The sequence below is a fragment of the Vibrio hepatarius genome (genome assembly GCF_018860525.1).
Taxonomy (GTDB): domain Bacteria; phylum Pseudomonadota; class Gammaproteobacteria; order Enterobacterales; family Vibrionaceae; genus Vibrio; species Vibrio hepatarius_B.
This window is the reverse complement of the sequence record NZ_JAHKPM010000053.1, coordinates 1-56,113: the sequence shown is the minus strand read 5'-3', so window position 1 is coordinate 56,113 and position 56,113 is coordinate 1. Positions and strand designations below refer to the sequence as shown.

The following is a 56,113-nucleotide window of genomic DNA, read 5'->3' as shown; positions in this document are numbered from 1 at the left end:
AAAGCTGAGTGAGAAGAAATCTTTAGGCAAATTGACAATATTACCACTCGCTAATGATATTTTTTTGTATTTATGCACAATGATGATAGGGTGATCACGTACATTTTAAAGCCAAATAAAGCTGAGTTTTTTCATCTATATTATTGATTTTTAAGCTAGTTATATGCTCTATTTTTCCCAAGCGGTATCTTAGTGTATTACGGTGGATATGGAGTTCTGCACAAGTTTGAGCAAGATCGCAATTTTGAGCAAAAAACACAGTTAAAGTCTTTATCAGGATGCCTTTACCGTCTTTTTGTCTCAAGAGATGGATGGGTTGGCTGACTTGTGTTTTGCGCCATTCGTCCTGTATAAGGCCATCGATGAGTACCGATAGTTTATGATCTTGATAAAAAAGGATAGCTTGTTTGCCACTGTTACAAGATAAGGTAGCCTTCGCTGTTTCGTAAGAACGAGACAAGCCGATTAAGCCGGGGAAATAGTCCCCTATGGCAATTTGAATTGAAAAATCTGTTTCTTGGCTGATTCTTTTGAGCAGGCGTTTGACTCTTTTATTCTCTTCTGTTTTGCTCCATGACTGTTTAACTACAGTGATGGGTTTGAGTACCACAACTTCGTTTTGCGATACTGACACAATTCCGACTATATTATTTCGTTCAGGGTATTCCAGTAGATGAACCAGCTTTTGTAGCTGCTCTAGTGTTAGAGGCTGCCCCTGTCTTGGTATCACCTTAATCGCTGCAGCAACTCTTGGCTGAGCGAGATCCAGGTCTAATCGTTCAGCAATGGATATTAATTGCGTCTCATTTAATGTGGAGCCTTGAATAAGCTGCAAAAGGAGCTCTTCTCGATGACGTTTATTCCATTGAATCTGAGCCATTAAATCAGCTTGCTCGACAATCAACTCCGCAGTCATTTTGACCATTTCGCCAAAGCGTCGAACTTCGTCAGGATTGCCCGAAATACCGACGACGCCAATAACCTTGTCTTGATGTAAAATGGGTAAGTTGATTCCTTCTTTGACGCCAACCAGAGTATGTGCAACTTCATCACTAATTTCGACGGTGCGGTTATCATGAATGGCCAATAAAGCGCCGTCATGGGCTTTGTTTAACCGGCTTTGGTCACTAGAGCCGATAATTTGTCCATTCTCATCCATGACATTAACAGGGTACTGAATGATTTTGGTTGCTCGCTCAACAATTTGTCTTGCGATTAAGGTATTTAACTGCATCTTTGAGGGCGCTTTAGCTTAGGGGGATCACTAGAGCTAACATAGCATATCTCATGTCGGGGTTGTCGGCTTTGAATCAACAATAAAGGTTGTAGCAGTCTTAATTAAACTGAATATTCATGGGTGTAGCTCCATAATATCTAGATCTAAACCGACAGAAGAGCGCCAGCCGGAGGATCTCCCTTTAGACACTTTGATCGGCTCTACATAATGCCATAAGTCAGTGTTGAGGTCTGGCTGGAATATGCCATATCCTGCATCTAGAGTTGTACGTAGTATTTCTGTTGATTTATCTTCTCCAAAAATTACACTAGCACCACCTTCTATATTCACACGCTCTAGTACATAAGCCGACACTAAATAGTCGCTACCATCTTGGTGGATACCTTCTGGAGAGTTTGTCGCGTAATTATCCTTGTCACAGACAATGCAAGTATGATGAATAGTGATGTTTAACATCTTTACTTTAGGGTTACTGTGCACCGCTCTTTTGATGTTGGACTCGATAAATCGTACAAGGTCATCGTTAAAATACTGCTGCGGTAATTCTGTAAAGACACGTGGTAAGCTTCTGAAATCGATTTTTTCGCTATTTACAATATCTGCCAAAGCTTGCCCAAATGGTTTGGTTTTAATCCTTTGGAAGCCAGCTATATTGCCGTCAATGATGGTTGCGATAGCGCTGCTAATAAATCTTTTTCTGGAGGGTTTTATCATTTCGATGGCGTATTTAACGTCCTCAAAATTGGCACTAAAGTTCAACTTTTTAATCAGTTCTTCCACTGTCAAAATACCAAGGTAAAACTCGTTCCTATCTTGAACAGTAAGCATAGGCTCTTTGTCTGCTATCCAGTCTAGTTGGCACTGCCTATGTAAGTATTTATCCCAAGGGGCCTGTTGGAATAATTTTAAATAACTTTCTTTAAGTAAGCCAGAGCATGATTTTTCTGAGAAGACCTCGATTGGACCGTTTAAAATAGTCAAAATGATTAATCCTTTTATCAAATTGTATTCTTTGGGTGACAAATTTTTCGCCATTGTATTCACCTAAAGACTTATGGCTACTTTTCTTTTTATTTTCATTTGTTTAGGAAATGGATTTGTGAATTTTGCGGGCAAAAGAATGTACAAGGAATGTAATTGAGCAATGACTTCCTATTTAGTCTTAGTGAGATTGTTGGTAAAATAAACTTGTTTAGAGCTCTTTAATTGAGCCCGTATTTTTCTTGTAGCTTTTTAACAAACGAAGCATTTTTTTCCAAGAATTCATCAAATTGTTTAATGATATCTATGTGTTTTATTGTCGATAGAAAGTAATCACCATTGATGTGTGGCAGAGAAGGGTCATAAGCAATTATTTCATCATCGATCCCAAGTGATCTCATGGTATAGCTTGCGATGGCAGTATTGAAATACACTCCCTCTACATCGTTTCTAACAAGAAAAATGCTAATAAGATTTTTAATGCTGTTGAACTCTTTAACCTTGATTGTCCCTTTATTCACCTCATCAATGACTGCATAAGGTGTAAACCCCCTTACTATACCTAAAGTTTTGAGTTTAGTTTGACCAAGTTTGTCGGCTGAAACCATTATACCATCGATATAGCTCAATGCTGATTGACTGTATATTATATCAGTGCCTTGTTTAAAATCGCTTGCCCAGTTTGGGTTGTCAGGAAATTTTAAATCTATTTCATCTTCAACAAGTTCATGAAAAAGACGAACAATGGGTAGTGGCCGGTATGTTATGGTGTGATGGTATTGTTTTGCAAAATGGTCAAGCAGCTCTCTTGCATAGCCAGCATACTCACCGGACTTAATCGAGGAGATAGGGTGATAATCAATATTTTCCACACCAATCACGAGATCTTTTCCATGAGATAACGGGCTGTATATCAAAACGAATAAGCTAATTATAATTCCCTTCATTGTGTACCCACATTACATTGTTATAATAAAACCATTGGTTTATTTATTAGTTTAGGCAATAAATTAGAATGTTTTTTTGCCCAGAGATAGTACTTGCATGTATTCTTCGAGAAGCTTGAACTTAGGGGGCACCGTGTTTTGAGACAATGTCGTTTATCGCCATTATTGTTGCCTTAACTTTCATGTTGTCCAAAGTATCACGATGTGGTGATGTAAAAGACCCAATATCATTGTCGAAATATTTGCCATATGCTTGAGAGAAATCATCTGAGAGGGCAACTTTGACTAAAATATCTACACCTTGTTGGATATCCCCACCTGCTACCCCATAAGCATCTTTGACCATTTTGCTACCTAAGAAAGACTTCGGATTAACCGCTACGACCATTGGACCAGTATTTTGCCATTCAAGCCCTAGTTGCTGTGACCACATGGTTAGAGCAAGCTTACTTTGGGCATAAGCTTCACCATCATTAAGTTGCTGCTCGCCTTGTAAAGCGGTTAAATTCACTGATGCTTGCGCTGCTGATGAGAGGTTTACTACACGACCGAGTGGTTTTAAAAGAGGTTGGATCATCTTAGTGATTAAGTATGGAGCAATGGTATTCACCATAAAGCGAACATCTAGGTCTGCTTCAGTCCTAGTGTTTTGAGTTGAAAAAATGCCAGCATTATTGATAAGTATATCTATTTTTGTAAAGCGGCTGGTTATTGTATTAATCATCTCGTAAACATGATCAAAGGAGGATAAATCTGCAACAAGCGATTCAACGTTACCCTTTCCAATTATGTTTAGCGTTTTCTCTACGTCTACCACTTTTGACGCATTGCGGCCATGGACGACCACATGATGACCTTGAGTGACCAGTGTTTTAGCGGTTTCCAAGCCAATACCGTCTGTCGACCCTGTAATAAGTATGACTTTTTGCATAATAAGACTCTTTTTATGATTTTTTTTGACTTAGCGAATTATAGAACTTTACTAGAAATAGTTGCGAGTTAGGCTTTTTCTTTCTGCTCATGGAATGGAATTCTTTGCCTGCAATGAACGCGATTTGCCAGTATGCGAGAAGTATAAATATTGAGAATAGGGCTTTTTACGTCTATAGAAATTGAAGGAACTACCTGTAGGGAACAGTATGAAATCTGTTTTTTTTAGTCTATTTATGGCTCTGTTTGCCAATTCAGCGTCGAGTAAACTCATCATTAATACTGAAGAGTATGCGCCGTTGAGCTATACAGACAATGGAAGTTTGAAGGGGATTGCTACCGAGCAAGTCGAGGCAATATTGAATATCGCACAAATTGATTATGAAATGCGAGTCTTCCCGTGGGCAAGGTCTTACAACAAAGCACTAACTGAAGCGAACACTTGTGTTTTTACCACTTCTCATACTCAGGAAAGAAGTGAGTTATTTAAATGGGTTGAACCCTTATCACTGAATATGTCAATTTTGGTTAAATCTAAAGAAGGTAGGGTTAATGTCAACATACTTGAGGATGCGATGAAATATCGAATTGGTATCCAAAATGAGGATGTTGCAGGAACATATCTAAAAAGTAAGGGCTTTATTAGCCTTGATAGCGCAGCTAACGCTGACCAATCGATTCTTAAATTACTTGCTGGCAGAGTAGATATGGTTGCTTTAGCTGAATCTCGTTACCTCACTATGGTGGAACAAGGTCAGCCGATAGAAAAAGTGTTAGATATATTTGCCCTTAAAATGGGACTCGCTTGTAACAGACAAGTGGATGATGAGACGATTGAAAAACTTCAAAAAGTACTGGATAAATTGATTGAAGAAGGCATACAAGACGATTTAAGAGCGAAATATAAGAACTCCTGACATGTCAAAAAACATGTGTTTTAATATGCCTATTAAGTCGATTATTAAAGAGATATCAAATATGTCAGGCATTACAGATTTAGATCAATTACTTTGTTCGATACGGCCCAAACTGAAAGATGCTGAATTTGTTTTTTGTACAGTAGAGGGGGAACTCAAAGACTATGTTGAGTTAAAACCAGTAGCAAGCTTTATAGAAGCAGAGGGCTTAACGCTTGTTCTTGAGCGGAGTGTTGCGGAAAAAGAGAATTTAATCTTTGAAGGCTCATATAGCCAAATAACATTAACAGTACATTCGAGCTTAGAAGCGGTTGGCCTTACCGCGGCAGTATCGACCAAGTTAGCATCAAAAGGCATCAGCGCTAATGTGATTGCAGCTTATTATCACGACCACATTTTTGTTCAAACAGGTAAAGCAAATGCTGCGCTTTCGGCATTGATGGAGTTTAGTCAGGACTAGAGCTAAAGATGCTTTATAAACTAAACATTATCAATGAATAAAGCGCTTTACAAGGTTTCTATTTGAATATAATTTTTAATGGAAATTAAATAATAATATGAAATTTCAGTTTTATTATAATCAAGAGTTTGGTAGAGAAAACTTTACTTACCTTAATATGGAAAATGAAACATTTCTGGCTGAGAAGGAACAAATGATAAAGGCTGGTTTTGAAGTTGATGGCGATGTGATAATCGCGCAATCGAGTGAAGAAGCCATTGAAAAATACAAATCTAATTTTATTCATGTCATAGAAGAATATTCAAACTCACATCCTGAAAGTGCTCTCGCTAACTTTTTCATCGAAGTGTATAAATCCATTTTTTAAAAAAAGAAAAAATCCAATTAACCCATTGATACTTGATTAAATGTTAGGCCCGATAAGCGCTTAATGCTTGGGCCTATACTAGCTTTGCTTAAGCTTTAAGCTTTAAGCTTGACCGCAGTTCCAAACACCATAAGTTCTGATGCTCCGTCAGTGATAGCACTGATGGTAAAGCGAATCCCGACTACGGCATCTGCATTTAGCTTAGCTGCATCTTGGACGAGACGCTCAATAGCGATTTCACGCGCTTCAGTTAACATTTCAGTGTAGCCCTTCAGCTCACCACCGACAATGCCTTTAAGTCCGGCCATAATGTCTCGTCCAACGTGTTTGGATTGGACAATATTGCCATTCACAATGCCTAACACGGTTTCAATCTCTCTGCCCGGAATCGTTTCTGTGGTTGTGTATATCATTGACTATCCTTTAATAGTATTAAAACTAAGTCATTTGGTTTTATAGAACCAGTAACTTTGCATGTTGGGTTGCCATTGTTTGTTGCTGTCTTTCGCTAAAACGCCTGTCCACATTAAACCAAGATCTCTATTATAGGAACCGATGGAGTGGCCCCCATATTTTCCCTCAAAGGATAACACCATAGGTACTTTATCAGGTACACCTGCTTGTCCCTCATAACAAACAAGTCTATTGGTTTGTTGGGCATCAAGCGTATAGCTGACGTCAAATTCTACGCAGCTGTCGCCGCACACCTTGTTTGTAGGCAATATGTTCATAGTGTAGCTATGGCTACTATCTGGTGATTGCCACTGACCTACAAGATCTTGGCAAGTGTGAACCGTGTTAGCTACGGCTAAGGGACTTAACGCGATTAAAGTCCATAATACAAAACGACTTTTTCTATTCATAGATATAGGCTCAAGTTTACTGTTGTGTCGAGATATTATCGAGTTATCAGGTTTTTGCAATGTTGAATAGCAGAGCTAATATATTCACTTCAAAATATCGTTGAAGAAAAGCTGTGGAGTTTAGGCTTTCAAATTTTGCCTAGCGCTGAAGGAAAAGGGATGTATGAAGCGCTATATAGTTTTCAAGGGCATAATGGACTATTTATGATTGGAGAAACAATAGCAGGATCTACTGTACCAAGCCAAATGGAGTTTATCTTAAAGCATAAATCTTCATGGATTGAGATAATGAATAATAAATGTTTTTGATTTGTAAAGAGGGCATTGAAAATCTTGAAGGTGTTCAGAATTCTATGTCAGCTAATTGTGGCTAGATATCTAAGACGTCATTTAAGCGCCCGTCAAGATGAATTGCCAGTTGAGACAATGTCATATTCCAGTTGTGGATTGGCATTGTCCAAGTCTTAGATATATTTATCCGTGCTTTAAGACCTAACTAAGATAATTATATAATAAAAAGGCTTTAATCACGGTGCGATCACCAGCATCTTTGTGGCTCCTTTTTGAAATTGATAACTGACTTCCTCAAGCCCGACTTTTGCCCCTAAGCGTTCGAAGTGGTCGATGGTAGAGGTCAGATAGTTTGACTGTGTTCCTTGAAGAGATAGTAGGGGATAGATCCGAACTTCTTGGGATACTCTGACTAATTCGGTGATTGACTGAATATGATCTTGCAAAGAAAAATGCTCTTCATACAAAAACAGAAAATGCGAGCATAGTGCGAGGTCAAACTCTTTATCGGCAAAATTAAGCTTAGGTAAGGAGCCGTGGACATATCTTTGTTCTGCTTTACCTTTATCGTAATCGGCTAAGAAGTGATTCATGGCTGACAGTCTGGTTTGTTCTAAATGAAGTGGTGAGCCAAATTGATCCCATAGGTAATCATCTGTGTTTTCGATGATTTGTTCCATAATTATTGGCCGCACTTGCTCTATTCGGTCACTAATTTGCTGCTTAGAAAACTGGTATATCGGATCGATGGATACTATCTTCCCGCCCATCTGAGTAAGCTCAGCGTTGAAGCTTGCAGGGCCATCACCACATCCAAGAATCTTTTTATGTTTATCTTCTTCACCTAGGTTGAACATTTGTTGATACTCTTCAAGAGTTCGTCCCCAAGGGACCACGTGCTCGAGCTTCATATATTTTCCCTGTTTTATTCATTATTATCAAAATGGTTTAATTCTCGTATCACTTGTATGAAAGTATCAATTTCTTCAATGGTGTTGTAGTAATGCAAAGACGCTCGAACAACTTCTTCAAGTCCACGATCAGAAAATGAGATTAAGCTACCTGCCCCTTTAGATATCGAGACATTGATACCTCTAATTCGCATCGCTTTTTGAATTGCGCTAGCCGATAGTGTATTTGAGTAGAAGGTTACAATGCCGCATTGCTCAATACCTTGGTCGGTAACGGCAATCTCTTTTATGCTTTTTAATCTTTCTCTTAACGTGTTGGCCAGTGTATAGATTCTCGCTTGTATGTCAGGTAATCCCCAATCTAGCGAATATTTTATTGCTTCTCCTAGTGCAATTTTTCCGGCACAAAACTGTTCCCAGTTTTCAAATCGCTTGGCGTCACTGCGAATCTGAAATTCTGTGGGTGACATTAGGGTCGCGGCATGCTGATCAAGCATTGGAGGCTCTAGCTTTTCGAGTAGTGTACTGCGAACATAAAGAAGTCCTGTCCCCCTCGGGCCTCTTAAATACTTTCTACCAGTTCCAGATAAAATATCACAGCCTATTTTTTCGACATCTACGGGTATTTGCCCAAGAGCTTGGCATGAATCCAGTAGGTAAGGAATATTTGCCGCTTTGGCGATTCGTCCAATTTCATTGACAGGGTTTACTAACCCACCTCCAGTGGGTATGTGAGTAATCGAAATCAATTTGACTTGTTCATCAATAAGACTGGACAGCATTTGTGTGTCTACCTGTCCATGACAATCATTCGGTATAAATACAACGTTTACACCATATCGCTTGGCTTGTTGGATATAAGCGATAACGTTACTACCATACTCAGCCATGGAAGTAAGGATTTTATCTCCCCGTTGGAACTTAAAGGAATAGAAAGCTAAATCCCATGCCCTCGTTGCACTATCTACAAAGGCGATTTCATTGGCAGAGCAATTGAGAAGTTTGGCTGCGTTATGATAAAAGTTATTCAGCTTTTCGGTATATAGTTCAGCTGTTTCATAACCACCATATTTCTCTTCATCATTCAAGTACTGATGTAATGATTCACTGACTGGTGTCGGCATTAAAGAAGAGCCCGCATTGTTAAAATGTATTATGCTGTCAGCGGCTAAAGTTTCGCTGCGAGCTCGACGGATATCGAAAGGTGTTGTCATTATCTTGTTCTCACTTCGTTTTCTTCTAGGCAGGCTTTATTAATGTTATGATTTTGTTTAATTTTCTATCCTATCACGAGTAATGTAGTTGAAACGATAAGTAAACAGTAGCTGCGAAAAAATTTGAGATAATACGGGCATTACTATTTTTGTTTGAATTATAAGTATCACCCGTTTAATTAAACTATCCTTAAATTTATGACGTATTTATTGGAAATAAATACCCACTAAAGGAGTTTAGTGGGTAGATGGTTTTAGGTAGGTTGAATATTGGCTGAATAGTTATAAGGTCGGCCTGTTCTAAAATGCGCTAGACAGACATTTACGCCGCAAGTGATGCCCTAATTTTTTCCTCGTAGAGGTCGAGCATTTCGTAGCGCTTACGATACATTTTTCTCTTTGTCCGGTTCAGAGCGTCTAAATCTCGGCGAATACTCTCTACTGGCGGTTTAAAATTGATAGGGATTTTGTTTAATGCCACTTATTTCGCTGCAGAATGCGTCATAGTCAAACATCATTTTTTTGCGTTGTCTTCTACTTCTGTAATTAGACGCATTATAGACATGGCCTTTGTTGGTGACACAATAGGCGTTCGATAAACCAAAGTGGCGAGAAAACATTATGATCAGTTCAACAATAAGCGCTTTGGTTTGTCAGAGGCTTACGACAAAGTTATACATAAGCGATAAGTTTGCTTTGTATCACTAATATGCCCGCGAATGCATTTTGATAATCTATTTGAATGTTATGAACTATAAAACTTGTTCCAAATTATAATGTTATGATATAACATTTCATTCGATGGTGATTATTGAATAGTATTGAAAATGAAAAAGGCGATATATCAGTGCATTTTGCTCGTTACTCTCTTGTTAGGCCTTAACCTACCAGCCTTGGCCAAAATCGAGGTTGAAGATGTGCTGGGTCGGCATGTCACTTTGGAAGCGCCTGCTGAGCGCATATTCTTAGGCTTCTATTTTGAAGATTACTTGGCCCTAGCTGGCCCTGATGCTTATAAGAAAGTGGCTATTTTCCCGCGTCATTCTTGGCAAGATTATCGCCAGTCTCAGTGGCAAACGTACCGTGACATTATTCCTGAAATTGAAACCATCACAGACTCTGGCTCCATTTATACCGGAACCTTTGATTTTGAGAAGCTCCTCACCACCAAACCAGATGTCGCCTTGTTAGCAGCATGGCAATACGATGCGTTAGGTGACAAGGTTGCTCTGCTTGAAAAAAGCGGTATTAAAGTTGTAGTGGTTGATTTTAATGCACAAACACTAGAAAGGCATTTAAAAAGCGCCAGAGTGATAGGCAAAGTTATGGGAACTGATGGGCGCGCTGAAGCCATTGCTCAAGATTATGAGCAAACGGTCAAGGATGTACAAAGGCGTGTGGCTAAGTATCTGAGCAAGCATCCACAAAGACGAGTTTATGTAGAAATTGGTACAGGTGGAGCTGCGGAGTATGGTAAGTCTTATGCGAATGCGATGTGGGGAAACCTGCTTAATATCGCAGGGGCTAACAACATTGCAAATGGAAAAATCGATGGCTCAGCACATCTCACACCAGAGTACGTGTTAAGCCAAGACCCTGAAGTTATTTTTATTTCTGGAGCACATTGGGCTAAGCATAATACGAGTGCTTTGTTAGGCTTTGGAACCAAATCAGAACAAGCACAAGCGACTTATCATCCGTATCTTAAGCGGGCTGGTTGGCAACACATAACAGCCGTCAAGCAAGGCCAAGTCTTTGGTATGTACCATTCTGGTACGCGCACCATCTACGATCACATATTTCTTGAGTTCCTTGCTAAATCTATCTATCCGGAAGCATTTCAGGACGTGGATCCTATGGCACACCACCAAGCCTTCTTTGAGCAATATATGCCGCAAAAACTTTCTGGAACGTTTATGATCAAGGTGGATAGTTAAGCCATGTTAGACAACGCGGAAGCTAGTGTTCACAGCGATGAGGCGAATACGCACCAATGTGGTATTTATCGAAAGATTCAGCAGAAAAGATATCGTGCTTTATTGATCGCCATTATGGTTCTTTGTGTTGCCATCTTGCTGGATATCAGCACGGGGTCTTCTTGGATAAGCTTAGAGCGTGTTGTTGATGCTCTGCTTGGTGGCACTGAAGGAACAGCGTTATCCACGACGATTGTTTGGCATTTGAGGCTGCCAGTTACTCTTACTTGTCTGGTAGTTGGAGCATCGTTGGGGCTTGCGGGAGGTTTGATGCAAACCTTGCTGGCTAATCCGTTGGCAAGTCCGTATACACTAGGTATTTCTGCTGCTGCAGGTTTTGGTGCTGCGACGGCTTTGTTAACTGGTTTCTCAATTTTCGGACTGGCTTGGCTCGGTGTACCGATAGCGGCTTTTGCCGCTTCTGTACTTGCAAGCATGGCTATTTATTTTATTGGTCGTTCACATAATATGGATGCCAAAATTCTAATACTGGCTGGAATTGTGGTGTTATTTTTCTTTCAAGCGCTGCAATCTTTAGTGCAATATCTCGCCTCTCCTGAAGTGCTCCAGCAAATCGTTTTTTGGCTATTTGGTAGTTTATTAAAAGCGTCTTGGCTTTCTTTTGCTGTTGCAGGAGTAATACTGGTGATTGGTCTGGTGTTTTCTCTTCCAAGAGTTTGGGCATTAACGGCCCTCTCTTCCGGAGAAGAACGGGCTCAAGCATTAGGAGTCAATACTCGAAAGCTTAGACTAGAGATGTTCTTACTATGCTCACTGCTTACCGCAGGCGCGGTATCTTTTGTAGGCACCATTGGCTTTGTTGGGTTGGTTGCGCCACACCTTTCTCGCTTGCTAGTGGGTGAGGATCAGCGCATGTATTTACCTTTGTCGACACTCATGGGCGCACTGTTACTTTGTATGTCTTCTTTGGTTGGCAAGGTGATCATTCCTGGCACAATTATTCCAATAGGTATTATCACCTCTTTAGTTGGCGTGCCGTTTCTTCTTTATTTGTTACTTAACCGTCGGGGGAGTTTGTGAAGCATATGTCGCTCAATGATGTTGCGGTCAATATGGGTGGAAAATCGATACTTACACCGATAAACGCGACATTTAAATCAGGCGAGTTTTCAGCCATTTTAGGTCCTAATGGAGCAGGGAAAACCACCTTGTTAAAAACTATGATGGGGCTGGTTCCTAGTACAGGCACGCTTGGTGCCTTCTTAGATGATGGACAAAGTATCCCGCGTACTTGTTATTCCTATTTATGTCAGCTCAATAAGTCTTCGAGTCAGCTTACCGTGATTGAAGTCGTGCTGTTGGGGCTGGTACATTCGCTGAATTGGCGCATTACTCTGGAGCAGGAACAGAGAGCTGAATCTATTTTGATAGAACTTGGGTTGCTTCATCTTGCCACTCGTACCTTTTCTCATTTAAGCGGTGGTCAACAGCAGTTGGTCTCAATGGCTCAGGCATTAGTTGGTCGCCCATCCATTTTGCTTTTAGATGAGCCAACCAGTGCGCTAGATCTTAAACATCAGGTGCAAGTTTTAGCTTTAGCGCGGGACTACACGCTTGAACACCAATGCATCACCATCGCGGTATTACACGATCTATCTATGGCTGCGCGTTACTGCGATCACTTACTTTTGCTTGATAAAGGTAAAGTGCAAAAAGCGGGAGCGCCGAGAGAAGTGCTTGATGAGACGATCCTTAGCCGGGTGTATCAAGTCGATGTGGATGTCGGCCGGTGCAGTAAAGGCCATCTCCATGTAACGCCAAATTGTCTTTAGCCAACATATAAACAGAAAAATATACAAGGAAAAACGTATGCCGATGATGTATCGCCATTATGAACTCTTAGTGGCTATTTCGACATTTGAATCTCAGATAGAACAGCTCACTCAATACAGTGTCGAGAGTTGTGATTGTTTTACTTTGCTGCAAAAAAAGTTGGATGATCTTTGCGCTTGGATAATGACCGAATCTATACAAGACTTAAGTGATGAGCTTAAACATCACCCTGAACACGATAGACAACTGAAGCGCTTGCGTGAAACCTCGATTCGAGCGCTATGTGTGTTAGAAAAGCACCAGTCTAAATGCGCTAAGTCTCATCAGTTGGATATCACCGACTACCTAAATCGGCTTTCTAATACTGTACATATCGAGCTCGATAGTGCCAGTGTGACACCGGACTCTCGAGTCTTGTTTATCGGTTCAGGATCCTACCCTTTGTCTGCGTTTACCATAGCAAAGCTGACCGGCGCGGCTGTACACGGCGTTGATATTGATGAGCACGCAGTGAGTATGGCTAACGATCTTGATCATGATGCACTGCCAACCAGCTTTGGTTGTCAGGACTTGCTCGCCGAGTTTCATGATTTTAAGCCGACTCATATATTGGTTGCTTCGTTAGTCGAGCATAAATGGGAGATATTGAACCGTCTGAAACCCTTTTTAACCCCTTCTCATCGCGTGTTGGTACGCTTTGGTAATGGAATTAAGTCTGCGTTTAACTACCCATTTAATCCAGAACTGATGGAAGGTTGGGGGACGCGTCGTCTTAATAATCAAGCGTCCATTTATGATACAGTGGTAATGGAGAAAATGTAAATGACTCATCAATTGGGGCGATTATTGATCGTTGGGGCAGGGCCAGCTGCGTTTCAAACCGCCGCCTTACTCAGACCACATTGTTCTCACCTTGGCATGGTTAGTCGGCGTTCTGCCCATTGGCAAGCCCGTGCCCAGCGGTTACAGGATGGTGAAGCCGTCCAAGTTGACGTAGCAAAAGATAACTTGTCTTGCTTTGTAAAGTCGGCATGTATTAATTCTGTATACCCAGATCTCGATCTTGTTGAAGGAGAGTGGGATAGTATTATTATTGCCACTCCCGCCTATGCTTTGGTGTCGGTCTTAAAGGGGTTACCTGTAGACAGTCTGACGCAAGTAAAAGAAGTAGTTCTGCTTTCGTCCTGGTTTGGTGGTCATCAAATTACTCAAGGTTTTTTTGATCAGCATGGGTTAACACCCAGCGTACTGGTGTTTTCTAACTACTTTGCGGCAACGAAATTTGAGCAAAAAGAACATACACTACGAGTGATCACTAAGGCGGTTAAAAAACGGGTTTATGCCTATGTTAGCCAGAATAAACATGGAATTCTCTCTCTGTTTAATGAGGCATTAAATCAGGTCGATTCTCAAATTCAGACATTGAAAAATGGATTTAGTGTCGAAGGACGTAATATTACGCTTTATGTCCACTCAGCACTGTTTATTAACCCTTTTTCGCTTGATCATATTTTTAGCGTAGGGGGGGATAAAAAGTACATGTACAAGTTATTCCCTGAGGGGCCGATCACGACATTTACGATGCAAACCTTAGTCCTGTTGTGGCGAGATATGTCTTCGTTGATTGAAAAGCTTGGCGGTGAGTCATTTAACTTATTACAGTTTTTAAACGATGATAATTATCCTGTTCGTGAAGAAAGTTTGTCTCGTTATCAAATTGATACCTTTACGGACTGCATGCCTATTGAACAAGAATATCGTCTGTATGTGCGTTATAGCGCGATCTTAATTGATCCTTTTTCCACTCCAGATAAGGGTGGACGGTATTTTGATTTCTCGGCGGTGCCTTTTGCCAAAGGTAATCTTGAAAAAGGGTATTGGCCCAGAATTCCAAGTGAAGACTTACAAGCACTGTATTGGCTGCAATCTCTGTCGAGTTATTGCGGTATTGATTGTGCTTCGATTAGCCAAGTGCTGGGTGTTTTTGAGCAATGGTTACTTGATCAAGGTCTAGAAAACCCGTTTACCCAATCCAATCAAGACCAAGCGAGTCAAGGCCTCGCATGGCTGCCTTCTGACCTAGGAGTGAATCATGAATAAAGGTGTGGCACTTGCCATTTTCTCGGCCTTTGTGTTTAGCGTGATGAATGCGCTGATTAAGGCTGCAAGCATCACTATACCAAGTGCGGAAATTGTCTTTTTTCGCAGTGCCATTGGCAGCGTGCTGATCTTAGGTTTAATGTGGCAAGCTAAGGTGTCTTTCTCTCGCACTGGTGTCTCTCTGTTAGTACTTCGAGGCTTACTCGGCGCGTTTTATTTATTGGCATTTGTGTACACCATTGCGCATATTCCATTGGCTGATGCAGCAATTTTGGCTTATCTGTCGCCTTTTTTTGTGATTATGCTATCGCATTTTTTGTTGGGAGAGCGATTACCAGCTAAAGCCAAATTTCTGCTTCCCTTGGTACTCGTTGGCGTTGGATTAGTGATTAATCCATTCGAATACCAATCGTTCAATATATATGCTTTAGCCGGTGTAGCCAGTGCCATTTTTGCCGCTGGTGCATCCATCACTATTCGGCATTTGAGTAAGCGCCACCATACCTATGAAATCGTTTTTTATTTTCTAATGACGGCCATGCTGGTATCCGCTTACCTAATGAAAGATGACTTTATTATTCCAAAGGGTGAGACATGGTTTTATCTCGTCGCAATTGGTGTGGTGTCCCTTATCGGTCAAATCTTCTTAACTAAGGCCTTTACCCATGAAAACGCCGCAGTGGTTGCGGGCACTCGCTATATCGGTTTGGTATTTAATGTGCTTTGGGGTGTTATCTTTTGGCAAGAGGTACCTAGTTGGATGACAGTGTTCGGTGGTTGCCTGATTGTGGTCGCTTGTATTGCATTGTCTTGGAAAAAAACCAGTACCCCAAATTCCTTGCCAGCGAGTGAAAAAGACAAGCCGCTTCGCGCGAGTTAAAAAAGTGGTGTTATACGGAATATGGATGTTGTGTCGCAAAGGAGTGGGTATGAGTAATCTCATTAAGATAGAAAAAGGAGTAATGTTGATGCATTTTTTGACATTTGAAAAGTGGGCTCGATCTTTTGGGCGTTATAGGTTGTCCGGTTTAGTTGCTTTGATAGCACTATATATTTCAGCACCTCTAAATGCTCACCCTCATTCTTGGGTAGACATGAAAACGTATATTGAAGGTGAGAATGGTATTGTCAGTGGCCTGAAAATGGAGTGGACGTTTGATTCTATGACGTCTGCCTATCTGCTTGATGGGGAGGATATGTCACCGAAAAATGCCAACAGCACTTTAGATAAGATTGCTAAAACGGTTGTGAAAAACATGTTAAGTGAACATTACTTTACTTATTTTTATGATGGTGAAACGCCGATCAAATATCACCTTGCTCTTGACCAAAAACTAGAGCGTGAAAAGTCAAAACTAAAGCTGAGTTTCACTCTTCCGCTCGCCAAACCCAAATCATTAACAAGGGACACACTGCGTTTATTGGTGTTTGACTCTAGTTACTATGTTGATATGGCATGGCGTTCAAAGTCAGACATTGTTCTCTCTAAAGGCTTAGCACAACAATGTCAGCTGGAGCTTGTGGAGCCTCATCCTACTTCTAAGCAAATGATGTATGCCATGTCATTACCTGCTGATTCAGATCCTGATAATACCCTTGGGCAGTTGTTCACGCAGATGGTGAAAATGCATTGTGCTCTGGTCGCTAGTTAGTGGTCACAGAGTGTCTCTTTTAATTCCAAAGCGTGAATTTTCATTGCAATATAAAAAGGTTTAGTCCTATGAAACTAAGTCAAAAAATAAAAACAAGTTGGTTAGTTGCTAGCAGTTCTTTATTGATGCTAATGATCGGTGCCTATCAGGTATGGCTCATCTGGCCCTCGTTGGTGTTGGCGGCCATTGAATGGCAGAGAGAAGTGAATGGCCAACTTGCTGACCTGCTCTACAGCGCGCAAAGTGAGCCACTGGTGTCGGGTAGCTATTTGGTTGGATTCAGCTTTCTTTATGGGATGCTTCATTCGCTTGGGCCTGGCCATGGCAAGGTGATCGTGTCTACCTATTTAGCGACGCACCCAGCAAAAGTAAGAGCGAGTCTGATGCTGACCATTATTTCCGCCATATGCCAAGCCTTGGTTGCCATCTTGTTGGTGAGTGTTTTAATTTGGGGCTTTAATGCGTCAATGCGAGTGGTGAATGAAAAAGCGGCTACCTTTGTCGCGCTCAGCTTTGTTTTGGTTGTGGTGCTTGGCCTTCTGATTTGTTGGAAAGCGAGCAAGCAGATTTATCGAGCTATTCGAGTGCCTAAGCTGAAAGTGAAAGCATTGACACCAATTGCCGCGCAGCCAGAGATGTCGATGAATGTCCATGGTTCGTTACTTATGCCGCAAAGCGTTTTGCATACCACTGAGCACTCTCACGACAAATGTGGCTGTGGGCACCAACATGTAGCCGGTGCAGATGCGATTAACGAGGCATCAACGATGAGGGAATACGTTGGTATTGTTGCGAGCATAGGGATTAGGCCATGTACTGGTGCTATTATGGCGCTGTTGTTTGCCAATATGGTAGGCACCTATTGGTTAGGCGTGATGAGTGCACTTGCCATGGCTGGTGGAACCGCACTGACAACCTCAATCATTGCGATCTTAACCTTGACCAGTAAGAAGATAGTCAAACGTTACCTTGCTGCAACCAGCAGTGACAAAACGGCGCCATGGCAGCTTGCTGGCTATTACGTGCAGCTTTTTGGTGGCTTACTCCTAATCGCCATCGGCTTATTATTGGTTAGTAGCCAAGATACAGGTATGTCACAGGTGCTCTAGCAAGCGATGGATTAGCGCCACAGAAAACCAAATCTACCTTGAATAATCGCCCCAAATTGGGGCGATTAGCGTTACAGGTCAAATAACGTTCTTTATCAGAAAGTAATAACACGCTGGTATGTTTTTACGTGATGACAGAATGAACAACATGATACATTTACTTTAGTTTTTAGTGGATTATGGTAGATTTACCGAAAGTTGGGCCTATAGAAAAACCAGACTGACTGGTATTAAGAATATAAGGTACTCGTGATCTCAACAATTCTTTTAAGTGTCTGAATTAAAAGATTCCATGGAGGGTAATTGTGAAATATAACAATCCTATTAACACAAGCTGTATAGATAACTTGCTAGATGAGCTATGGCTCAATGAGGACTCTTTAGTCTTAGATGTTGGCTGCGGGAATGGTGAATTAATTAAAAAGGTTTTAGACAAGTTTAACTGCCAGGCGGTTGTCATTGAAATAGACGAATTAGAAATGGCTAAAGCAAAGGAGAATTTGGACTCGTATTTAGATCAAGTTACCTTTCATACTGGTGCATTCAAAGATGTTGAGCTGCCTAAAGGCGCATTTGATGTGTGTTTTAGTTTAGGCTCTACTCATGCTTTTGGTGATGTTGGTGAAGCTTTAGACAATGCACTGTCTGACATGAAATCTCTTATAGTTTCCGATGGCGTCATTGTACTTGGTGATGCATATTGGCGAAAAGAACCCGATAAAGAGTACTTACGAGCAACAGGAATTGATCCGTTAGAATTACGGTCAAACTTTCAAAATATAGAAGCAGGAAATCAATTAGGCCTCGAATGCGTTTATGTCGTTCATGCTTCCTATGAAGATTGGGACACTTTTGAAAGTTCGTTTTGGCTCGCATCCGAACGAGCGTTGCTGCTAGACCCTGAAAATATAGAGTTATTGGACAAAGTAAAAACAAGACGATATTGGAAAGATGCGTATTTGAAGTGGGGGCGCGAAACAATGGGTTTTGCTCTGTACTTGTTCATCCACTCTACAACCCGAAGCACTAAACATAGCGTTTAAGACGGATTCACAACGCTTGGCACTTTCGGTTTGTTTTGACGAACCAAAACATTTGAGAAATATTGTCGTCGATTTAGGCTAGTAGCTCTTTTGGTGTACGTCCTGAACTTCTTTTTTCATCGCCTTCACATCACTTGCCCAGCAAATTGTTCCAGAGCAGTGGTAATTTCACCTTTTGTCAGTGCACCAAAACCAAATCTTACGTGTGCTGGCAATATTGACTCTGCACTGGTAAACAGTTTGCTGCCTGATAAAACGGGTAAGTTTGATAAAAAATCTTCTGACTTATCATCACCATAAACTGTCAACAGTTGCGAAATATCGATCCATAGTGCTAACCCACCCAGCGGTAGGCGAAACGAAACATTGTCGTTGAAAATACGCTGTAATTCACTTGCTGCATGATCTCGCCGAGCTTGGTATACCTTACGAACTTTACGAATGTGTCTTTTGACATCGCCCGATTGCATCAGATCCGCCACAGCCAGTTCAGTTACCGTACTGCCTTGCCTATCAATCAGGGTAACTTCCTTAGCAACACGGTTGATAAATACCGGACTGGACACCATGTATCCAAGCCTTAATCCAGGGGCAAATACTTTCGATAATGACCCAATATGAATTACGTTCTCACTATTTGGGAGACTGGCTAGCGGTGGAATTGGGCGACTCTCATAGTGAAATTCGTGATCATAATCATCTTCCAATATAGCAAACCCATGCAGTTTGGAGAGCTGCAAAAGTTTAAGGCGCCTATCCATGGTTAGACTGACTGTCGTTGGGTATTGATGATGTGGCGTTGTATAGACACCCGCAACTTGATAACACGATAAGATCTTTTCCAAGTCTTCAACATCCAATCCCCGCTCATCTTGTCGGCATCGAACAACGTTAAATCCGTTGGATTCAAATGCAGCCACTGCCGGTGAGTAAGAAAGGCTTTCAACCACCATGACACCTTGCGCAGGATCCATTACCTTTGATGAGAGATAAATCGCCATTTGGCTACCACGGACAACGCAAATCTGGTCTGTCGTGACATTCATAAACCTATCCATATTGAGCATATGCTGGAGTGATTGGCGTAAAGAGTCAGTGCCCTTGGGATCGCCATAGCCCAAATAAGGCTGTCTGCTCGTTTGTACTATTGCTCGACGAAAAGCACGTGACAGCAGTTCAAATGGAATCAGCCTCGTATCAGGAACACCGTCATTAATAGAACTGGACTCCATCGCATTATGGGATGAAAGCAGTTTTTCTTCGAACGAGTTTCCCGTGGTCAAAGCGGCTTGTGTACGACTTACTAACTCTTGGTTTTCACACGACAAAGACAGCTCTGGCAACATTTCAGCCACATAGGTTCCACGACGTGGTTTGGAAACCAGCCATCCTTGAGACTCCAGCTCTTCATAGACTTGCTGAACCGTTTTACGGTTAATCCCCAATTGTAGCGCCAAGGTTCTAGAGCCTGGCATCATGTGACCAGAAGCCAAACGCCCAGAACAAATGTCTTCTGCGATCTGATTACTCAGCGTTGTATAAATGGACTCTCCACTTCTGCGTGAAAGCCAAATCTTAGTCTGCCAAGGACGTAACAAACACACCTCCATCTGGACCAGTAAGGAAAGATAATCTGGCGGTTACTAAGGGTCCAGAGAGTCAATATTATGAGAGTGAAATTTAGAAGACGCAACAGTTTTGGGAGGAAAGATAATGAAGACTGACACATTCAGTAAACAAGCCCTAATGGAAATAGCCAAGAACAGTATGAATGCCACCATCCCTGATCTTAATTTAACCGATCGGCAGAAGCTTGCATTAACCTGCCGGATTTTATTCACCAAGGGGCATGATTCAGGACTGGCAGGACAAATCACCTGTCGCTCAGATAAACCAGATACCTTCATTACTCAAAGATTTGGTCTAGGGTTTGATGAAATCACCGCTGATAATCTTCTTGAAGTAGACCAAGATCTGGAGCCACTGGACCAGCAAGGGATGGCCAACCCAGCCAATCGCTTTCATACTTGGGTATACAAAGAACACCCCGAAGTGAATTGCATCATTCACACCCACCCAACCTATGTCGCCGCACTCTCCATGCTTAGAGTTCCATTAACGATATCTCATATGGATACGTGTGGCCTCTACAATGATTGTGCGTTCCTGGGTGACTGGCCTGGCGTCCCTGTAGGTAATGAAGAAGGTGTCCTTATTTCGAATGCGCTGGGAAACAACCGAGCCATTTTGCTCTCTCATCATGGGCAGTTGGTGACAGGAAAAACCATTGAAGAAGCGTGCAACCTCGCCATTTTGATTGAGCGAGCAGCAAAGTTGCAATTGCTCGCGATGGCAGCTGGGCAGATCCAACCCATTCCACCAGCACTCGCTAATGAAGCTCACGATTGGGTATCCACAGACAAACGAAACAAAGTGAATTTTGCTTACTACGTAAGGCAAGTACTGAAAACTCATTCCGACTGTATATAAGGACAACAACGTGAAACTATCTGGTATTATTTCTTATCCAATTACTCCATTCAGCGCCGATGAGCGCAGCATCAATTTTGATGTTCTTGGTGAGACGCTGGAACTTCTTCTTCAAAATGGCAGCGACGCTATCGCGCCATTGGGTAGCACAGGAGAAAGTGCTTATTTGAGCTTAGAAGAGTGGCGTCAAGTCGCTGACTTCACGGTGAAAATTGTCGCAGGTCGAGTGCCTGTAATCGTGGGTATTTCTGAGTTAACGACTCTACAGGCTATCAGCAAAGCAAGATATGCGCAGTCTATCGGCGCCGATGCCGTGATGATTATCCCCGTTTCATATTGGAAGCTGACCGAAAAAGAAATTTTTAATTATTACAAAGAAATATCTGACTCCATCGGCCTTCCTATCATGATATACAATAATCCAGCAACCAGCGGCATTGATATGTCCCCTGAATTGCTGGTTCAGATGTTTAATGAAATAGACAATGTCACCATGGTGAAAGAGAGCAGCGGAGACATTCAGCGTATGCACAAGTTGTATACCCTGAGTTCTGGCAAGTTGCCTTTCTTTAATGGCAGTAATCCTCTGGCCCTAGAGGCTCTTTGCGCAGGAGCATCAGGCTGGTGCTCCGCTGCCCCCAACCTGATTGGCAAACAACCCAAGGCACTTTACCAAAGTGTTGTCGCAGGTAAACTTGATGAAGCAAGAGAGATATTTTATCAGCAGCTCCCCATGTTGAACTTTATTGTCTCCGGTGGCATCCCTAAAGCCATAAAAGCAGGGTTGGTACTAAAAGGTATTTCTGCGGGTTTACCCCGCCGCCCTTTGAGAGGTGCTACGGTCGAAGAAATCACCTTGTTGCAATCTCTTATGGATAGCCACAGTTAGGCTATTAAAGAGAAGGTGTTGTTTATTTGCAATAATAAACCCAGATCTCTCAATCTGGGTTTATGCTCTTTAGTTGAGCTGTAGCTAGAGTCAATCTATAAAGTTAAGCTCACATAGTCTAAATGTGTTTGACCAAATGAACTTAATTTGCAATCAATGGTTGTGGTTAAACATTGACCTTATAGGTGAGATCTTGTACTTCGTCGCCTGTTATCCAATCGACATTAAAAATTCCGCTAATCTACTTGACCTGTCTACCGCTTTACACTTCATACTCTCTCTAGATTAAACACAATTGGGTTGTATTTAACATGTATCTAATATCAGAACTGGCAGCAAAGGTAGGGGTATCTCGCACTACTTTGCTTTATTACGAAAGACTGGGGTTAGTGACGGGGCAGCGCCTTGATAATGGATACCGTTATTACAGTGAAGGCGACCTTCAGCGATTGATTCTTATTCAGCAACTGCAAAGTGCAGGCCTTTCACTCAAAGAGTGCCAAGAATGTTTGCAAGCGAAGTTGGATAAAAGCTTGTTGGAGAGTCGATTAAATCAACTCAATGAGGAGATTGAGAAAAAGCAGTATGCTCGTGAATTACTGATGGCATTGCTTGGAAAAGGTTCACAAAGAGAGTTACATCAATCTCTCAGTAAAAATGCGCCTAACGCTTATCTCAATTGGTTACATGCACAGGGCTACAGTGAGAAAGAAGCCCTCAGATTAAAATGGTTATCAAAAGATATGAACCAACACGATACTTATATGCAAGATTTTATGATGGTGTTTGAAACATTAGAGCGATGGGCCCCAGGCAGTACACAGGATTCTTTAAGAGCTCTATCTTTGATATCGCCAGAGTCAATGTCCCAAATACTTGAAGTAGGATTTGGTAAAGGGCTATCGACCATACTTCTTGCCGAAAATAGTACAGCGCATATTACGGCCGTCGATAACGAACCCATGGCCATTGAGCATCTTCACCAAAGAGTACAAAGCTTGAAGTTTGAGGAACGAATCTCTCCAGTTTGTGCATCAATGACGGAGCTGCCATTTAAGGAGAAAAGCTTTGATGCTATTTGGGCCGAAAGCTGCGTGTACATTATGGGTATGGAAAACGCTCTAAAGCAGTGGAAACCGCTACTAAAAGATCAAGGTATGCTGATGGTGAGTGATTTGGTGTGGCTGACAGATACTCCAGATGATGACGCCATGAAATTTTGGCTGGCAGATTATCCGGATTTTAGCTCGATACCAGAGCGGCTCAAGCTTTTTAAGCAGCAGGGTTATGAGGTTATGGAGCATTTCTCACTAGATATTAAAGCATGGAAAAACTACTGGCTGCCTCTCCAGCAAAGAATTGAAGGGTTGAAACCTAGTATGCCCAATTCTCAAGCCATTGCAGATATCGAGAAAGAGATTTCAATATATGAGCAAAGCGCTGCTAAAGACTTTACCTATCAATACTTTGTATTGAGGGCAAACCGCTAGCTCTAGTTAGGAAACCGCTGGCTGTATCAGCGATTTTTGTGATTAGTAAGGTTCGCCCCCTTTAATTGGGGCAGCAATACCGCCAAGCCCAGAAATACAAATTGCTTGGTAAACCGACACCTTGGTAGTGCAGATCTAGAATGCTTTTGCCCCAAAGTCCGTTAGTTCAAATACTCTATATCTTTTCAAACTTGCTACGCATTATTAGAAAAAATTATCTGAAATCACGGTTTCTAAAATTATTAGGTCACTCAAGTAAGTAACCATGGAGGTGATGTATGGTGACTGTTAATACAAAGAAACGGATATTAGGACAGAAGAAACCCTTTAAGCTTGAAGATATCTGGCGGATTCGAACGCGTTTAGAAATTGAAGGTAACCTTATGGAATTGGCGCTGTTAAACCTTGCCATAGACTGTAAGTTACGTTCGTGTGATTTACTCAGATTGCGGGTTTGTGATGTATCCTCTTCTGGCATCATTATGATGAGAGTTTTACTGACTCAAAGTAAAACATCGCGAGATGTGCAATTTGAAATCACGTCCAAAACCCAGCACGCACTCAGTCAATGGTTATTTGTGAGTCAATTATCGCCCCAAGACTTTTTATTTCCTAGCCCCAGGCGTGAAGGAGTACCAATGAGTTATTCCTATTACGCCAGCATTATTAAACGATGGGCGAGTACGCTTGGCTTGGATTCTACTCATTATGGTACTCACTCTATGCGCAGGACTAAGGCCACACTTATCTATGCGAAGACAAAGAATATTAGAGCGGTACAATTGCTGTTAGGGCACGTTAAGCTCGATAACACCATTCGTTATTTAGGGGTAGAAATCGAAGATGCACTTAAAATTTCAGAAGATACTGATATCTAGCTAAGCATTGGTTCGATGTGGCTGTGGACTGGCTAAATATATCTGTTTAACCAGTTCTGGGCCACTTTCAATGGAATAATGATGAGATGAGTCAAATTGCACTATGAATAGCGGTTCTGTCTACTGAACTCACACCCGTAAATAACCCGCTTCATTAGCTGCATTTCCGACCTTGCAAAAAATTTAAATAAGCAACTAGTATTTACTTAATTAACCCAATACAAGGACTCAGAAATGCAAATAAAAATAGGCTTTCTTCTAATCATTTTACTCAGTTTTATTTCAACAAAAAGCGTTGCCAGCCCCCAAGGTTTGTATTTTGGGGCTGGATTAATCAGTTCACACAGCGACAGATCAACCCTAGCTGCCTATGATGCTAATGCACTAGTCGCAAAGGGCAATACGGAAGTATATACCGATAGTGATGACAGTTCAGGTGGTATGGTGTTTTATCTCGGATATAGATGGGATGAGCATTGGGCAATAAATCTTGATGTCGATGGTGGTAGGGTTACTAATAAGGCTCGCTATAAAAGCTCAAGCCTAGCTAACTATGACACTATGCTCCAATTAAGCTGGACTAATGTCAGGCCTGAAATAAACTACGCATTGGCTCTGTCGGATGAGATCGAAGTTTATGGTCTACTGGGTTTTAATATCGCGTTATCGGACGTCAGATCAGATGCATACATTACTCGTCTGTCTGGTGATGAAAGCTATAATGACAAAGTTCGTACTTGGAGTGTTAAACCCTCTTATGGTGTTGGTATACGATGGGAATTTGCCCAAAGTTGGCATTTACAGAGCGAAGTAACTCAATACGACGTCAATTTCATTGTTGATGATGAGCATTATGATACCACGCAAACAACCTTCTCGCTCGGTGTGACATATTTTTGGGACTGAGATTCATCCTAGAACATAGGATAACTATTGTTATAATTGTTTCTAAGGATCGTCAAGATGGTTGACATGTTAAAACATCAGAAAAAGCGATAGGTAAAGGCTGAGGTTATCGTAGCTGATGGAGGGTTTAGTCGCAAAGCTTAAAGAGATTTAATTAAGCAGTGTGTTACTCAGCCAGAAACACAGAGAAAAAGTTAACAAGTCAATGATAAGAAACGCCCTCCGCAAAACACGTACACACATCAGTCTTGTAACTTTTGAGAGTGTACATAGTTTTTTGATGACTCCTCCAGTCGCTCAAGTAAGTGCCTTTTGGACGCGCCAATGTAGTGATACAAACTACCTTGAGCGACGATTGGACTAGCAACTTTTATCTGAGGAAACTGCTCTTTTAAGAACAGATAAGAAATCTCAGGAGCAAACAAAACGGAAGCTCTTCCTTTACTTAGCATTAATGCAGCTTGGTTGGGAGTGTGAATTAAGTAAAGGTGTTTTTTACTCTTCAATAAGTCGGTGAATCGATTACCATGGAAAGATACTACAGTTTTATCTTTCAACTCGTCTAAGCTATTATAAAAACTCCCATCTGTGGAGTATAAATAGAGGTTTATAGTAACTAAAGGTACATTAACCTTCATAAGCCCCTTTTCTTTATCCAACGCGTCAAATCTCATATCAAGTGCATCATACTCGCCATTGATAACCGACTGGATTGCTCTTTCGTTTGGTAGGTAAGTGAACTCTGCTTTGAGGCCTGCACCAGAGTATATGGCCTTAAGATCGCGTTCAATTTGTATGCCATAGCTAGCTGTTTGATCTTGCCCACGGAAAATATTCCCGATTGCTATTCTAACTAGCTCTTCTTCAGACATTACCAATAATGGCCAGAAAGAAAGGAGAAAACTGATGAATTTTCCGTACTGAGAAACAACCATAGTACTATCTCCAAGCACTTTATCTGATAATTATAGAATGGACAGCTTAACTTGCTGCTCAGGAAGTTGGAAAAGCAGTAATATCGCAACTCTTTGTTATAGGAAAGGTACGTAACTAAGCTTGACTGATTCAGCTTTCCTAATGCAAATAACTGACATAGTTACCCTGACTGCAAAAAAACCTCGGTTAGTTTTGCAATATCATTAGTTATCCATTATTTGGTAATGTTTCATTTTTCCTAAATGACTTTTGTCCAAAACCCCAATATTAGACTTTTCCTAAGGTAAGCTTCTAGTATTGGGGAATTTGTTTGGTCAATTAAGCGGTTTGTTTTTGCTCGGCTTCCTCTCCAATAAAACCACCGGTTTGATGTGTCAATGTTTTTATATGAATATAATCAATGGTTTATGTTTTATTATTTTGTTGGGTGGCGACAAGATGGCGACGGATTGAGTTGAGTTACTCCTTATCGCCACAATTACGTAAAGTAATGAACTCCTCAAGTTGATTCTCAAAATTAGTTTGTTTTTATGAGTTCGTGTGCATACTTTTGTGCTGTGCTTCTAGCTTGTATATAGAGGATGTTTTTTCTTAAACTTTAAGGAGTAGGATTTGAATTACTCCTACACCTTTGCTTGCTGTGTTTGGATAGCCCGGACTATTTGAAGCTCGGGCTTATTTTTTGGTTGCTAATAGATGTGGCAGACCATGAATGTTTCTAAAAACTCGTGTTCATATTTCCAACATCCATATTGAGATCAGTCCCTTTATCTGTTTTAGCTTGGTCTACCGCAACAGGTTTATCTGACTTAATCGTCAGTGATACTTCAGATTTACTCTTCATCGTTTGTTGGGCCAACGGTTGATAAGGACGGTATTGGCTATGAGCGGCTAGGCCTCCTGTTTGATAGCCACTGTACCCTTGCCGTTCTGTTCGGTTGTGTGTTTCAGTTGTCGTGATACCTAGCTTGGCGTTCTTGTCTTTAATCTTATCCATCTTGTTAGCCAGTTTATCGACAGACTTTCCAGCTTCATCTGTGGTGTTTTTCCAATCATCTGGAATCAGAGAGTCAGGCAGTTTGTTTATGAGCTTCTTGAACTCATTCCACAACCAAAGAATTCCGTCCCCGATCTCTTTTATTACCTTATCCAAGCCTATAAATTTATCGACTAGGTATATGATAGCAACAACTGCCGCTATAACGGCTGCAACAATTAACCCTATTGGGTTACCTAAAATGACGGCGTTGAGCGCAATCATACCGACTTTAAACATAGCGATGGCGGCTATAACCTCACTGAAGTATTGAGAAACAAAGAGTATTCCTTTGCCAAGGAAGATGAACCCATTGTATAGACCTTTCACCGCTTGCGTGACTTTGGTTATGGTTTCATCTCGCCACTTCGCATCTTTGAATTTTGTTGTGAATTCACCAAAGGCTTGAGTGGCTTTTTCCATGATAGGAGCGAGGGCGGCATATTTGATTGATTTAATGCTTTCTTGAATGCGTTGTAAAGCATCATTGTATGCTTCTGCTTTAGCTGCATCTTCCGCTTTAGCGCCACCGCCTAAATCTGCCAGCTCTTTACGCGCTTTAGCTAATCCATCCGTACCTTCTCGAAGCAATAGCAGCATCTTTCGCCCATCTTGGCCAAAGGCAGCATCAGCGAAAGCCATTTGCTCTTGAGCCGTTTCGAGTTTGGAGAATGACTGCAATAGCTGTTCATAGGCTTGCTGAGTATCTTTTGCTCCTTTTAAGTCACGGAAAACGCTATTACCGCTCTTTTTGAGGTACGAACCTAGAATACCGCTTCCTGTTTGTTGCAATACACCTAGACGTTTAGTGAAGCGTGTTAATGCCGATGACATAGCGTCTTCATCGACACCTGCATGTGAAGCTTGCTTTCGCATGGCTTGCAGCTCACTAATCGACATCTTGAGAGTGGCTGATTTTTTCGCGAGGGCGTCCATCTCAGTCGCCGCACTGTTTAACTCAGTTACTAAACCAGCAATACTTAAACCGCCAAGCAAAGCGGCTCCCTTACCAGCTATAGCGCCACCAATTTTAGGAAACTTAATTTTACTGTTCAGCTTATTTATTGGAGACAGTGCAGACTTTAAACGGCCGTACCGTTTTGTGAGATTGTTAATCTCTTCACCATGACTTTTGTAACGCTTATTCAGTCGTTGGTACTCGTCGTCAAGAGAACCAATTTGGACGCCAGTTTTGCTAAAGTGAGCTCTTAACTTTGACAAGCTTTTTTTGTTGTGGTCTTGGTTAGCGGTGAGCTTTTTCAGCTTATTGGTTTGTGTGGCTATCTTTTCTGTAAGCTGCGCACTCGGTTCTTTTAGTTGTTGGGCTTTTTGTTTGAGTTGCTTTAGCCTTTCAATTTCAGCTTTGATGGTGGTGTTGTTTCGCTCTTTGGCTTTCTTGAGCTTTTTGTAGGAGTCAATCATTGCCATTGTGCTGGCGTCATCAGCTTGGGCTTTTTGTACTTTTTTTATTTTCTTCGCGTAGTGGTCTGACTCGCTCGCAATATTTTTGAACACAGGAGAAGCTTTGTCTTTTGCTCCCATTACTACGGATAAGTTCATCTTCATCGGAGTATCCTTTTTTGACATAAAAAAGAGAGCTTATTCGCTCTCTTCTTGTACGGTTCTCTGGCGTGCTTTTTCGCGGAACAGTAATAAGTCTTCGTAACTGAGCTGGTCTATCTCGCTAGGCGGCCAATGAAATACAGTTGCCAAGTCAGCGTAATAGTCTTCTACTCTCTCAATTACAGTTCCACATTCACGAAAAAAGAGGCGATAGTCGTTAGTATTGGTGCCCAGTTTTCAATAGGCATATTTATGGCATCACGCTCATTAAGGCTAGAGATTCGAGGCAGCAATATTTCACCCGCTTCAAAGCGCATATCGCACACATCAATGAGGCTAAGCCCACGAAGATTGCCCGAGTTTGGTTTTTGGATATCGAGCGTTTCGATTTTTAAGCCATCCTTTTCTATTGGTACGGGCAACGTTACAGGTTTAATGTTTGATTGGTCTTTAATTGGGTTGGTCATAGCCGAGTTCCTGTTTTAAATCGTTTAGTTTGGTCTTGCGACCTCCACCGTTTGGATCAAGCTTCATAACTAGCTTAAACAAGTTATGTGCTTGTTCTTTTTCGCCAGCTTCTAAATACCAGTCACCGACTAAGCGGAACATTTTTACTTTTAGAGGTGCATTGGTGGCCAAGTTACCTGACAACAAATCTTTAACCGCATCCATAAGCAACTGATGGTTAAACTTGGTGCTTGCTTTGTGCGCATCGAGTGAATGCTTGAAAAGGTAGCCAAGGAAAGCTGTCTGACCATTCATTTTCCAGCTTGTCGGGCTTTCCAAACCACCATCTATAGCTGCTCGAAAGTCGTCATGTACTTCTTCTAACTTTCCTAGATCTACATGCCATAAATAGAACCACCACATAACATCAAGGTTGCCGTAGTTACCTTTATGGGTTGTAAGTAACTTCTCTACCAATGGGCGATACTTCTTAACAAGTTCTTCTTTGTATGGGGCTTTCTCTTTAGAGCCTGACAGCGTTTTTAGATAGCTTAGGTCTTGCTTTAGTATTGCTTGAGTTTCTTCCCAAGGCTTATCAGCAAAAGCAGGGCGAGCGGTACTACTTACCTGTGGTTGCTCGACTTGCTCTGGTAGTCTAGTTACTGGCTGTGATAGATGCTTTCGCTTCATCAGTATGGATAACATGGTGTGATTCCTTACTGTGGGATTAACTCTGTGCCGTTAAGCAAGATTTCTAACTGACCGTCTTTTACATTGAGAGTAAGAGGATCAACTGTCCATGCATCTTTTAAGGTGTAGGTCTTACCGCTGTTGGTTTCTAGGGTAATATTTTCACCCACGAAATTTGCAATAGCTTCTTCATCGGTATCTTTTGCATGAACGATGGTTGCTTTGATAAATGGTGCATCAGAGTATTCTTCAGTAAAACCTAATGGACCATCATCACCCATGACGGTTTCACGCTTTAGGTTGCCAAAGCCAACTTCAGCACCTTCTTTAATAGGCAGACGACCTAACGAACCAGCGTTAAGGACTGCACGGCTAGTAATTTTCGTGGACATAAGTTACTTCCTAAATTGAACCTTACCTGCGGTAATGATTAGACCATTCACGAACTGTGGTGAATCTTGGTAGTTCGCACGTTGTTTATTGGTATTGTCTAGCTCAACAATGAGTGACTTTTTGTAGCCATCAAAGTCTTGAACAATACCGTTGTATTCAAGCTCTCGATACAAGGTTAGAAGTTCTGTTTTGAGCATGCTTGGTGTCACGATAGCCTGACCGCGAGCAAACTTAGTTCCATCTTTCGCTAGCTTGTGTCGAGCGTATTTACTGAGAATGCGTGAGCGTTGCTTCTGACGAAAATACATTGCTGTAGCAGGTGTCATAACATCGAGATAACTGTTATCTGCAATACCTGCGGCATTTTCTGTATAAGCCGTAATAGGGCGCTCAACCATCACTTCTTTTGCTGAGCTAACAGTGAAGGTACTGATACCTTCGTATAGCAACATATTGCGCTCTGCAAAGGTCCACTCGCTTGCAGCCTTTGAGTAAACTCCACTAAGCTTCAAAGTTTGCAACGGTCGGCAAGGGTCAGTAGCAAGTGAAGGGGCAATTTGACCAACCCAAGCACCAATTGCAGCCGCATCACTAAGGTTATTATTTGCTGAGTCGCAGAATTGATTGATAGGCATAAAGCTAATCAATGGACAATTACTGATAGGGGCAAAGGTGACGAGCTCGGCATGTGTTCCTTTCTTAGGAATGTAAGCTAAGCTTGGGATCTGATTCATTGCGTCGTAACGTTCTTCCAGCAGTTCGCCCAGTTCTCGAATGGTGGTTTCATCAGTGAGCGAGCACATGATATGGTGGTATTGAACATCTCCCAAAGCAGCTAATGCACTAGTTATATCACTTGCATCAACACTGACCGCGAAAATTGGCATTATTTCATCTTGCTTGCGGAAGTATTCCACCATTTCCACAATTTCAGAGGTTGCGTCATCTTTGCCGAAGTGCTCTGCCGCAATGCCTTTATCCATACACAAAGTCACAGTATTTGGACCAACTTTGGCTCCTGTAATGGCACGTCCAATGACTAAGATGACTTGTTGCTCTTCTGCACTGTTCGCTAGGCTGTTATCGATTTCGATAAAACAACCAGGCACTCGAATATTATTAGGGACTTCATTGAAGCTAATACTCATTATTTAGCATCCTTCTTGGTGGTCGTTTGTTTTGTCGAAGTGTCAACAACCGTACAGTCACCATCGTTGATACGACGTACCCAATAGGTGTTACGAGGTTTGCTTTCACCTGAAGTTTTTAAGGGCTCAAGCGTTTTAGGGTCTTTTACAGTCACGCCTTCTTTCGGTTTAATTGTGAATGTTGGTGCTTTTGGTTTTTCCATCACGCTGCATCCTCTAGTGCAAAGTATTGTGCTGCCATTGCTAGTAGCTCTCGTTCTAAAGCTGGCGTCCAACCAATGAAGGTACGCTTTGGCATGGTGTAATTTCGCTTAGTCAGTGCGCCGCCTTTCCAGCGACCAACCTTGCTATCAAAAAAGCCGTTTACTTGAGTAGTAAATGAAACCTGTGAACCTTCGTTGTGCTCGCGGCCTATATCTCCAGCTACGCCTTTAATCCCAACTTCGAAATGGTCTTCAGTCACAATGGTTCGCATCGCTCGACCAAACCCTAGCAACATATTTTTGTTGTTGGCGGTATGGGTGTTATCAACATTGTCCCGAGTCTTGATTTTCTTTCTTCTCGTTCGGGTTTGATATGGGTTGTTGTCAATGTCTCTTTGTGTCCGTATTTGTCCCCGAAAGAACTGGCGAGCTCGGTTAGCCATGCGCCTATTTAGATCGAACTTTTCAGATGCATTGATAACTAGGCTTTCAACGACTTGTGTTAACTGTTCGGGCGTTTTTAGTGTGAGTTCTGACATGGCAAGTCATCCAAGTGACCGACAAAGTGAATAAGCTCGCCTAACTCATCTTCATCAACGGCCGCTTCAAACTGGTTATCACAGCGATATAGATCACCGACTTGTTTCCAATCACCATTTTTATCTTCTATTAGGTTGTACTCTTCACGAATATCGAGCTTTATCTTTATGTCGTAGCGCCCTTGGTCTAGGCGCTCGACTGCAAATGTCGGCATGGCTAAACCTTTCTCGCTTCGGTGTTGGTCATATTTGTTTAACCAACTGACAATATGCATAAACAGAACATCTGGATTGAGCTTGGCGTTTTGCACAAAGAGAATGGCGGTGTACTCGACTTCAAAACCGTCTATTTCATCGCCTTGAGTGCAAAAAATAGCGCCGTCTTCTGCCCATGAATCAAAGCTATTGGCATCAGTAATATGCTTCTTGAACAGGTCGGTTAGATTTTGCAAAGCTTTCATTACACCCTCTCAAAGCAGTAGGTTTCTTCACCATGAATGAGCATGTCTAGCGCCTGACGGTACTGGACTTCACATTCTTCTTTCTTGTCTGTTAGGGCCTCTTGCCTTTCTGCCGCGTCTTTGGTGGCATCGCCACTCATTTGAGTGCTAATCAGTTGTGCGGCGGTAAGCGCAAACACGGCTTGCTTATAGAGTGTCTCACCTGACTCTTCATCACCAAACCGTGCTTGCGATAATTCAGTTAAGTTAGCAAAAGGTTCTAGGGTGGCTTTTAGCTCGGAATGAACTTTCAAACGCGATACTTTTGCGTGGTGCAGAATGCCTGCCTCTGTCTCATTGCTTTGGAAATGGAACAGAGACTGAAATTCTGAAATTTTGAGCACTGGATACTTGCCAGAAGCAGGTAGCTCAGAGTCGTATATCTCGTTTTTGTTGCCGACATACTCAGCCATGACTCAACCTTATTCAGTGGGCTAGGGGATGCAGGCAGCACTCGCGATTATCATTAAGTGCAGAAGCACACATGAAGCAGCGAGAGAGCCTGCATTTGTGGGGTGTTAGTTAACTAGTGCCAAGCGCCTTTGATCCAAAGCTTCACATTCTTAAATTCCATGGCAGCGACCTTTCCTTTTTCTTCAAGAACGTAAGCCATGTTCATAGACTCAAAATTCTCAATCTGGTCTTTCTCATCGTTCTTCTTACCTGTAGAACGGCGTACAGAACCTTCTTGAATGTAGATAGATAAGTTGTCGTAGCTAGTGACCATGATGCCTGTAGAAGGGAATCCCGGAACTTTTACCGCAGGTAGACCGCCATAAGTGCCGATAACCTGCATTTCTTGAATTTTGCCCTTCTCACTAGGCGTATTACCGTGTGCTTCGTAGAATTTGGCCTTATCGTAAGCAAGCAGATCAGAGCCGATAATTGCGATTAGGTTTCCATCGTTCTCACACGCATCGTGTAGGAGGTTTTTAGTTTCAAGTACGGCTAAATCTAGGTTAATGAAATCGCCCTTTTCTTTACCCGCCGAACCATCACCGCCTTCACCGATACAAATCGTATTTGAACCATCTTTCGCTTCAGAAATCAGACGTTCTGTATTGTGTTCACGCATGGCTTGATACCAGCCCTTGTTGACGTCTTCACCGTTCGGGTTGGCGTCTGCATCGGTGTTATCTTCTACAGTTTCACCATACCAACCGATAGTAATTTTGTTGGCATCAATCTGCTCTCGGGTTGCTTTACTTAGGAGTGTATTGAAGTTTTTATGATGCGCCCATGCGTCAAGCTTTGCGTAGCGAACAGCGGTATCAAAATTCGTTTGTTCACACATGTAAGGCATTGCCCCCATGCTTGAGCGATCTTTAGGCTTACGTTTTCCATCGCCAGAGGTGTCTGTGCGGCTGGCAATCATACCTGTAACGCCAAGGCCGATTGATTCACCTTTCTGGTTTTTCACTGAAATAACGTTTATTTTCTTCAAAAACCAGTTGCTTTCACGAATAGCTGCAATGATTTTTTGTGTACCACTTGGGCTAACATTAAATTTCTCTGTTGCATCATCAGTGTCGTTTTGTACTGCTACCGCTTTAACGTAAGCGCTCAGCTTTTCTTTGGTATATTTTTGCATTGTGTTACCTAATTCAATTCGTTGTTGGTTTAGATAAAATCAGTGTTTACAAGTAAGCGTCTTCTTCGCCGCCTGAACCTGCTAAGTTGCGTTCGCCTTCATCAGTCAGTTTGCTGAGCTTTTCAAGTTGACCAGACAATTTGTCTACTTGACCAGAAAGCTCGGTTACTCGGCCTTTTAGCTCAGTAACTTCTTTGTTTTCTTCAGGGGTGGCTTCAGCATCATCAGTCGCTTCATTTGGTTCGTTCTGGTCAGATAGCTGGGTCACCAATTGGCCTAATTGGGTATTAAGTTCTTTGTTTTGCTCAATGCTTTGCTCAAGCAGCTCTTCGGTTTTTTTAGACATTTCTTCCGATTCCTCTTGGTTAGAAAGCTGCTCTTGGTATCCATCAGGTTCGTTTTTGAGCAGGTTGATAAATTTCTGTAGTAATGAATGTTCTTTTTGTGACTCACAATTTTGGGAAAGTCTTTCGCTGTGATTAAGCATTTGCCCTGTCGATATCTGCACAGCATCTTTTTCACTTAGTTGAGCAGAAAGGTGTACTTGAGTAGTCCCCAGAGATGCAGGTTTATCAGTAAAAGCAAGACCTGTTAGATAAGCCCTGCCAGTATTTGCAAAGTCTTCTAAGTATTCACATGAGGTATGCAATAACTGACCGTTTTCGATGTTTCTCAGCAAGAAAGAGTTAGGCTTAATTTCTGCCCAAAGCTCATCATCACGTTTTTCGACAGACAAAACAGAACCACCTTTCCAACTCCACTCAGAGTGATCTTCATTGATGCGAGCCGTGTACTTCTTGGGGTCATAGGTTTCTGCAATGTCATCAATGACTTGTTGTGGGATGTTTCGCCCGTCAATAGTGGGGCCAGTTTTCAAGATACAAATTGGCTCTGACTTGAACATCATTTCTCTCCTACATTCGATGATTCCAATCTAACTAATGGCTCTGTCTTTTTGTATTCATCTCATTTCTAAAACATCGATATAGAACTCGCTCAAGCTGAGTAATTCAGGGGGCTGTAGCACTATGCAAGCATGGAAACGAATGTTTTTAGCGAACCGCTATACACAGCTGACCAAACGAAAGCTTTGGAATTGTTTTTGCGTCAACGAAAGCCGCCAGAAATTGCGGAGCAAGTTGGTGTGGCAACTCGCACAGTTCAAAAATGGGTAACTCAGTTTGATTGGAAAAAACTGAGGGATGATGCACCCGTTGAATTAATGCTAAGGCAGCGTATTGCCTACTTGATGTGGGTTGACCATAAGCTTGAATGCCAAGAACGCGAGCTGAAGCTCTTGCTTGAGCAGCATTACAAAAACCAAAAGCCGGAGCCGCGAACTCGTTCTGCTAGTTATAGCGAGGGTGAGAAAAAACGGGGGCGAAGGCCAAACAAGGTTAAGAATGATATATCAGGCATCACTCAAGAGATGCTGGATGAGTACCGCGAACGTGTATTCACAGAATATCAAAAAGAGATCCACGGCCATAAACTCAATGATGAAATCAACGAAACGCGTTTTTATCTCAAGTCTCGTCAAATTGGCCTCTCGTTCTATTTTGCGTTCGAAGCGTTTGAAGATGCCATTCTTTCCGGTGATAACCAAGTATTTATCTCGGCGTCAAAGAAACAGGCGTACATCTTTAAAAACTACATTCGTAAGTTTGCCCTAGAGCTTGCAGAGGTAGACCTTAAGGGTAAAGACGACATTGAGTTAAGCAATGGCGCTAACCTTATTTTCTGCTCTACCAATGTTTCATCTTCTCAAGGCTTTAATGGTCATATGTATTGGGATGAGGTTTTTTGGATACCTCGTTTTGGTGCGCTTGATGACTATGCAGGTGGTATGTCTATTCAGGCTCAATATCGTACTACCTATATTTCAACACCTTCTACTATGGCGCATGAAGCTTACCCGAAATGGTCTGGTAAGAAAGAACACAATATCGACCTAAGCCATAAGGCACTCAAAGACGGTGCGCTTGGTCCTGATTACATCTTCCGCCAAATGATCACGGTTGATGATGCTATTGCCAAAGGCGGTGACAAGCTCTTCAACATGGAGAAGCTTAAACGCAAGTACCCCGTTAAAGAGGTATTCGACAACCTGCTTCGCTGTAAATTTTTGGATGATAGCGCCTCGTTTTTTTCGCTCAAGGCGTTGCTGGCCTGCAAAACGGATACTGATCTCTGGCAGGACGTAGACCACGACAAAGCCAGACCTGTTGGCAATGCAGAGGTTTTGGTTGGTTATGATCCAAGAGGTGGCGGCACTGGTGAAGGTTCGGATGACGCAGGTTTAGTGGTTGCATTGAAACCCAAAACCAAAGGTGGTGTATTCCGAGTTATTGAGAAAGTGCGCTTGAAGGGTTCGAGCTATGAACAACAAGCCGAAACTATTCGAAGTATTACCGAAAAGTACAACGTGGTTTACCTAGCGATGGATACAGGCGGTGTGGGCTCGGCGGTAGCGGAGTTGGTACGCAAATTTTACCCAGCTTTGGTTGAGCTGAACTATTCACCAGAGATGAAGCGCATGATGGCATATAAAGCGCGCGAGATTATCAATAATGGACGCTTTTTGTTTGACGTTGAATGGGATGATTTGGTGCATTCGTTTTTAATGATTCGCCAGCAAACCACCGATAAAAGTGGACAAGTCACCTTTGTTTCCAATCGTAGCAAGATAGGCTCGCATGCTGATTTGGCATGGGCCTCAATGCACGTCTTAGCATGGGAACCGATAGATATTAATGCAGATAACGATACAAGCGTAACGTTCTTCTAAAAACTGGAGAGAGCAAGTGATTGAGATTGAATTTTCTAAACCTGTAAGTGTGATGAATAGCGATATTCTGAGCTATTTAGAAGTGGCGCTAATTGATGGATTATATGAGCCACCAATACCGCTTGATACTTTGGCTAAGGCTTTACGTGTGAACCCAATGCATGCCAGCGCGATAGAGTTCAAACGTAATACGTTGGTTTTGGCCATCTCCTTGAATAGGCTTTTATCTCGCCAAGATGCCAAGCGTTTTATTCAAGATTATTTAACTTTCGGCAATGGTTACTTTCAAGTTATACGCAATTTTCGTGGGCTAGGTGAGACCGTCAAATTGAAACACTTACCAGCGCTTTATATGCGTAGGCGTGAAGACTTGGGTTGGACTTATAAACCACGCGCTTATGATGACGAAGGGCGAGTTGATTATAAGCATGAGCAAGTATTTCACTTAGAGGATTATGATATTGCGCAAGAGCTTTATGGTTTGCCAAGTCATGTAAGTGGCCTCACCTCCATCTGGCTAAATGAAGATGCAACTTTGTTTCGTCGTCAGTACTTCCGTAATGGTAATCACGCTGGCTATCTGTTGTATATGAATGAGCCAACAATGACCAATAAGCAGGAAGACGAGATCAAGAAACAGCTCCAAGCTCAAGAGGGCATGGCGTTCAAGAACTTGTTTGTTAATGCCAAAGGTAAAGATACCAAAGCACCGGAATTAAAAGCGATAGGGCAGGTTGAAGCGAAAGATGCATTTAGGGATGTAAAGAATCAGACCATGACAGATGTATTGGCTCTTCATCGAGTACCAATTGAGTTAATGAGCGTTCGCCGCGAGAGTATTACGTCACTTGACCTCAATAAGGTTGATTGGTTATTTCACAAGAATGAGCTTTTGCCACTGATTGATATGATGCAAGAGTTGAATGATTTTGTGGGGCAACAAGTCATTTCCCCGAATGAGTACAAGCGATTAGATGCTGTTGAGTTGCACTAACTCATAAAAAATCTGACAATTTTGGTGGTGAAGTGTACCTTGAACGAAGCTAATTCCGTGCCACCAAACTTACTTCTGGACAAAAGTGAGCTAGAGACGAAGCTCTAACTCAATTCGTCGATATTAGAAAAAGTATCTTGAAGCCATAGTCGTTTGTTATATTTCTGTCATCTGTAAGTTGTAATCGAACAGATCGATATATGCCTGATACTTTTTTATGTGTTTTAGCTCATAACTCTGGAGCTTTTCTAAAATCTGGGCTTTAGTCGCTTTATCGATCATTGCGCCAAAACAAACCGATTTTATTGCTTCACAGGGCACTTTAAACATAGCCATAAAACTTGGTTCATTGGCAATGATTGAGTAATCAACGTGTGATTTAACCTTTAAAAGGTTACTCCCAGCATTGAATACTTCACAATCTTTCCATTTTATATATTTACTTTCATCTTTATCTCTACAATCAGGGCAACCAGAAAAATACCCCTCTGATATTAAGTTTACATCCGCGTCATCTAAACAAACCAATAGTCTATGCTCTTGTTCATAAGCCCACTCTTTGGACTTATGAAAATAAGGCTCTATAAGAGAATTTTCACCTAGTTTGTCCACTCTAGTTTTACGATAGAGCACAGGCTGAAGCCCATAACCGCTTTCAGGTTTGGTAAAGAAAGAATGGCTATTATCGAACTCAAGTATGATGCCTTTGTGCTGATCAGCATAATGAGACCACATAAGTAAGTTATCATTTTCTTCAGTAAAACTCATTATTCCATGATATTCATAATAAGGTAGTGCCGTTTCTATTTCAGCCCACAAATTATCTATTCTTGTGCGTCTTAAATATTCGATAATTTCATTTCTTGTTTCCCCAAACCTAGAGTCTTTATAGCTAATGCATAAGTCTGCTAGAAAGCCTAAAGAAGGACGCACCTCAAAAGGATCGTTTAGAGCTGTTTTATGCGAAGCTCGTAATAATAAGTTGTCAAAAAACTCTACCCTTGCAGGCATGTATTTAAATATTGAATGAATCACAGTACCCTCTGAGAAATATAACGCTTATTAGCCGATAAATTGTCACCTTTTGCTCTTACATAATGCACTTTTAAGCATATTGCTTCAATTGGTAATCAATAGGTTAAGTAACTTGAAGGATACTAGGCTGCAAAATATCGACTAATAACGTGATGCTAATTTGTCAATTCAATTGGATAACTTTGAGTAGAGCAAAGTCAGGTTAACAAGATATGAATGAGTAAAAGTTCTAACGCACAACGGGGCAAAGTTAAACTATTGGTTTATTTGACTACTAATCCATCTCTGTAGCGATAACAACTGCTGTGCGTTTTCAGCACAGGTTTGTAGGTTTGCTACATCTTCGGCTAGGACTTCGGCGTCTCGTTCGTAACTTGTAGCGGTTTTGGTGGCACCATCAGAGACGGGGGAGGGTTGCTGAATACCGATTGCTCGATTATGCGTTCGCACTGATTCGGCGCGGATGCGCATCCAGTTAGGATCAGTAATAATGCACTGCTTATCATGGTTCTTTTGGGCATACTTGAACACCTCTTTTTCTATGGTTCGGTATCGTATTTCTATTCTTTGCTGTTGGCTAGCAAGTGCTACAGCTAGTGTGTAAGCTTCTTCTTGTTTGCGTTCTAGCTTGTCGAATATGACGTCTTGAGAACGCTCATTGTTCAGCTGAGTTGATGTAACGCCGTAGTCATACGACAGGTAAGCTACTAGTGTGAGTCCAGTGAGCACGCTTAACGCCTTGAGTTGTTTTAGGTATTTAGAAAACATGCTTAATTCCTCACATCCAGCCGTATAAACACACGCTGCGTTCTTTTTCTCTTCGTTTAGAAATGCCGGCACAATCATTGCCTTTTATTCGGCAATCTTTACCGTTTACAAATACCCACCTTGAATACTCATTGCATGCTCCTTTACGATTGCCTTGATTGAATTTTTTTAGCAATGTAGAGCGGGTAAAGTTACCAGCACCGAGATTGAAGACGAAACTGACCATCATGTCATATTCGCCTTGAGTGGCGGGTTCTGTTATACGCCGTTTAACAATTTGCTCAGCTTCATGTACATCGATAACGAAATATTCAGCCACTTGCTGAACATTGAGAACGGAGCTTTCAGTCATGTTTTTTGTATGCCCTAAGCCTGCCGTCCACACATTCGCGCTGCATTGGTACGGGGTTAAACGGCATCCTTCCTGATTGGCTATGTGTTGTAAGCCTTTTTTACTGACACCGAGATCGGTATTTAAGCTAAAAACAATTGCCAGAACTGAAGTCACAGAGCAGATAGCAAACCTCTTATGATTGGTGGTTTTCATAAGGTGCTATCCTGCTGTGATATGAGCTTGTCTAGCTTCGCTTGGTTGAGCTTAGTTGCAACGTTGTAATGCCGGATAGCCATAAGGCCAGATACAATTCCGACAAAAATAGCCATGAGCTGGGCAAAATCGTTAACACCAAAGCTAATTAAGGTTGCGCTGATTGATGTGAGGATTTTTTTTAGACCAGTAATGTCGAGCAAAGACACGACGAATGTTTTTACCTCTGTCTGATTCATTGATTTTCTCTCGCAGTTAATGATTAATCGTCCCCACAAAATCAGTGTATCGAGCTGAGGTTTAAAAAGTACTTATGGCATTTCTAGTGTTGGGATATAGAAGTTTGTGAAGGCAGAAAAAACAAACCCAGCGGTTAGGCTGGGTTTGGTTGTTAGTTGGCTAACCCTGAAAGGGTTGGCCGCTCTCCAAATGGAAAATGTTCAGTATCGGGATAATCGCTTAATACCTTCCTATCTTCTACGAGTTTAAGAAAATCAACTTCTGAACTTATTGGTGAAGTTCTTAACTCGTTGGGATAATTTTTGTCTTTTTCGTATTGATCAATTCTGTTTAAAACCTTAGTGAGTTCGCTATCTCGCCAACTTTTTTCTTCGCTTTGTTTGAAAGGTCTATGTCGTTCAGCGTCATATTTCCAGCCGAGATTTTCCCCCATCCATGAATCATAGGGTTGGGGTTCAGAAAGTGTGTGGCTATTGGGGACTTCACCAATCTGTTCAATGATATAGTCTTGCTGACTTGGGTCATTTCTATTTTTTGCGTAGGCTATTTTACCCCTATAGTCGATTATTTGTACCCATTTACCGTCCACATGTTTTATGGCATAGCCTTCTTTGGGAGAGGGAGGGGCTTCCCAAGTATGGCCTTCAGGCAAGTCAAAGTATTTGTCAGAAACAATGAGCTCGTGTCCCTGCTCGTCATAAAAAGCCTGACCTATTCGGACAGCATAAACTTTCCACCCTGCAATTTTTGAATATAAGACAGCGTGAGTTTCTCTATTATATTCTGGCGGTGGTTCCAAAATGGCATTACTGGGAAAGTCTCCATCAGGCTTACCGATAATGAAATCATTACCATTTTCATCCCAATACTTTTTCCACGTCATATCTTCTATCTCTTCACTCCATTGATTCGACTCTTTGTCGAATCTAGCGGTTTTCCCTTTTTGGGAGGGTTTATATATTCGTTGAGTATATTCCGATCCAAGAGCTGTACCTTTTGAAACGTGCTCTTCGATATTCTCTAACCACCAACCTTGTTGATTGATACGGGATACGTATACAGTTTTAGATGTTTTAAAAAAGTCGCTCATCAAGCCATCCTCACAATCCAGTTAACTTTACGGTGGTTTATGGTGTTTTTTAATGCCCCAAACATTGCAATCATTACAGAGTGAACGTGGGAGCCAATGAATACAGAATGGGCATGAGCACCTGCGAAGTCTGTGTAACCTGCTTGCGGGCCATGATCTCCGGTAACTGGTCTTTGAGTATTGGGGTTAAAGTGATTTGCATTAATTCCGTATGAATGGCGGTGGTGACCAGCTACATTAGTATTTTTTGAGCCGAGGTCTGTTGAACTTACCGTTGAATTTGGATGCCCATGTTCTTTAACCTGACCTTCCTCAAAAACACCAACCACCTCGTTATTTTCTTTTCCTATGACGCCACAACCTCTCATATCGGGGATAATTCCATCTGTGAACACCTTCGCAAGCTCTGGATAGGAAGCGGTATCAAATGCTTGATTTTTCATGATTGCAAATCCTTCAGGAGCTATGTCTGTGAACCAAGGTATAGCTGCTCCAACAGGAAATATTTTGGCGGCAAGCTTTAACCATAGATTGCTGACTAACTTATCCACCACATGTGTTACACCCAATGAATACACCAGTTTCTTGATGGTAAGAAATGAGGTGTCATCGTGACCTTGGTCTATTTGCTCATGCGTTGCAATCTTTGCAATTCCCGCTCGCTCTTCTGTCGCGCTATAGGGATTAAGCACCTCTACGGTGATATTTTTAATTGTTGAAGCAGCTAGGTTTAACGCACATGCTTCGGTTACGACTGAATCTTGTTGCTTGTAGGTTATGACCTCTCCCCCTCGGCTATCGACAGCGAATAGGGTGCCATCATCTAGCCAATAACCTAGCTCTTTACCTTCAAAAGCTTCATCACCATCCCACGTAGTTTCAAAGTTGAGTTGACCTGGTGCAATTACTTCGCCGCGAGTGACTGCTTTGCGTTGTATCTCGTTACGTAAAGTTGTTTGATCTTTGGCAGGTGTATATCCTTCCGTTCCTATGCTGATTTCTGCAATTTTGTAATTAATGCTAAGTTCGCCAGCTCGAATTGAAGCCGCGATACCCGCATCAGTAATCAATAAGCTCATTGTGTTACCTCGTGTTTATGCAGGTTTCTAATGTGTCGATAGTTCGCCATTTGGTGGTGAACTCTAAAGTGTGAATGATAAATCCACGCTATTTCTGTATGCGGTAAGCGGTGCTTTTCGAACGCTTGCCATGCTTCTATGCTGTGGTGACGAAATGAGTCATACAACGAGCAGTAAATAAGGTTTGGGTCTCTAACATCATCAAATACCAAGCCGCTTTGTTTTCCTGCTGTTGTGTTTAATAGACCTTGGTAGTCCGACAGCTTCCAACCAAACCCTTGCTCTTCAAACTCCGTTAATAGTGATAATTCAATATCGTCATGGGTTTTCTTAAAGTCTTTCGCTATACCGTTAATGGTATTGGTCAGCTCTGCGTTCTCGGTGTCTTGCCAGTATTCGCCTTGAGGAAGTAACCCACGGTACGCATCAGCAAAATCACCTTCGCTGTATTCAATGATTAAGTCGGAGGTGTCCATGTGACGTCTCCTAATACATGAATTTGGTTTTTGGCGATAGCCACTTTACCTACGGGTGACTTGACAATGAAATTACTGGTTACAGTTGAAATCACTAACACAATTTCAGTGTTGGTGATGGATTCAGGCTTTTGGGTTTCTGGGTTTATCTTGCCCATTTTCCCTTTGACAAAGTTTTCAAGGACCGTGACCACATCATCACGAATTGCTTGATCTTCAATGCCTTGAATCTCTATAGCGAGCGGCGCTTTTTCTGGGAGATGAGCAAACGGATGACAACCAGCTAGTCGGTTAGCTTCAAAAGTTTCTTGAACAAGATTGACCACTTCACCGCTTAAGGTTGGGTCATTCTCACGTGCTCCAATATAGACTTCTACCATGCCGCGCTGTGGGGTGTTATCAAGTGCCCATGCAAAATCCACATCAGAGTGAGCCGATACCGCCCAGATTTCGTAATCTTCTGACTTGCCGATCAGTTCGTTCTTTTCATATGCGACAATGACACGAGATCGCCAGTGTTCTAGCTCTTCGATATCTGCGCCACCTTCAATGCCAAGCGATAAAATGTTATTAGGGTCGATACCGCTTAAACCCTCTGTGAGTGTGAGCTTGGCTCCGTTTGGCAAGTTGCTTGCTCTGCCGGACTCAAGCGCTATGACTTCAACGGGCGTATTGCTGTATTGCTCTTTTGTGGTTTCATATTCTTTATCACCGTTAATTAGGCGAGTACCTTTGCCGATAACCACTATTCCATTTAGCTCAGCAAACTGCACTGAACCTTTGGCAAAGGTTGGTAATAGGCGCGGTGTATTGTGACGATTGGCATGCAGATATAGCCACGCTTCAGAGCAGGTTTCAGGGTGCAGTTGTCTGAAAAGCAAATCTTGATAGCCATATTGTCCATAGCTGACGCCAGCTATTGCAGAGGCTATCGCTTTGGTGGCTGGGTTATTTTGCCCTGTTTCCGCTGTTAGGTTGGCTTCAGCACGAGCAATTAAGCTCTCAAGGCTCACTTGTGTGCTCATTTATCTACCTTCGATAGTGGAACATCAAATGTTGAGCCGTCAGGCAGGTTTATCATGACATTACGGCCCATTTGGTTTGGCTTCTCTCTCCACACGTTGACGTCAATGGCTTTGGCGTGATCTTGTTGAATTAACCAGTCGAGGGCTTCCTCATAAAAGCGCTTGGCAAGCCTTAAGGTTTCATCAGTTAATTTGGCTCGTTTGAGTGTCCAGTCGCGAGAACCGACAATCTCTATCAATTCATTACTCCAAGTACCGCCGCGCTCATTGCTGTCCATTCGTGCGCGGTCATTCTTGGTTGATTCGGCGTAGTTGTAGACGCTTTGTAGCACCGCATGAGTCATGCCTTGTTTGGAATCCACCGACTCTGTAAGCGCGTTCAATTTAAAGTGGTTCATTCTTTGTTAGGCTCCCGTGTTGTTTTGATTGTGCTGTCGTCTTCATAGTCGTGATCGTGCTTTTCGACTTTAACGCCGCCGAACGTACCAGACTTACCACCAACAGAGCCCGTAACCAGTGTGTTTTTGGCCACGTTCAGGTTGCCGCCTATCTCTACATCATCAGAGAAAGTGGTTTTTTCTGCGATAACGTTTACCTGTGGCGCTTTGATTGACACTTCATTTGCTGCGACAACATCTACTTTCCCTTTGGTGGCGTAGACCTTGATGCCTTCTTTGGTTTGATGGATTAAGTTGCCTTTGTCGTCGAGCATGGCGACTTCACCTGGCATTAAATCGATTTGGTAGCGCTCATCTTCAACATTGACGGTAATCCCTCGCGCAGTCACACCGCCAATAAACAGGTTGTAAGCCTTTGCCTCTGGTAGTGGTCGGCTCATAAAGCCGTAGTTGTGGACGCGTTTAATTCGGTCATTGGTGCGGCCTGTTGCCGTTCTGATTTGCAACATGCCCGTAGTTGCGCCTGTCACCGTGCCTGTTCCGATTACGTTCTTGATGCGAGCCATTAAGCGCTGTTGTTGCTGACGCTGAGCACTAGACATGGCTTTGCTCCTTAAACGGTCTGACCAACTCAACGGAAGTGCTCGCTGAGCTTTCGGTCACCGATAGGCCAAGGGACTTAATTACCAGCATTTCACTAAAACTCTGCTCTTTGTCGATCACTCGAATCACTCGGTTTAATCCATCAATCGCAAGCTGTGGGAAGATATCCGCAATTGAAGTAGAAGCGGTCAGGCTTTCTGCTATGGCTAAATTGCTCTCATATTTGGCGCGAGATACACAAGCTGCGTTGTTTTGAAGTTGGTCACAGGTGATAACTAAAGTGCGTGAGCTATCGATACTAGAGTTGGTGATTTTTGCGTTGGCATCATCCCACTGGCCTTGCACATCAATAGTGTGAAATTGCTTATTGAAGGCGCGTTTTATCTTTAAGCTGTCTACGTTGTTACCTGTTTCAAGACCGATGTTGTTAGTGGTTGTATGCGCCGTGTTTTCAATAGTCAGTTCACCATTCCGCTCTATCAGCATGTAGCCTTGTTCACGTATAAGCTGAGCTACATTTTCAACCGGAGACTCTGCGTTAATCTGAAATTCTTCAATCTTGGGCATGCCTTTCACGAGGCTTTTTACGCTTAAGCCAAATGGCTTTGCTAACTTTCTAAGCAGCTCTTCAACATTGAGGTTGTAAAGCGCATCCATAGTAATGCGTGAGTCAATCATGTTAGCGCTCTTGGAACGTCCCATTATTGGCATAGTTAAAGAGCCTGCGCCCGTCTCGCTTTCTGCTTCATCTATTTGACCGACTAGGATTGATTGGTCATTAAGGAAAAACTCAACCGATAACGGGCGTTCGATAGTCATGGGCTCGATAGAGCAGTTAAATGTGTGGGCCAGTTGTTCTGTTGAGTAGTTCAGGTTGGCTTGGTAGAACGTATGTTGTTTACCATCAATGTGCATCGTTAACTGATTCATCGTGCATCCCTTACCGCGATATCACCACGGATAAACAAAGGGTGTTGAAGTGCATTCATTTTGGTGATCACGTTCTCATTGGTGTACTCGTCATGGGCAATAGCAAGTGCTGATTTAAAGCGAGGTGATTGCACGGTTCTGTGTGCCTTGATGCCCTCTGTCACTTTATCGTGTTGAGTCTGCACATTGCTTTTTAGCGAGGTGAGAGCGTCATAAAGTTCTATGCTTTCTAGCGTAGAAACTTGAGTCGCTTCTCTGATACGCTCATCAACGCTGACAATTAATGTCGAGAGATCACTTTGAATAATTTCAGGCTGCTTTTGGGTTAGGGTGATCTCAAAGCTATCATTGGTTTCAAGAACAGTTATGTCCTTACTCATTTTCACTGCACCCGCTACCATCTGCACGTTGTGGTGTTTAGTCGGGCTGTCAGTTTTCACTTGGCCAAGCATCAGCGCTTGAGCATTACGTGAGTTATCTACGGCTTCGCTCTCAGAGTCTGGTTCTGATTGAACCCCTTCTGACACCGTATTAACAGCATTAGAAAACAGATCAGCGAACTCAGCAGGGTTGGTGCTCAAGCTGCTCACGGCTGAGAATGCTTCATTTATCGCAAGGTTAATATCTTGAAGAGAATCATCGCCTAGGTTCAGGCGGTTAGTAATATCAACCAGCACATTGAGCGCACTGATTACGTGACTTTGTACCTGATTGATTTGAGATACATCGAACCATTTCACCTCTTCAGTGAAAGACTGTTTAGATAGGTCTTCGACAACGCCAACTTGTGCTTTGGTTCGAATTGTAGTCGGCGCAGAGATAGATGGTGACGTACCAGATCTCACGAACTTAAGACTTAAAGTTACCAATCCTTTTTTAGTATTAATGCTAAGAGAATACTCTTCAAAGACGAGCGGTAGCTCACCCAACCAAGGGTGTTCGAGCTCCCCTTGTGGGGTTGTCTCTAAGTTATCAATGAGCGTATTTGCATCAGCAAGCGAGCTAGTACCAACGAATACAGCTTCAATAGTAAAGGTTCGGGCTTTAGTGCCCATGACTTTAATGTGTGGTAGGTCAGCGTATGGGATTTCACTTACTTGCAGACGCTTACCACCGTCAAAGGAGGTAGACAGGATATTGAGCTTAAGCCCATTCCATCTAGCGTACTCGTGTTGTCGTCCCCACATGAGAAATCCCACCAATAGAAGAATAAAAAGGAAATTGGCAGTGATTGGCAATTTGGAAGCGGGTTAGGGCACTCGGCGCTTGCTCGGACTCACCCCTCCCTCCACACCAAAATTCCACACTGCAATTTTGCGATCCTGAAAGTGATCGTGTTTCGATAGGGTTAGTAAAGCACAACCCCCGATATATCTACATCGAGGGCTGTTTTAGATTTAAGTTTTAGAGATCGTTCAAGATCGTATTTGGGCGTTCATAGGTGCTTGTTTGCAGATGTTACTTCTTTAAATGAAGGTGTCATGGCATTTACTTTGTAAAATGTCACATCAGATTGAGTATCAATTTTAACGTTGTACTCGATACTATGATGTTCATCCTTTGAGTCATTACCAAAAATAACATAATTTACCCCACCTTCTAGTTGTGATGACTTGAAAATGATGCCGTCAAAAATACCTTTCTGATAGTTACGAATAGTCTCTGAAAACATTTGAGTTTCAATATAATCTATACTATTTGCTCTGAATGGTTTAGATACTAATGCATGTAGTGTGCTTAGCAGGTGGCTATTTATATAGTACTGACTATTGCGAGGGTTTGTAATAAGTCTCGGTTCTCTTAGTTCCAATGAGTCTAGATTAGTGAAGTCAAAAAATGTTAGTGTTTTTTGGGCAATAAATCTTCCCACTGCTATTGTGTCCCCAACATATGGACGAAGTTCTGCTATGGCGGTATCTGCGGTATCTGCTGTGTACATAAAAGATATTCCGGGGGGACTCATTCTATTATTTGCAGCAAGATGGCTTGGAGGCGCCCCAAGGTGTTTGTTAGGTGCGCTTTGAAATTCATTTTTTTCTTCATCACTACATACTATACGGGCTCGATATAAAACAGTGCCTTTTTCGATTGATCGCGTTACTGCACCAAAATCATTTGTGCCGTTTACTTTTTTTTTCAAGTCGAAGTAACAACAATTAATTAATCCCATAAAAAAATCAGCTGCCTTTTGATGAGTAAATCGACGAGAATACTTCAGTTCTTTAGAAAACTTGTTCCATTCTTCTTGGGCTATATTTTTAAATTCTTCCATAGTTCTTTCATCTAAATATGGTTCATATAGCCCGTCAGGATGAAAAAATTCGCTATTTTCTTTGTGAAGTAATTCAGCTAGTTTTCTTGCTACACATTCATTATCAATGGTGAATTTTTTAATTATTTGATGAAGAGAAAGCGATGCCTCAGAATCCTTATCGACTCGATTAAAGTGATTTGGAATACAATCGTTTAGTCTGAATACGTATCCTTCAAGAGGAACACCATCAGGACTATGTTTTTTACATATAATGCAGGTCTGTTTCTGATTTACAGGTTTATTTTTCCTGTCAAACTTATAGATTCTTTTTTTGCAATCCGAACAAATGAATCCGACAGAGTTATCCATCTCTTTTTGTTTTCTATTTGCTTCGACTTTTTCAGCGTAGTTGAGGTATTCGTACATTTTTTTGAATGTGATTCTTATAAGTGTGTACCAAATGTTAATTATACTTATTTAAAAATCAAATAATTATGTCTTTTAGGTGAGTGTGTTCACGGCTGTGTAAATGCTACTTAATTGATTACTTGTATTACTTACTATGGCTAAAGAGCAAATAGTAAGCATGCATACCTCATCTCTATTTGGCCAATCTTTATAGTCATCCATGTTGCTCGGTTCTGCATCTTCGATTAAATGATCAATTGTATTCAATAGTTCTTTGTATTTGATATCTAGTTCAGCATTAATGCTCAAAGGAAATTTTGTGTGGGCTAGCTTTGCTATTTCTCTGGTTAATTCTGTATGAGCTTTCTTAAAAAGAGGCTTGATTCTCAAATACTCGCATTTATAAGTATCCATCGATCCATCATTACACCATGCGTTTCTCCAAATGTCGCTCCAGTCCTCACTATTGACACGCTTTAGCAATTGATAATACCCAAACCTAAAGGCTGGTGCTGACGAAACTTCGTTACAGATTGATGGAATGCCAAACGTAGTTTCAAATTTTTCATATTTTCCATCAGCTACCTTCAACAATTTTTGGTATTCAGCATCACTCATTTTTTCAAAGCTATTTCTCATAATAATTGAGAGTACAGTCCCACTCGTGCCTTTTCTAAATTTATTTCTTTTTAAACTGTAATTTGCTAATAAATCACTAGTATTACCAATCACATGCCTAAGTGGTCTAGGGTTTGTCCCACCAAGAAGTTTATTGTCCTTTAATTCAATTTGGAATGGCCAATCATTTTGTAGATGATGGCATATGTCTCGAAGACATTCAGTTTCTCTGCAAAGTTCATTGATAACTTTGAAGTATAAAGAAACAGCGGCTTCATGATGATTTGCTATTGAGGTCATTTTTGCAAGGAGGTTCGATTGTTCGCTGACTCGCATTGAAATTATTGCAGAATATGCAGCAGCTATTGCGGCTATAGCTGACATAGTTGCAGGTACGAATTCAAACCAATTTATGTTCTTAAACATTTCTCTTGTATGCTCAGTTTCTCATAAAGCTCTATAATAACTTATGAGCCTTTATGCTTATATGGTTTGTTCAGTAAAAATGTCCATTTGGTTGATATCTCCTTTGCAGAGCTCAGGTTGAAGTTTTGGATCAGGCGGTAAGCCAACAGTTTCAATAATTCCTTCCACTGAAGTTAGGGTGCTAAATCTCACTCCACAATTGAAATTGAGACATTGCCAGTAGGCTTTTCGCGTCTCGTTTGTCATTTCTTGAGAGGTAACAATTCTGGTTTTGCATCCGCATTTAGGGCATGGCATTAACACTAGATCTCTCCTTAATTTCTCATACTCCCATACCTACCTTTTGACTTAGGTGCAGGTCTGGAGTCGGTTTCTATCGGTTGTATGTAGTCATCGGGTGAAGTTTCACCGTTTATGAGCATTTCCCATTCGACGCTTGGTCCGTCTAATTCCATATTTAGAAAGAATTTATCGATGATTTTTTGGCTTTTGGGTGAAATTCTACAGTTATTGCCACTGGACCAAGGGCGGTCGCTCCCGCTCTCTTCAAAAGACTCCTGAAAGTCGGGGGATTTTTTAACTAACTTCCACTCAATCTCACGGGTAAATACCACAAGATCAGAACCCTCAAGCCCATCGGTAGCTGTGACAATCTCACCGTATTTGTTTTCCCGCTCTTTCTTGAGCAACTTAATTGGGCGCATAGAAGCGGGTAAGCGGTGGCCGCCCATGTAATCCATATAAGCAGAAAAGAAGCCGTTATCAGCCGCGCGTCTGGCTTTTTCGAACAGGCAAAACTCTTGCTCTTCATCAATACGGCGAAGTTCACGCCAAATAGTGACAGGTGGAGTGCGTTGAAATTGGAATTGTCGAAAACAGAATGTGCGAGACCATGCGGTCACATTCTTAACGGTATCTTGTAGCTTCGCTCGTCTATTATCTGTATCGGTTAATCCTTCAAGGGCGTGGCCATCGACGTTTTTAGAAATATACTTTGCTAGGTAAGCAACGGCACCGCCTGAATCTTGAGTGATGAACTTTGCATCAAAGCGAGCTTTCATTGCTTTGGTTTTTGGTGTGCCATTATCAAAGAACAGGTCTTGAGTCTCACGGAACTGATAATCTTGCAAACCATTGATAAAAGCCTTTGCTTGTTCCAGCGGCATAAAGAATACGCCATGCCAGTGAGGTGTTCCGTCTTGGTGAGGCTCAACAACTCTCATTCCGTAATAGGTTAAGTTCCGGTAATCGGCCCAAGCACGGAATAGCTCCCAACCTTTACTTAACCATGCATGAGCATCTTTAGGAGTACTATCATCAAAATTTGGATTCTCGATCCAGTACTTTCCGTGTTTCTTTAATCGGTGGAATCGACTGGGTGAAGTCATGGTGATGAACACAGCAATATGATTATTACTCTCTGCGTATTCTTGGCATCCAGCAATTCGAGTCATTAGCTCATGGCGGCGGTTAGCAGGGTTACTTTGTGAAGAATCGACCACTGTTTGTAGATCAATAGTATCGCCATTGTCTGACTCGATAGACATCAGCTCTATCCATTCGCGTTGCCTGTCTTGTCGAATAGAGAGCCATTCACAAGCTGATATTGAGGCGTAAGGTGAACTATGTGGTGACACCATACCAGCGGCACGGCGTGCATTCTCAAACACAGCAACTGTGATACGGCCAATTGCTCTGCGCCAGAAGCCATCATCCATTAAACGGGCAATGGCTGAATAAGCTTGATTATCATCTTCTACATAAGTGAATTGAGGTAACCACAGAGAGGCACCAACAAACTCATTGATAAACGAAATAGCTTGTATAGGTGACAATCCTTTTTCGGCGGCTAGGCGAACGCGGTTAGCACATCGACCAGCCATCTCAACAGCTAACTTAGCTCGCTTGATTTCATTGTCTACTTTCCACCAAGGTTCAGGCATAACTGAAAACGCAGCCGCAACAGCACCACTTCTCTTTTCAATAAAATCCATTGCTTTTTTGAAACCATACTTGCGTAAACGGCTAGCCGCAGCCTTATCAATGTAGTTTCGAATATCAAATGGAAGCTTTAACTTGTTAGCTGTGATAGATGCAAACTCAAATACCTTTTCTCGTGGTGTTTGTTCATCTTTGTAAACCCAAGCCTTTTCCTTCACATCATAGTGAGAGATTTTTCTGTAACCTTTCTTGTTTTCTAGAAATGCAAGCAGCTCCCTATGAATATTGCTAGGGAGCCGATTGAGTGGATTTTTGAGGTTATTATTGTGTTGCTTCATGATGCTCTTGGCGCTGTATTGCTCGACTAGGTAAATTGTTTGCTTTTATTGATAGCTTCGTTCTCCAGTTGTCATCGACTTTTTCTTTTGGCTTAGTTTTGCTTTTGGGCTGCCTATGTTTGATATTCCAAGGGTCTAGGCACTCGTCATGAGTACATATGTAGTTGAGGTGACTGCCTATTTTCTTTTCTTTTTGAGAAGAACGTTTTAAACCGAAATGAGCCCGAAGGTTTTGAATATAAACCTGTCCTCGCTCGGCATTTTTGGGGTCATAATTCACAATTCCTTCCATTGAGGCACAAGGTAGGTGAGAAGGGTGTGTCGCTTTTACATTCTCGTCATATATTGAAATTGCTGGGCAGTACTCTACATCGTCACTCATGCTAACACTCCCAAAGCTAGTCGCCATGTGGCACTCATCATGTCAGGTCGTTTGATACCAAGATGTTTTTCCTGCACATCTGGAGCCTTCTTGTTCTTTATCACTTTGGCTTTCGTTTTGAGAATTGACTCTATTGCTTGATCAAGATCTTTACCGTGTTTTAGGTGGCTAAATATCGCCATTTGGCTAACACCTGCTTTTTTAGCAATGGCTCTGATGCCTTTTTCTCCTCTCCACTCATAGACAGCTTCGCCAGTATTAAACTCGCGCAGATCTCTATGACAAATAGCCTCGGCAATCGAAAGCCCTCGACGTACACGGCCTTTGAGAGTGCCCAGCGGGATTTGGTGCGCATTGGCTATGGCAGACAATCCGCGATATCCGTTATATTCGTAAGGTTTGGTTATCCGTTTCATACCGCTGCTAGCTCCTGTGCATCGACTACCATGTAACCGCCTGCGCCTTCACCTTGGCTCAGAACGCCACGTAATAAGTGATTGCAATCCAACTGGGCGCAAGCTTGTTTTACTGCCGAGTCTAATGAGTCAAATTCTCCAAGCTCAGTGACCTCTGGCTCATGACTTTGGTAATGGCGCTTCATAGCACCATCACCAAATAAACGAAGGGCGAAATATTCCATTACGCCACCTCTACAGATTCTTGTAGCGAAATACTCGCTAGGCTAGCTTGCGCATGAACGTCACACCACATGCGGATAAGGTTGCTTTGATAGTTCTCTTGCCCTGCAACAGGGTTAGAGCGGAATTTATTGATATTAAGAGTTGCCACGTTCTGCCAATGAAGAGCCTCATCAACAGTGGTAATTTTGATATTGATCGTTCGTGTTTGCATTGCTACACCCCTGTAAAAAGTTAAGAAAGACCCGGTAAAGCCGCCGCGTTTGCTATTAAGTCCACGCCCATTGCAAAGAATGGTTGTGCACTGCCAGTGCGGTTTTCTAGGTCGTTGACGAGAAGCATCAAGTTAGAAATACTTGCTTGAGCGGTCTCGATGATTGAGTTTTTGGTTGAGCGAGGGAGCGTTTTGTTGCCAGCGTTATCGAGTGCTAACTGTGAAAGCTCGCCTGAAAAAATAGAATTGTTGAGAGCCCGTTTAATGAAGCTTTCAGCCTCGCTACCTGCAGGAATATGTGCGGTAGCAAGGTCAAGCTTGCGAAGCACAACTTCTAAAATTACGTAGTCGTTCGTCGCTTTAGAAATTGCCATCATCTCTGGTAATGAAAGAACGTGTGGCTGTTCAGTGTTGAGCTTATTGCGTAGCATGTTAGAGCGCAGGCCGCAGGCTTTTGCTATATCAGTCAGATCATTGCGATGACGATAACGAAACAAGCTGCATGCCTCGTTGTACTCTTGTTGTACATCGGCCAGAAAAGCGCACATTGTTTGATTCTCTTCCATATCAGATACTCTCTACAACGGGTTAACCAAGCTGTTCCATAGCTTCACGGGCTGCCATCTCAGTCATAGCAACCATGTTGATCAGCGTCTTTTCTCTAGGTTTGGTCTTGGGTTTGATGATGATGCGCCCTTCATCAATAAACTGCTTTACTGTGCCTTCGGCTAGGCCAGATAAATTGCAGTAGTGCGCTACCGTCACGTACGGACAAGCGATAGTGGTCATCAGTGGTTGGTTCATAAAGTTCGCTCCAATTCGCAATGTGATTAAAACGAAGTGAAGAAGTGTTTGTTTTCAGGTTTGACTGAGTCTTCTATCGCGTGTTGCCACATGGCAGCCATGTTGATGTAGTGCTTGCCTTTGGAGCCTTCACGCTCGATCACTGGCAGCTTTCCATCACGAATCATGTTGCGGATAGAGTTTTCAGAAACGTTCCAGCGGCTTGCTAGCTCGTTGGTAGGGAGGTAGGCACAGTCAGGCTGAATAGAAATTTGCATAGCTAGCTTCTCCAATAGGTCAGGTTGGTCTTTGAACTCTTTATACAAACGGATGCGTGAAAGGGTGACCATATTGACGAAGTGCTTCTTCTCGCAGCGAATAGCCACTTTCATTGGAAGCTTCCCAGACTCAATGAGCCGTTCTGCATCTGATAAATCAATATCTTGACGGCGCGCATACTCTTCGAAAGGTAAGTACGGCGCATCTAGTTTAATAGGTGACGTCATGGTATCTTTCCATACATAACTGTACATAAAAGTGCATCATTGCTTGGTAGGCGATTATCAATGCTCTTTCGTGTATTAACATGTGTGCTTGTGTGTGCTTAATGTAATTTCAAATGCACATGCATGTCAATGCTTAAAGATGTGTGCTTATGCGTGAATGGTTTCTAGGATCTGAGTTAATTGAAGTTGATGGGTTAGCAAATACGACTACGGGAATTAGTCAAAAGGCTAAAAGAAACAATTGGTTAATGAGAAAGGCGGCTGGTAATGGACGTGCTTTTGAATACCATATTTCGAGCTTTCACCCTGACGTAAAAAAACATCTTATTGAGAAGTACGTCACGGACCCGAAAGAGGCTAAGTTACTCTTGGCACTTGAAGGGCCTAGGGAAGGTGTAGCTAAAGAACCAAGTAATGTTTCTAAAATAACGCCGATGACAGAAGTGAAAGACTGGTGCGAACTACCAGTTTTTGACGTCCATGCCGCAGCTGGGGCGGGTTCACTAGTACATAGTGAATACCAAATCGACCAGCTCATTATTCCTACCAGCTTGTTAGCCGAGTTCGGCCTATCACAAGCAAATGCCTCCATCATCAATGTAGATGGCAATTCAATGGAGCCCACCCTAAGCCACAAAGACCGCTTATTAGTTGATACTCGTGAACTGCAACACCCAGTGACAGACGGCGTATACGTGATTCGCATTGATGACGCGGTTTACGTGAAGCGCTTAAAGTGGAATATCCCAAAAGGGATCTACAACATTGTCTCTGACAACCCAGAACACGAATCCTTCGAGATAAACCATAAGAACGGCCGAAACTTTAAGGTTATCGGCAAGGCGATAGCACCGTTGTTTAAGAAAATTTTTTAGCTTGAAGCCTTCCATGAAAGTGTAGGGCTTACTAAAAATCGTCAACTTATTTTAGGACGAGACAGTTTACTAGAAATGAAGTAGAACCGCTTAACAAAATAAGTAAAGCAATAATGTGGTTTAGTCTAATCTGTACTAATTCTGACCGGTTTCTCGAATTCATTTGTGCCCCAAAATGCGCTGGCTTACTTCTGACCCTCTAATTTATGAAAAGCAATTTGACTTAATTTTTCGGCTCTTCTCCGGTTAGGTGAGTCTAATGTCCA

67 protein-coding genes are annotated in these 56,113 nt (G+C 42.1%); 20 read left to right on the top strand and 47 right to left on the bottom strand.

Translation table 11 applies throughout. The annotated features are described in order from the left end of the window. Positions 1-94 precede the first annotated feature (94 nt). From KO511_RS15450 to KO511_RS15435, 4 genes are all read right to left on the bottom strand, one after another. The gene (locus KO511_RS15450) at positions 95-1,234 is read right to left on the bottom strand and encodes a sugar diacid recognition domain-containing protein (protein ID WP_215988301.1); all 1,140 of its coding nucleotides are present in this window, start codon (positions 1,232-1,234) and stop codon (positions 95-97) included. A gap of 117 nt (positions 1,235-1,351) precedes the next feature. Next, positions 1,352-2,272, bottom strand: coding sequence for a 2OG-Fe dioxygenase family protein (locus tag KO511_RS15445; protein WP_215988300.1), 921 nt, complete (start codon positions 2,270-2,272; stop codon positions 1,352-1,354). Positions 2,273-2,439: 167 nt separating this feature from the next. Further along, entirely contained in the window at positions 2,440-3,165 is a 726-nt protein-coding gene (locus KO511_RS15440; RefSeq protein ID WP_215988299.1) for a transporter substrate-binding domain-containing protein, read from the bottom strand. Between the two features lie 121 nt (positions 3,166-3,286). Then, the gene (locus tag KO511_RS15435) at positions 3,287-4,096 is read right to left on the bottom strand and encodes an SDR family NAD(P)-dependent oxidoreductase (RefSeq protein WP_215988298.1); all 810 of its coding nucleotides are present in this window, start codon (positions 4,094-4,096) and stop codon (positions 3,287-3,289) included. A 208-nt stretch (positions 4,097-4,304) separates the two neighbouring features. On the opposite strand from KO511_RS15435, the gene KO511_RS15430 reads away from it, so the two are divergent. From KO511_RS15430 to KO511_RS15420, 3 genes are all read left to right on the top strand, one after another. Next, positions 4,305-5,012 (top strand): substrate-binding periplasmic protein, encoded by a 708-nt coding sequence (locus KO511_RS15430; RefSeq protein WP_215988297.1) that lies wholly within the window; start codon positions 4,305-4,307, stop codon positions 5,010-5,012. Positions 5,013-5,073: 61 nt separating this feature from the next. Next, positions 5,074-5,472, top strand: a complete 399-nt coding sequence (locus tag KO511_RS15425; RefSeq protein WP_215988311.1) for an ACT domain-containing protein — start codon at positions 5,074-5,076, stop codon at positions 5,470-5,472. Between the two features lie 97 nt (positions 5,473-5,569). Then, a complete protein-coding gene (locus tag KO511_RS15420) occupies positions 5,570-5,839 on the top strand; it encodes a hypothetical protein (protein WP_215988296.1) in 270 nt (89 codons plus the stop codon). Positions 5,840-5,934: 95 nt separating this feature from the next. On the opposite strand, the gene KO511_RS15415 is transcribed toward KO511_RS15420, so the two are convergent. The 6 genes from KO511_RS15415 to KO511_RS22545 all read right to left on the bottom strand — a co-directional run bounded on the left by KO511_RS15415 (position 5,935) and on the right by KO511_RS22545 (position 9,756). Beyond that, positions 5,935-6,252, bottom strand: coding sequence for a heavy metal-binding domain-containing protein (locus KO511_RS15415; RefSeq protein WP_215988295.1), 318 nt, complete (start codon positions 6,250-6,252; stop codon positions 5,935-5,937). Between the two features lie 30 nt (positions 6,253-6,282). After that, the gene (locus KO511_RS15410; protein ID WP_215988312.1) at positions 6,283-6,702 is read right to left on the bottom strand and encodes a hypothetical protein; all 420 of its coding nucleotides are present in this window, start codon (positions 6,700-6,702) and stop codon (positions 6,283-6,285) included. Between the two features lie 527 nt (positions 6,703-7,229). Next, the gene (locus tag KO511_RS15405; RefSeq protein ID WP_215988294.1) at positions 7,230-7,904 is read right to left on the bottom strand and encodes a class I SAM-dependent methyltransferase; all 675 of its coding nucleotides are present in this window, start codon (positions 7,902-7,904) and stop codon (positions 7,230-7,232) included. A gap of 14 nt (positions 7,905-7,918) precedes the next feature. Further along, on the bottom strand, positions 7,919-9,118 hold the full coding sequence (locus KO511_RS15400; RefSeq protein WP_215988293.1) for an aminotransferase class V-fold PLP-dependent enzyme: 1,200 nt from the start codon (positions 9,116-9,118) through the stop codon (positions 7,919-7,921). Between the two features lie 322 nt (positions 9,119-9,440). Beyond that, entirely contained in the window at positions 9,441-9,599 is a 159-nt protein-coding gene (locus tag KO511_RS22550; RefSeq protein WP_215988292.1) for a DUF535 family protein, read from the bottom strand. Next, on the bottom strand, positions 9,568-9,756 hold the full coding sequence (locus KO511_RS22545) for a DUF535 family protein (RefSeq protein ID WP_354668169.1): 189 nt from the start codon (positions 9,754-9,756) through the stop codon (positions 9,568-9,570). The genes KO511_RS22550 and KO511_RS22545 overlap by 32 nt, the downstream gene beginning before the upstream one ends. 189 nt (positions 9,757-9,945) lie before the next feature. Here KO511_RS22545 and KO511_RS15385 point away from each other — a divergent pair, with 189 nt between their 5' ends. From KO511_RS15385 to KO511_RS15345, 9 genes are all read left to right on the top strand, one after another. Next, a complete protein-coding gene (locus KO511_RS15385) occupies positions 9,946-11,055 on the top strand; it encodes an ABC transporter substrate-binding protein (RefSeq protein ID WP_215988290.1) in 1,110 nt (369 codons plus the stop codon). 3 nt (positions 11,056-11,058) lie between these two features. Then, the gene (locus KO511_RS15380; protein WP_215988289.1) at positions 11,059-12,135 is read left to right on the top strand and encodes a FecCD family ABC transporter permease; all 1,077 of its coding nucleotides are present in this window, start codon (positions 11,059-11,061) and stop codon (positions 12,133-12,135) included. Between the two features lie 5 nt (positions 12,136-12,140). Next, positions 12,141-12,887, top strand: a complete 747-nt coding sequence (locus tag KO511_RS15375; RefSeq protein WP_252724405.1) for an ABC transporter ATP-binding protein — start codon at positions 12,141-12,143, stop codon at positions 12,885-12,887. 37 nt (positions 12,888-12,924) lie between these two features. Continuing rightward, positions 12,925-13,710: a nicotianamine synthase family protein gene (locus tag KO511_RS15370; RefSeq protein ID WP_215988287.1), complete on the top strand. Its 786-nt coding sequence runs from the start codon at positions 12,925-12,927 to the stop codon at positions 13,708-13,710. Next, complete coding sequence (locus tag KO511_RS15365; protein WP_215988286.1) at positions 13,711-14,988, top strand: opine metallophore biosynthesis dehydrogenase; 1,278 nt, start codon at positions 13,711-13,713, stop codon at positions 14,986-14,988. Further along, positions 14,981-15,868 (top strand): DMT family transporter, encoded by an 888-nt coding sequence (locus KO511_RS15360; protein ID WP_215988285.1) that lies wholly within the window; start codon positions 14,981-14,983, stop codon positions 15,866-15,868. Before KO511_RS15365 ends, KO511_RS15360 begins: the two co-directional genes overlap by 8 nt. Positions 15,869-15,917: 49 nt before the next feature. Then, positions 15,918-16,640 (top strand): DUF1007 family protein, encoded by a 723-nt coding sequence (locus KO511_RS15355; protein WP_252724400.1) that lies wholly within the window; start codon positions 15,918-15,920, stop codon positions 16,638-16,640. A gap of 68 nt (positions 16,641-16,708) precedes the next feature. Beyond that, a complete protein-coding gene (locus KO511_RS15350) occupies positions 16,709-17,749 on the top strand; it encodes a nickel/cobalt transporter (RefSeq protein ID WP_215988284.1) in 1,041 nt (346 codons plus the stop codon). Positions 17,750-18,054: 305 nt separating this feature from the next. Next, entirely contained in the window at positions 18,055-18,792 is a 738-nt protein-coding gene (locus KO511_RS15345; RefSeq protein WP_215988283.1) for a class I SAM-dependent methyltransferase, read from the top strand. Between the two features lie 125 nt (positions 18,793-18,917). On the opposite strand, the gene KO511_RS15340 is transcribed toward KO511_RS15345, so the two are convergent. Next, a complete protein-coding gene (locus KO511_RS15340) occupies positions 18,918-20,396 on the bottom strand; it encodes a PLP-dependent aminotransferase family protein (RefSeq protein ID WP_354668168.1) in 1,479 nt (492 codons plus the stop codon). A 109-nt stretch (positions 20,397-20,505) separates the two neighbouring features. Here KO511_RS15340 and KO511_RS15335 point away from each other — a divergent pair, with 109 nt between their 5' ends. The 5 genes from KO511_RS15335 to KO511_RS15315 all read left to right on the top strand — a co-directional run bounded on the left by KO511_RS15335 (position 20,506) and on the right by KO511_RS15315 (position 25,445). Beyond that, complete coding sequence (locus tag KO511_RS15335) at positions 20,506-21,282, top strand: aldolase (protein ID WP_215988281.1); 777 nt, start codon at positions 20,506-20,508, stop codon at positions 21,280-21,282. A gap of 10 nt (positions 21,283-21,292) precedes the next feature. Further along, the gene (locus tag KO511_RS15330; protein WP_215988280.1) at positions 21,293-22,171 is read left to right on the top strand and encodes a dihydrodipicolinate synthase family protein; all 879 of its coding nucleotides are present in this window, start codon (positions 21,293-21,295) and stop codon (positions 22,169-22,171) included. 311 nt (positions 22,172-22,482) lie between these two features. Further along, positions 22,483-23,661, top strand: a complete 1,179-nt coding sequence (locus KO511_RS15325) for a MerR family transcriptional regulator (RefSeq protein WP_215988279.1) — start codon at positions 22,483-22,485, stop codon at positions 23,659-23,661. 278 nt (positions 23,662-23,939) lie between these two features. Then, positions 23,940-24,539, top strand: coding sequence for a tyrosine-type recombinase/integrase (locus KO511_RS15320; RefSeq protein WP_215988278.1), 600 nt, complete (start codon positions 23,940-23,942; stop codon positions 24,537-24,539). Between the two features lie 234 nt (positions 24,540-24,773). Next, complete coding sequence (locus KO511_RS15315) at positions 24,774-25,445, top strand: outer membrane beta-barrel protein (RefSeq protein WP_215988277.1); 672 nt, start codon at positions 24,774-24,776, stop codon at positions 25,443-25,445. A 242-nt stretch (positions 25,446-25,687) separates the two neighbouring features. Here the strand turns inward: KO511_RS15315 and KO511_RS15310 are convergent, their stop codons facing one another. From KO511_RS15310 to KO511_RS15250, 13 genes are all read right to left on the bottom strand, one after another. Further along, complete coding sequence (locus tag KO511_RS15310; protein WP_215988276.1) at positions 25,688-26,380, bottom strand: transporter substrate-binding domain-containing protein; 693 nt, start codon at positions 26,378-26,380, stop codon at positions 25,688-25,690. A gap of 719 nt (positions 26,381-27,099) precedes the next feature. Continuing rightward, on the bottom strand, positions 27,100-28,983 hold the full coding sequence (locus KO511_RS15305; protein WP_215988275.1) for a hypothetical protein: 1,884 nt from the start codon (positions 28,981-28,983) through the stop codon (positions 27,100-27,102). 33 nt (positions 28,984-29,016) lie between these two features. Then, on the bottom strand, positions 29,017-29,130 hold the full coding sequence (locus KO511_RS15300) for a GpE family phage tail protein (RefSeq protein ID WP_252724399.1): 114 nt from the start codon (positions 29,128-29,130) through the stop codon (positions 29,017-29,019). A gap of 29 nt (positions 29,131-29,159) precedes the next feature. Further along, positions 29,160-29,447 (bottom strand): phage tail assembly protein, encoded by a 288-nt coding sequence (locus KO511_RS15295; protein WP_215988274.1) that lies wholly within the window; start codon positions 29,445-29,447, stop codon positions 29,160-29,162. Continuing rightward, positions 29,431-30,132: a phage terminase small subunit gene (gene gpM, locus KO511_RS15290; protein ID WP_215988273.1), complete on the bottom strand. Its 702-nt coding sequence runs from the start codon at positions 30,130-30,132 to the stop codon at positions 29,431-29,433. The genes KO511_RS15295 and gpM overlap by 17 nt, the downstream gene beginning before the upstream one ends. Before the next feature lie 11 nt (positions 30,133-30,143). Then, complete coding sequence (locus KO511_RS15285; RefSeq protein ID WP_215988272.1) at positions 30,144-30,509, bottom strand: phage tail tube protein; 366 nt, start codon at positions 30,507-30,509, stop codon at positions 30,144-30,146. Between the two features lie 3 nt (positions 30,510-30,512). Continuing rightward, positions 30,513-31,658, bottom strand: a complete 1,146-nt coding sequence (locus KO511_RS15280) for a phage tail sheath subtilisin-like domain-containing protein (protein ID WP_215988271.1) — start codon at positions 31,656-31,658, stop codon at positions 30,513-30,515. Then, positions 31,658-31,861, bottom strand: coding sequence for a DUF2635 domain-containing protein (locus tag KO511_RS15275; protein WP_215988308.1), 204 nt, complete (start codon positions 31,859-31,861; stop codon positions 31,658-31,660). The genes KO511_RS15280 and KO511_RS15275 overlap by 1 nt, the downstream gene beginning before the upstream one ends. Then, entirely contained in the window at positions 31,861-32,400 is a 540-nt protein-coding gene (locus KO511_RS15270) for a phage virion morphogenesis protein (RefSeq protein ID WP_215988270.1), read from the bottom strand. Before KO511_RS15270 ends, KO511_RS15275 begins: the two co-directional genes overlap by 1 nt. Beyond that, on the bottom strand, positions 32,382-32,861 hold the full coding sequence (locus tag KO511_RS15265; RefSeq protein WP_215988269.1) for a phage tail protein: 480 nt from the start codon (positions 32,859-32,861) through the stop codon (positions 32,382-32,384). Before KO511_RS15265 ends, KO511_RS15270 begins: the two co-directional genes overlap by 19 nt. Further along, entirely contained in the window at positions 32,861-33,313 is a 453-nt protein-coding gene (locus KO511_RS15260; protein WP_215988268.1) for a head completion/stabilization protein, read from the bottom strand. The genes KO511_RS15265 and KO511_RS15260 overlap by 1 nt, the downstream gene beginning before the upstream one ends. Before the next feature lie 113 nt (positions 33,314-33,426). Further along, positions 33,427-34,491, bottom strand: a complete 1,065-nt coding sequence (locus KO511_RS15255; RefSeq protein ID WP_215988267.1) for a phage major capsid protein, P2 family — start codon at positions 34,489-34,491, stop codon at positions 33,427-33,429. 46 nt (positions 34,492-34,537) lie between these two features. Beyond that, a complete protein-coding gene (locus KO511_RS15250; protein ID WP_215988307.1) occupies positions 34,538-35,395 on the bottom strand; it encodes a GPO family capsid scaffolding protein in 858 nt (285 codons plus the stop codon). 132 nt (positions 35,396-35,527) lie between these two features. Here KO511_RS15250 and KO511_RS15245 point away from each other — a divergent pair, with 132 nt between their 5' ends. Both KO511_RS15245 and KO511_RS15240 read left to right on the top strand, forming a co-directional pair. Next, a complete protein-coding gene (locus KO511_RS15245; protein WP_215988266.1) occupies positions 35,528-37,279 on the top strand; it encodes a terminase large subunit domain-containing protein in 1,752 nt (583 codons plus the stop codon). 16 nt (positions 37,280-37,295) lie between these two features. Next, a complete protein-coding gene (locus KO511_RS15240) occupies positions 37,296-38,273 on the top strand; it encodes a phage portal protein (RefSeq protein ID WP_215988265.1) in 978 nt (325 codons plus the stop codon). A gap of 156 nt (positions 38,274-38,429) precedes the next feature. Here the strand turns inward: KO511_RS15240 and KO511_RS15235 are convergent, their stop codons facing one another. The 23 genes from KO511_RS15235 to KO511_RS15125 form a co-directional block, all read right to left on the bottom strand. After that, entirely contained in the window at positions 38,430-39,308 is an 879-nt protein-coding gene (locus KO511_RS15235; RefSeq protein ID WP_215988264.1) for a DUF2971 domain-containing protein, read from the bottom strand. Between the two features lie 255 nt (positions 39,309-39,563). Continuing rightward, positions 39,564-40,076 carry a hypothetical protein gene (locus KO511_RS15230; RefSeq protein WP_215988263.1) on the bottom strand — a complete coding sequence of 171 codons (513 nt, stop codon included), beginning with the start codon at positions 40,074-40,076 and terminating at the stop codon, positions 39,564-39,566. 10 nt (positions 40,077-40,086) lie between these two features. After that, positions 40,087-40,623 (bottom strand): lysozyme, encoded by a 537-nt coding sequence (locus tag KO511_RS15225; protein WP_215988262.1) that lies wholly within the window; start codon positions 40,621-40,623, stop codon positions 40,087-40,089. After that, entirely contained in the window at positions 40,620-40,862 is a 243-nt protein-coding gene (locus KO511_RS15220; protein WP_215988261.1) for a hypothetical protein, read from the bottom strand. The genes KO511_RS15225 and KO511_RS15220 overlap by 4 nt, the downstream gene beginning before the upstream one ends. A gap of 152 nt (positions 40,863-41,014) precedes the next feature. Continuing rightward, complete coding sequence (locus KO511_RS15215) at positions 41,015-41,953, bottom strand: hypothetical protein (RefSeq protein WP_215988260.1); 939 nt, start codon at positions 41,951-41,953, stop codon at positions 41,015-41,017. Then, entirely contained in the window at positions 41,953-43,032 is a 1,080-nt protein-coding gene (locus KO511_RS15210; RefSeq protein WP_215988259.1) for a tail fiber protein, read from the bottom strand. The genes KO511_RS15215 and KO511_RS15210 overlap by 1 nt, the downstream gene beginning before the upstream one ends. Beyond that, entirely contained in the window at positions 43,029-43,508 is a 480-nt protein-coding gene (locus KO511_RS15205; RefSeq protein WP_215988258.1) for a hypothetical protein, read from the bottom strand. The genes KO511_RS15210 and KO511_RS15205 overlap by 4 nt, the downstream gene beginning before the upstream one ends. Further along, a complete protein-coding gene (locus KO511_RS15200; protein WP_215988257.1) occupies positions 43,490-44,533 on the bottom strand; it encodes a baseplate J/gp47 family protein in 1,044 nt (347 codons plus the stop codon). The genes KO511_RS15205 and KO511_RS15200 overlap by 19 nt, the downstream gene beginning before the upstream one ends. Next, positions 44,530-44,931 carry a phage GP46 family protein gene (locus tag KO511_RS15195; protein ID WP_215988256.1) on the bottom strand — a complete coding sequence of 134 codons (402 nt, stop codon included), beginning with the start codon at positions 44,929-44,931 and terminating at the stop codon, positions 44,530-44,532. The genes KO511_RS15200 and KO511_RS15195 overlap by 4 nt, the downstream gene beginning before the upstream one ends. Continuing rightward, the gene (locus tag KO511_RS15190) at positions 44,928-45,533 is read right to left on the bottom strand and encodes a phage baseplate assembly protein domain-containing protein (protein ID WP_215988255.1); all 606 of its coding nucleotides are present in this window, start codon (positions 45,531-45,533) and stop codon (positions 44,928-44,930) included. Before KO511_RS15190 ends, KO511_RS15195 begins: the two co-directional genes overlap by 4 nt. Continuing rightward, the gene (locus KO511_RS15185) at positions 45,526-46,464 is read right to left on the bottom strand and encodes a phage tail protein (protein WP_215988254.1); all 939 of its coding nucleotides are present in this window, start codon (positions 46,462-46,464) and stop codon (positions 45,526-45,528) included. The genes KO511_RS15190 and KO511_RS15185 overlap by 8 nt, the downstream gene beginning before the upstream one ends. Continuing rightward, on the bottom strand, positions 46,461-47,651 hold the full coding sequence (locus KO511_RS15180) for a DNA circularization N-terminal domain-containing protein (protein ID WP_215988253.1): 1,191 nt from the start codon (positions 47,649-47,651) through the stop codon (positions 46,461-46,463). Before KO511_RS15180 ends, KO511_RS15185 begins: the two co-directional genes overlap by 4 nt. Before the next feature lie 248 nt (positions 47,652-47,899). After that, entirely contained in the window at positions 47,900-49,144 is a 1,245-nt protein-coding gene (locus KO511_RS15175; RefSeq protein WP_215988252.1) for an RES family NAD+ phosphorylase, read from the bottom strand. Positions 49,145-49,219: 75 nt separating this feature from the next. Continuing rightward, positions 49,220-50,170: a hypothetical protein gene (locus KO511_RS15170; protein WP_215988251.1), complete on the bottom strand. Its 951-nt coding sequence runs from the start codon at positions 50,168-50,170 to the stop codon at positions 49,220-49,222. 57 nt (positions 50,171-50,227) lie between these two features. Beyond that, the gene (locus KO511_RS15165) at positions 50,228-50,473 is read right to left on the bottom strand and encodes an ogr/Delta-like zinc finger family protein (protein WP_215988250.1); all 246 of its coding nucleotides are present in this window, start codon (positions 50,471-50,473) and stop codon (positions 50,228-50,230) included. Positions 50,474-50,484: 11 nt separating this feature from the next. Then, the gene (locus KO511_RS15160) at positions 50,485-52,449 is read right to left on the bottom strand and encodes a replication endonuclease (RefSeq protein ID WP_215988249.1); all 1,965 of its coding nucleotides are present in this window, start codon (positions 52,447-52,449) and stop codon (positions 50,485-50,487) included. Further along, complete coding sequence (locus KO511_RS15155; RefSeq protein WP_215988248.1) at positions 52,433-52,831, bottom strand: hypothetical protein; 399 nt, start codon at positions 52,829-52,831, stop codon at positions 52,433-52,435. The genes KO511_RS15160 and KO511_RS15155 overlap by 17 nt, the downstream gene beginning before the upstream one ends. Then, positions 52,828-53,247: a hypothetical protein gene (locus tag KO511_RS15150; RefSeq protein ID WP_215988247.1), complete on the bottom strand. Its 420-nt coding sequence runs from the start codon at positions 53,245-53,247 to the stop codon at positions 52,828-52,830. Before KO511_RS15150 ends, KO511_RS15155 begins: the two co-directional genes overlap by 4 nt. Further along, complete coding sequence (locus KO511_RS15145) at positions 53,244-53,471, bottom strand: hypothetical protein (protein WP_215988246.1); 228 nt, start codon at positions 53,469-53,471, stop codon at positions 53,244-53,246. The genes KO511_RS15150 and KO511_RS15145 overlap by 4 nt, the downstream gene beginning before the upstream one ends. Continuing rightward, complete coding sequence (locus KO511_RS15140; RefSeq protein WP_215988245.1) at positions 53,471-53,683, bottom strand: hypothetical protein; 213 nt, start codon at positions 53,681-53,683, stop codon at positions 53,471-53,473. The genes KO511_RS15145 and KO511_RS15140 overlap by 1 nt, the downstream gene beginning before the upstream one ends. A 20-nt stretch (positions 53,684-53,703) precedes the next feature. Further along, complete coding sequence (locus KO511_RS15135; protein WP_215988244.1) at positions 53,704-54,249, bottom strand: phage regulatory CII family protein; 546 nt, start codon at positions 54,247-54,249, stop codon at positions 53,704-53,706. 22 nt (positions 54,250-54,271) lie between these two features. Next, a complete protein-coding gene (locus KO511_RS15130; protein WP_252724398.1) occupies positions 54,272-54,487 on the bottom strand; it encodes a hypothetical protein in 216 nt (71 codons plus the stop codon). Between the two features lie 26 nt (positions 54,488-54,513). Beyond that, positions 54,514-54,972, bottom strand: coding sequence for a helix-turn-helix domain-containing protein (locus tag KO511_RS15125; RefSeq protein WP_215988243.1), 459 nt, complete (start codon positions 54,970-54,972; stop codon positions 54,514-54,516). A 149-nt stretch (positions 54,973-55,121) separates the two neighbouring features. Between KO511_RS15125 and KO511_RS15120 the strand changes: the two genes are divergently transcribed. Continuing rightward, entirely contained in the window at positions 55,122-55,847 is a 726-nt protein-coding gene (locus KO511_RS15120; protein ID WP_215988242.1) for a helix-turn-helix domain-containing protein, read from the top strand. The last annotated feature ends 266 nt before the right edge of the window (positions 55,848-56,113 follow it).

Excerpts from the sequence above, each read along its gene's own strand:
- KO511_RS15170 (WP_215988251.1), bottom strand. The coding sequence starts at position 50,170 with ATGTTTAAGAACATAAATTGGTTTGAATTCGTACCTGCAACTATGTCA.
- KO511_RS15140 (WP_215988245.1), bottom strand. The coding sequence starts at position 53,683 with ATGCAAACACGAACGATCAATATCAAAATTACCACTGTTGATGAGGCT.
- KO511_RS15425 (WP_215988311.1), top strand. The coding sequence starts at position 5,074 with ATGTCAGGCATTACAGATTTAGATCAATTACTTTGTTCGATACGGCCC.
- KO511_RS15155 (WP_215988248.1), bottom strand. The coding sequence starts at position 52,831 with ATGAGTGACGATGTAGAGTACTGCCCAGCAATTTCAATATATGACGAG.
- KO511_RS15445 (WP_215988300.1), bottom strand. The coding sequence starts at position 2,272 with ATGGCGAAAAATTTGTCACCCAAAGAATACAATTTGATAAAAGGATTA.
- KO511_RS15210 (WP_215988259.1), bottom strand. The coding sequence starts at position 43,032 with ATGAGCTTATTGATTACTGATGCGGGTATCGCGGCTTCAATTCGAGCT.
- KO511_RS15230 (WP_215988263.1), bottom strand. The coding sequence starts at position 40,076 with ATGTTTTCTAAATACCTAAAACAACTCAAGGCGTTAAGCGTGCTCACT.
- KO511_RS15180 (WP_215988253.1), bottom strand. The coding sequence starts at position 47,651 with ATGTGGGGACGACAACACGAGTACGCTAGATGGAATGGGCTTAAGCTC.
- KO511_RS15265 (WP_215988269.1), bottom strand. The coding sequence starts at position 32,861 with ATGAAAGCTTTGCAAAATCTAACCGACCTGTTCAAGAAGCATATTACT.
- KO511_RS15435 (WP_215988298.1), bottom strand. The coding sequence starts at position 4,096 with ATGCAAAAAGTCATACTTATTACAGGGTCGACAGACGGTATTGGCTTG.
- KO511_RS15195 (WP_215988256.1), bottom strand. The coding sequence starts at position 44,931 with ATGAACCACTTTAAATTGAACGCGCTTACAGAGTCGGTGGATTCCAAA.
- KO511_RS15335 (WP_215988281.1), top strand. The coding sequence starts at position 20,506 with ATGAAGACTGACACATTCAGTAAACAAGCCCTAATGGAAATAGCCAAG.
- KO511_RS15200 (WP_215988257.1), bottom strand. The coding sequence starts at position 44,533 with ATGAGCACACAAGTGAGCCTTGAGAGCTTAATTGCTCGTGCTGAAGCC.
- KO511_RS15450 (WP_215988301.1), bottom strand. The coding sequence starts at position 1,234 with ATGCAGTTAAATACCTTAATCGCAAGACAAATTGTTGAGCGAGCAACC.
- gpM (WP_215988273.1), bottom strand. The coding sequence starts at position 30,132 with ATGTTATCCATACTGATGAAGCGAAAGCATCTATCACAGCCAGTAACT.
- KO511_RS15145 (WP_215988246.1), bottom strand. The coding sequence starts at position 53,471 with ATGGAATATTTCGCCCTTCGTTTATTTGGTGATGGTGCTATGAAGCGC.
- KO511_RS15415 (WP_215988295.1), bottom strand. The coding sequence starts at position 6,252 with ATGATATACACAACCACAGAAACGATTCCGGGCAGAGAGATTGAAACC.
- KO511_RS15365 (WP_215988286.1), top strand. The coding sequence starts at position 13,711 with ATGACTCATCAATTGGGGCGATTATTGATCGTTGGGGCAGGGCCAGCT.
- KO511_RS15400 (WP_215988293.1), bottom strand. The coding sequence starts at position 9,118 with ATGACAACACCTTTCGATATCCGTCGAGCTCGCAGCGAAACTTTAGCC.
- KO511_RS15275 (WP_215988308.1), bottom strand. The coding sequence starts at position 31,861 with ATGGAAAAACCAAAAGCACCAACATTCACAATTAAACCGAAAGAAGGC.
- KO511_RS15190 (WP_215988255.1), bottom strand. The coding sequence starts at position 45,533 with ATGTCTAGTGCTCAGCGTCAGCAACAACAGCGCTTAATGGCTCGCATC.
- KO511_RS15255 (WP_215988267.1), bottom strand. The coding sequence starts at position 34,491 with ATGCAAAAATATACCAAAGAAAAGCTGAGCGCTTACGTTAAAGCGGTA.
- KO511_RS15305 (WP_215988275.1), bottom strand. The coding sequence starts at position 28,983 with ATGAAGATGAACTTATCCGTAGTAATGGGAGCAAAAGACAAAGCTTCT.
- KO511_RS15310 (WP_215988276.1), bottom strand. The coding sequence starts at position 26,380 with ATGGTTGTTTCTCAGTACGGAAAATTCATCAGTTTTCTCCTTTCTTTC.
- KO511_RS15380 (WP_215988289.1), top strand. The coding sequence starts at position 11,059 with ATGTTAGACAACGCGGAAGCTAGTGTTCACAGCGATGAGGCGAATACG.
- KO511_RS15370 (WP_215988287.1), top strand. The coding sequence starts at position 12,925 with ATGCCGATGATGTATCGCCATTATGAACTCTTAGTGGCTATTTCGACA.
- KO511_RS15135 (WP_215988244.1), bottom strand. The coding sequence starts at position 54,249 with ATGGAAGAGAATCAAACAATGTGCGCTTTTCTGGCCGATGTACAACAA.
- KO511_RS15120 (WP_215988242.1), top strand. The coding sequence starts at position 55,122 with ATGCGTGAATGGTTTCTAGGATCTGAGTTAATTGAAGTTGATGGGTTA.
- KO511_RS15270 (WP_215988270.1), bottom strand. The coding sequence starts at position 32,400 with ATGTCAGAACTCACACTAAAAACGCCCGAACAGTTAACACAAGTCGTT.
- KO511_RS15405 (WP_215988294.1), bottom strand. The coding sequence starts at position 7,904 with ATGAAGCTCGAGCACGTGGTCCCTTGGGGACGAACTCTTGAAGAGTAT.
- KO511_RS15215 (WP_215988260.1), bottom strand. The coding sequence starts at position 41,953 with ATGAGCGACTTTTTTAAAACATCTAAAACTGTATACGTATCCCGTATC.
- KO511_RS15260 (WP_215988268.1), bottom strand. The coding sequence starts at position 33,313 with ATGGCTGAGTATGTCGGCAACAAAAACGAGATATACGACTCTGAGCTA.
- KO511_RS15280 (WP_215988271.1), bottom strand. The coding sequence starts at position 31,658 with ATGAGTATTAGCTTCAATGAAGTCCCTAATAATATTCGAGTGCCTGGT.
- KO511_RS15410 (WP_215988312.1), bottom strand. The coding sequence starts at position 6,702 with ATGAATAGAAAAAGTCGTTTTGTATTATGGACTTTAATCGCGTTAAGT.
- KO511_RS15245 (WP_215988266.1), top strand. The coding sequence starts at position 35,528 with ATGGAAACGAATGTTTTTAGCGAACCGCTATACACAGCTGACCAAACG.
- KO511_RS15320 (WP_215988278.1), top strand. The coding sequence starts at position 23,940 with ATGGTGACTGTTAATACAAAGAAACGGATATTAGGACAGAAGAAACCC.
- KO511_RS15350 (WP_215988284.1), top strand. The coding sequence starts at position 16,709 with ATGAAACTAAGTCAAAAAATAAAAACAAGTTGGTTAGTTGCTAGCAGT.
- KO511_RS15385 (WP_215988290.1), top strand. The coding sequence starts at position 9,946 with ATGAAAAAGGCGATATATCAGTGCATTTTGCTCGTTACTCTCTTGTTA.
- KO511_RS15125 (WP_215988243.1), bottom strand. The coding sequence starts at position 54,972 with ATGACGTCACCTATTAAACTAGATGCGCCGTACTTACCTTTCGAAGAG.
- KO511_RS15315 (WP_215988277.1), top strand. The coding sequence starts at position 24,774 with ATGCAAATAAAAATAGGCTTTCTTCTAATCATTTTACTCAGTTTTATT.
- KO511_RS15430 (WP_215988297.1), top strand. The coding sequence starts at position 4,305 with ATGAAATCTGTTTTTTTTAGTCTATTTATGGCTCTGTTTGCCAATTCA.
- KO511_RS15325 (WP_215988279.1), top strand. The coding sequence starts at position 22,483 with ATGTATCTAATATCAGAACTGGCAGCAAAGGTAGGGGTATCTCGCACT.
- KO511_RS15150 (WP_215988247.1), bottom strand. The coding sequence starts at position 53,247 with ATGAAACGGATAACCAAACCTTACGAATATAACGGATATCGCGGATTG.
- KO511_RS15160 (WP_215988249.1), bottom strand. The coding sequence starts at position 52,449 with ATGAAGCAACACAATAATAACCTCAAAAATCCACTCAATCGGCTCCCT.
- KO511_RS15375 (WP_252724405.1), top strand. The coding sequence starts at position 12,141 with ATGTCGCTCAATGATGTTGCGGTCAATATGGGTGGAAAATCGATACTT.
- KO511_RS15175 (WP_215988252.1), bottom strand. The coding sequence starts at position 49,144 with ATGTACGAATACCTCAACTACGCTGAAAAAGTCGAAGCAAATAGAAAA.
- KO511_RS15185 (WP_215988254.1), bottom strand. The coding sequence starts at position 46,464 with ATGAATCAGTTAACGATGCACATTGATGGTAAACAACATACGTTCTAC.
- KO511_RS15355 (WP_252724400.1), top strand. The coding sequence starts at position 15,918 with ATGAGTAATCTCATTAAGATAGAAAAAGGAGTAATGTTGATGCATTTT.
- KO511_RS15205 (WP_215988258.1), bottom strand. The coding sequence starts at position 43,508 with ATGGACACCTCCGACTTAATCATTGAATACAGCGAAGGTGATTTTGCT.
- KO511_RS15295 (WP_215988274.1), bottom strand. The coding sequence starts at position 29,447 with ATGACCAACCCAATTAAAGACCAATCAAACATTAAACCTGTAACGTTG.
- KO511_RS15250 (WP_215988307.1), bottom strand. The coding sequence starts at position 35,395 with ATGTTCAAGTCAGAGCCAATTTGTATCTTGAAAACTGGCCCCACTATT.
- KO511_RS15225 (WP_215988262.1), bottom strand. The coding sequence starts at position 40,623 with ATGAAAACCACCAATCATAAGAGGTTTGCTATCTGCTCTGTGACTTCA.
- KO511_RS15130 (WP_252724398.1), bottom strand. The coding sequence starts at position 54,487 with ATGAACCAACCACTGATGACCACTATCGCTTGTCCGTACGTGACGGTA.
- KO511_RS15420 (WP_215988296.1), top strand. The coding sequence starts at position 5,570 with ATGAAATTTCAGTTTTATTATAATCAAGAGTTTGGTAGAGAAAACTTT.
- KO511_RS15440 (WP_215988299.1), bottom strand. The coding sequence starts at position 3,165 with ATGAAGGGAATTATAATTAGCTTATTCGTTTTGATATACAGCCCGTTA.
- KO511_RS15285 (WP_215988272.1), bottom strand. The coding sequence starts at position 30,509 with ATGTCCACGAAAATTACTAGCCGTGCAGTCCTTAACGCTGGTTCGTTA.
- KO511_RS15360 (WP_215988285.1), top strand. The coding sequence starts at position 14,981 with ATGAATAAAGGTGTGGCACTTGCCATTTTCTCGGCCTTTGTGTTTAGC.
- KO511_RS15220 (WP_215988261.1), bottom strand. The coding sequence starts at position 40,862 with ATGAATCAGACAGAGGTAAAAACATTCGTCGTGTCTTTGCTCGACATT.